Here is a 50,008-nt window from a genome sequence, read left to right on the forward strand (position 1 = left end):
ATTGAGCAAGAAGCCCCCACTTCAAAATCAGTGATTTAAGTGGTGGGAGCATGTCACAATGAAACTTTATGAAGGACAGGAAGCAGAATACGAAAAACGCCATAATCAGCTCTGACCGGAAATGGTGGGATTTCATGGCTGACATTATGGAAACCAACCCGGATAACAGCCCGGTGAGCATCGATCTCCAGACCGTTTTCCATCTGGATTAGTAACTGCTCTGAACTGTTACAAAAAAATAATGATTGCAATTTCTTCCAAATTATATTATAATTCTGTGTGTAGAAGAATTTCCCCTTCAAAAATTCTTCTTACAACCCCTTATTAATTATTTATACTCCCCTCGAAAGGCCTGACAGCTCCCCTGTCAGGTCTTTCTTTTTGCCAGTATTTATGCGGCTTCCGGGACTTTTTGGGTCTAGGAAAGTGTCTGTTTATTTGTTACAGAAAATGACTTTTTTGGACGGTTGTACTCAGTTTTGTACTCAGGTGGCTGAAAATTGGAAAATGGTGGTTTTCGGACAGTTTTGTTTATTGACATGTCACAAAAAGTGGGATAAAGTAGGATGAAGTAAAAAGAGAAAATGGTGGGAGTACTTATGAAAAACTATTATGAAATATTAGAAGTTACGCCAGAAGCATCGGAAGAAGTAATAAAGGCCGCATATAAGGCCTTGGTAAAAAGGATGCATCCAGATAACGGCGGTACAGGAACTTGGAACGGAAAGACCATTGAAGATGTTAATGAAGCATATGAGGTTCTGTCTGATAAGAACAAGAGGGAAAGGTATGATTTAGAACAAAATAACTTCAAAGCAAATACAACGACCAATAGTCAGTGGGAAAGAAAAGAAGAAAAAGCGCAAGAGAATAAGAATGAGCATAAAACAGAAAATAGAGCAGAATATAAAAGAGAAGAACGACCCCAGCAAAGTGTGAAAGAAGATAATAAGTTAGAAGTATTTGAATTATTGAAGGAAAATGCTTCGGGCATTATCGGGGCAATAATTTTGGGGATTATATTTAAAAAATTAGGTTTGGCAGAGTGGCTTTTTATCGCGGCGATTTGCTGTGGAGCATATTGTGTGGTTGGTCTTGGTTCTGTTCTAATGGTTGGAGTATTGAATTTGTTTTTGCCTAAAAAACGCAAATGGGGAGAAGATGATAATACGACACTTCAAGCTTTAATAGCGTTGGTCGTATGGAAAAAATATATATTTCCACTTTTCAAGATAAGTAAGGTCGTTGATATAATATGTATGGTTTGTCTTATATGTTTCGGTATTATGTTAGCAGAAAAAATAGTAAAAACTGTTTTTGGAAGTGGAAAATCCTGTTGAGAGAAGTTTTAGAAGGGAAGAATCTAAAACTTCTCTTTTTTTACTTTACTATGAAGGACTGTGCTTAGATTTGTTAGGAAGAGAATCTTTGCTTCTTATGTAGTCTTTTAAAATGAGATTTACATATTGACTGAAAGAACGATCATCTTCTTCTGCTTCCTTTTTAAGAACTTCAATAATGTCTGAATCCAGAGTGATACTGATTTTACTTTTTAATGGCTTCATACAATACTCCTTTTTGTATCACTATAGCAGTTTGTCCGAAATAATATTGACATGTAAGATAAAGTAGGATAAAGTGGGACTTAGTAGGATTATATAAAAAAGGGGGAATTGGTGGATTCAAGTTAAGGAAAAAAGTAACATGGTAAAGATGAAAAAGAGTGAAAAAAGGAGGATAATATGTTACAGAAATTAAAGAAGATGCAGATATTGTGGATGATAATTTTTGTTATGGGGATTTTCATCTTTGGAAAAGGTACAATGAAGGCAATGGCATCTGGTGCTTTGCAGCTTAATAAGGAATATAAAATAAGCGAATTGATTGAAATGGCAAGTTATACAGGTTACTCAAGTTATTGGTTTCATAATATTGCGTTTCCGAGTGCGGGAAGAGTCCGGGTTGTATTCAAAAGTACGACAAAAGAGATTATGACTTATTGTAAATTAGGTGATAGAGGACAAATTTTTTATGATGGAATAGAAAATACAAGAAGTCAATGGTTTTCTGTTACACAAGGTCAGCAAAGTTTATATATGGAATTGAATGAAGCATATAACGTCAATAGTGAAGCTAGATTTATCTTGCAATATCAAACAAGCAATCAATATGTAGGTGAAATAGAAAGCAATGATACATTTGATACTGCTAATATGATTCAGCCAGGTATTACATATGAGGGTAATTTGACTTCAGAAGATGCGGATGTGTATAAGTTTGTTATGGCGCAGAATGGACTTGTGTTAATAAAAGCAAGTGATTTAGCAAGTCATAATGAAGTTTACTTATATAAAGAAGATGCAAATAGAAATACTAAAAAAATTAAAAAAGGCCCTGATTTTGGACGGATACGATTAAAAAAAGGAAGTTATTTCATAAGATGTGCGGGAAGAGAAAACTGGGAAGGAATTCCAGACGGAGATCCTCAAGAATACAGGTTAAAAGTTGATATAAGTTATGAGTCTGAAAAAAGTTATGAACAAGAAGAGAATAATGTAATCAATGATGCTAATGTAAAAAATGTAAATGTAAAATATACAGGCAATCTAAACGATGATGAAGATATTGACTGGTATAAATTTACTATTGATAGGAAAAGTGTGATAGCATTGGAGTCTTGGGTTCCGCGAGAAAGTTCAGATTGGGTTAAATTTGAATTATATAAGGGAACTGATAAGTTACAGGAAAATAAAACTACAACAAATCCATATAATAAGGCAGAGGGCATAATTGTAGATCCTGGAACTTATTTGCTTAGAGTAACAGGAACTTTGAATGAAGATTATGCATTTAATCTAAATTGTCGTGATTACATTTATGTCTCAAAAATTGATTTAGATTCCTCTATTGAAATTATAGTAGGTGACGAGAAAACTTTAATTGAAAAAATTTCGCCAGATAATGCGGATAATAAGACTTTAACATGGAGTAGCAGTAATCCTTCTGTTGCTGTAGTTGATTATCATGGTACGGTATCGACGAAGAAAGTAGGAACGGCAGTAATTACAGCAAAAGCCACAGATGGAAGCGGCGTTGTTGGAAGCTGTAATTTGAAGGTAAAAGCAAAGCCAGTAAAAGCTACAGGAATTGCTTTAATAGCAGAAATGACAATACAGGCAGGTTCATCTGCAAAATTGACTGCACAGGTGTTGCCAAATGAGGCCACTAATAAATCCGTTACCTGGATTAGTGATGATGAGTCCATTGCAACGGTCGATGCCTCTGGAAGAGTATTTGGTAGAAAAGCTGGTGAGACATATGTTGTTGCCGCTGTAACGGAAAGTATTGAAGACAGTGATTCCGATGATCCGGAAAACTGGATTTATGAAATCTGCTATATCACAGTAAAACCGAAACCAGTTCCGAAGTTAAATAAGAAGGCCGTTAGTGTAACGATTGGAAAGAACTACAAATTATCCTTAAAATCTGCGAAGGGTAAAGTTACTTGGAAGAGTAAATCGCCATCTATAGCAACAGTTACAAGCAGTGGTGTTGTAAAAGGTAAAAAGCCAGGAAAAGCTACAATCGTTGCAAAATGCGGCAATAAATCATATACCTGTACGGTTACGGTCAATGGATATTTTGGAAAAGGTACCTGGTATACAGCAACAGAGGGAGATTTTCATTTGATTATTCATTCTGTAGCAGGTAATAAAATGAAATATAGCATAAGGATGCCAGGCTTTTCACTGAGTCATAAGACCGCAATAATAGGAAGAAATGGAAAAGTAGCAACTGCAAGTTTCAAGTGCCGTTATGGTAAAAAACATAGTTTGACGTTTACTTATGTGAATGGAAACAGAATAAAAATTAAAGAAACTTCTTCTTGCTCAAGTAAGCTGCTGGCATGGAGTGGCAAATACTCAAAGAAAACGTTAGGACGTAGTTTTTATAAAGAAAAATACATCTATGCTCACTTTAATACAATTTCTTTTAAATATTGATTAGAAGATATAATCGTTTAATAGGGTCTAAATAACGAATGTATAAGGATCTCCCTTACCAGGAACATAAAATCTTGGTAAGGGAGATTTTTTATTTATGTGCCAAAATAAACATCAGCAGGCGGTCTTTGGGAATCCGCCAGCGGTTCTTGATTTTCATTCCTTCCAGCTCTTGTGAGTGAAGAAGGTCTAACAAAGAATTTTTTCCAATCTGTAAAATTTCTCTACATTGGTCGAAAGATAAGAGATCCGGATATTGCTCGAACATAAAAACTCCTTTCGTGAGAATGGCTTATCTGAGTTTCACTGGGTTGTATAAAGTTTATGACAGTGCTTCTTATAAGGTAGTTCGTTTAAAAAATAGAAAATAATAAGAGTCATTTTTTTGAAGAAAAGAATTAGGTTTTTTAAACTGATATAAACAGTAACGCCCGTTTTGTACAGATTTTCATTGATATATTATCCTTCTGAATCCATAGAAAAAGAAAGAAGGTGAAGAAATGAAAAAGAAATCTTTTGTACAGCAGTTAGTGGAAACCGTAGTTCTGATTTGCGAAGTGGTACAGTTCGTAAATGGTAAGCAGGAATCAAAGCAGAAAAAAGAAAACAAGAAATGATGAGAGGAGAAGATCAAGATGGCAGCAGAAGTAGAAACAATGTTCAGTGTAAGAGAAAGACCGTGGCATGGACTTGGAACAATCGTAGAGGAGGCTCCGGATTCTGAGACAGCATTAAAACTGGCGGGACTCGACTGGATGGTCGAACAGAGACAGTTATATACAGAATTTGGAAAAAATGTTCCCGGATATAAGGTAAATATCCGGGATAAAGACGAGGAAATTTTGGGAATTGTTACAGACAGGTATAAGGTGGTACAGAACACGGAAGCTTTTGCTTTTACGGATGAATTACTTGGAAAAGGCGTTCATTATGAAACTGCCGGAAGTCTGCAAAACGGAAAGAAAACGTGGATTTTGGCAAAATTACCGGAACCTTATGTGATAACCGGAGAAGAGGTAAATTCCTATCTGGTTTTCAGCAATTCTCATGATGGATTGGGAGCTATCCGGGTAGCAATTACGCCAATACGGGTTGTTTGTCAGAATACCTTAAATCTGGCTCTTAATACAGCATCCAGAAGCTGGGCATCTAAGCATATGGGAAATATTCAGGAAAAGATAGAAGAGGCAGAAGAAACCTTATTTCTGGCAGATAAGTATATGAAAGAATTTGGTAAGGAGGCAGAGAAACTTCAAAAGATAAAAATGCCGGATAAAAAAGTAGAAGAATACATAGAACTTCTTTTGCCAATCCGGGATGATATTACTTTGAGGAAGAAAAAGAATATCCATTACCTTAGAGAAGAATTAAAAATGCGCTATTTTGAAGCACCGGACTTACAGCATATGGGAAAAAATGCTTTTCGCTTTATCAATGCGGTATCTGATTTTAGTACTCATTCGACTCCTCTACGGACAACGCACCAGTACAGAGAACAGATTTTTGATAAGACGATCAAGGGGAATCCGCTGATTGATAAAGCGTATGAAATGGTGAAGGAAATCGCATAACGACGCAGAAAGGACAGAATATGAAAAAACTTGTATCAACAACAGGATTATCAGAAGAGGAATGGCTTGCTTACAGAAAAAGAGGAATCGGCGGTTCTGATGCGGGGGCGGTATGTGGATTGAATCCATATAGCTCGCCAATGAATATTTACCAAGATAAAATCAGTGATGAGATAGAGAAAAAAGATAATGAAGCAATGCGTCTGGGAAGAGATCTGGAGGATTATGTTGCCCAGCGATTTATGGAAGAGACAGGCTTGAAAGTCCGTAAAGCAAATGCCATGTTTTATGATGAAGAGAATCCATTTATGCTGGCAGATGTAGACCGTTTAATTGTAGGAGAGAAAGCAGGGCTTGAGTGTAAGACAGTAAATGCCTACAGTGCCGATAAGTGGGAGAATGGGAATATACCGCCGCATTATCAGATTCAGTGTTATCATTACATGGCGGTTTTAGGATTGGATGCCTGGTATATTGCTGCTTTGATCTTTGGAAAGGGACTGGTATATCACAAGATTCTTCGGGATGAAAGTGTGATTAAAAACCTACGTTCCATCGAAAAAGATTTTTGGCAGAATCATGTGGAAAAGAAAAATCCACCAGAAGCAGATGGTTCAGATGCCTTTGACGCTTGGATTAAAGGTGCTTTTCCAAAGGCAGACTCAGAAAAAGCAGTTCATCTTCAAGGCTTTGATGAAGGACTGAAAAGGAGAATGGAAGTGGCAGAGCTTATCAAGAAGCTGACCAAGGAAAAGAATGAAATCGAGCAGAAAATTAAAGTGTATATGGGAAATGCAGAATCAGCTGAGAATGAGAATTTCCGTGTATATTGGAAAAATATTGAAAGTAATACGCTGGACACTGCAAGGCTGAAAGAAGAAATGCCAGATGTCTATAAGAAGTACAGCAAGATAAGTTTAAGCAGAAGATTTACTGTGAAAGCGGCATGAAAAGTTTAGGGAAAGGGTGATGATTCCGTCATTCTTTCCCTGTTTATTTTTGGAGGAAAAACAGATGAATGTGAAAGAAGAACTGGCTCAGAAAGCGGAGATTACTCAGAAGGAAGTGAAATTAAAAAAGTCAATGAGTATTTCTGATATGATTCGGGCTTTACAGCCGGAAATAAAGAAAGCATTGCCCTCTGTGGTAACACCGGAAAGATTTATCAGAATGGCATTGTCAGCCCTTAATACAACGCCGAAGCTGGCAGAGTGCAGTCAGATCTCGGTATTGGCGGCCTTAATGAACGCGGCCCAGTTAGGCTTGGAGCCAAATACACCTATGGGACAGGCGTATTTGATTCCATTCAATAATAAAGGAAAGATGGAGTGTCAGTTTCAGATCGGCTACAAAGGACTTTTGGAACTGGTGTACAGAAATCCGGCTATTCAGATTATACAGGCGCAGACGGTCTATGAGAATGATTATTTTGAGTATGAGCTGGGCTTAAATTCAAGATTGATACATCGGCCGGAATTAGAGGACAGAGGAGAGATCAGATTGTTTTATGGACTCTTTAAAATGGTGAATGGCGGATATGGATTTGAGGTCATGAGCAGGCAGGAGATGGATCAGTATGCGGCCAGATATTCAAAGTCTTTTGCATCGGGTTTCAGCCCTTGGGAAAATAATTATGAAGATATGGCGAAAAAGACCATGATAAAAAGAGTTTTAAAGTATGCTCCGGTGAAGATTGAAACGGCCAGAGCGCTGATAAACGATGAATCTATAAAACTTCATTTATCAGAAGATATGAGCGAAGTGGAAAATGAAACGGTAGTAGACGGGCAGGCCGAAGAAAAGGCGGCATGAAACCATCCAAAAAAGTACACATTTTTGGACATTGAAAAAAGAAAAGAAAAAGTATCCGAAAAAGTCATATTTGTATTTATGGACATATCCAGAAATACAGAGGCTTTTTCGGACAGAGAAAGGATTTCAGCATGGGAAAATTTTTTTATGCAAGGGTTTCCAGCAAAGACCAAAACCTTGCTAGGCAAATAGAAGCATTTAAGAAAATGGGAGCAGCAGATGAGCAGATCGTATGTGACAAAGAATCTGGGAAAAATTTTAACCGAGAAAATTATAAGGCTTTGAAGTCTGCTTTGGGCCTGCGGGCGGGGGATGTTCTGATCGTGAAGGAACTGGATCGCTTCGGAAGAAATAAGCAGGAAATATTAAAGGAGCTGGAATATTGGAAGAAGAGAGAAATAAGGGTCATGGTAATAGATATTCCAACGACGATGATTGATATTCCCAAAGGGCAGGAGTGGATTATGGAAATGATAAATAATATTCTGATTGAGGTATTAAGTTCCATTGCAGAGCAGGAACGAGATAAAATCCGCCAGCGTCAAAGAGAAGGAATCGACTGTATGCCTGTCAAAAATGGAAAGAAGGTTTCAACGAAGACCGGGCGGCCTGTTGGCAGGCCTGAAATCAAAAAGCCGAATAATTGGTCAGAGAACTACGAAAAGTGGGTAAAAGGGGAGATTACAGCTAAGAAAGCAATGGAGAACTGCAAGCTAAAAAGGAGCAGTTTTTATAAACTGGTGAATGAAGAGTAGGGGGGAGAGATAAAAATAGACTGATAGATACAAAAAGAGAAATGGTATCTATCAGTTTATTTTTTATAATAATATTTGTATTATGGAAATAATCAGATAAATGTGGTAGTATATAGAAAAAATGCGGTGGGAGGAAAAATAATGGAACAGGAGAAAAATTTGAAAAAAGATAAGATTTTGATTGGTTGGAAGAAAGGTTGTTTTCGTCCAATAGAAAAAATGCAGGAGGAGAAAAAGTTAGAATCTATCGCCAAGAAGTTTCTGGGTGGTAAAATGCCAGAAGAATTGTCTTTCGGAAAAATATTTCATATACTCTGTTTAGAAGACATAGAAGAAATAAAAAAAGCTTTGGAGTTGATGGAAGAATATCCAGTGTTAATGGGTGTGTTTTCACATACCTTATATTCAGCATTTGCTTATTATTATTCCAATAAAAATAATCAAGATCGTGTATCGCTGTGCTTAGTTGCAAAGGATATAAGCATAGCGGAAGATGTTGCAGATATTTTTTGCCATGTATTATCGAATAGTTTTCAAGATAGTCCGTTAGTGTTGGATGTTAAATCGAAAAATTTGGGGAATTATTTGAAAGAATTGAAGGTGTGTTCTGATGTTCCAGTTATTTTTATAAAAAATGGGGAAATAAGATCAGAGGATAAAAAGAAAATAGATCGTATTCTGCAAAAAGAAGAGATAAAATTAGTTCCAATATATGTAAATAAAACTAAGCTAAAAGGTACATGGGGGGCTGAGTTAAATAAAGTAGAGTTACCCAGAACTATAGCTGAAAAAAAACGACTAAAAAGTGCTATACATACTATGATGTATCTTTTTTTGTGGAATTTGGAATCTGATATGAGCAATAAAAATGGCATAATAGAGCGTTTGGAACAATGCGGAAGACGTGAATTAGAAGAGGAATTTTGTCAAATATGTTATGTAACGTTTTCTTATCTTTTAAAATATATAGAAAATGCAGCAAAATCTATACTTACAGATGATGATGAGGCTTTATTAGAAAGAATAAAAGAAAAGGCCCAATATTTACTACTTAATGAGAATGGGGATGGAGAAAAAGTAGAAGAATTAACAGATAAAGAATATATTTCAAACCTGTATGATTTTATTCAAAAAGAATTGAAAAAGAATGAAAGTCTCATAAATGAAGCAGAAGCAGTCGTTCTTTGTCAGCCAGGTACAGGAAAACAATTTGAAGAAAATGAAGAATACTACTGGTTAAAAACTAAAACATATGCAGGAGCTTTCCTGGAATATATGAAAAAGGAAAAAGAGTATTCAGGAAAAGTGGGAGAACTTGCCGAATCTGTACGAGAGGCGCTAAAAAGTAATGAATTGATAAAATGGGATAAAAATAATATCAGTTGGTCGCGATGGGTAGGCGGAGAAAAAAACAGTTATATTATGATGAATAAAGAAAAGTTTGATAAGTTTGTAGCTAAAGAAAATCAATAAGAGAGAGTCATTTTATCTATTAGAAGGGGCTGATGAACAGTAATCTGTTCACGGCCCCTTTTTTAGATTATGCGTCATAACCGCATAAAATCAGGCTTTATGACACACGACCGCTTCAAAAATAGGTGGTCAGCGTGTAGGTTTCAATAAAGTTTTTCAAGGAATAGAAGGAAGTCTCATTCCAAACCATTTTTTTACCAGTTCTGAAATTCACGGTATTCACGGCAAAATGTAAATGAAGATGTTTGCTGTCTTCATGCAGAGCGAAAATTATTTGATATTCCCCGTTAAAATATTCTGCAATTTGATAGCCGATGCTTTGAAATTGCCGCAGAGAATATAGTTTTTCTTCTCCCTCAGAAAAGGAAACGATGAAGTGTTGAAGCGGTATACCTCTGGTTTTCCGGAAACTTTTTTTGACTTGTTTAAATTGCTTAATGACATCAGAGGCACTTGTGAGGCTTACTCCAATGCCGCCAGTTATGTTATGTGGGATTTTTGAAGGGCGAAGTATGTAACTGATGATATTATTTACAACGTCATTTTTTTCGCTATTGTTTTTATATTGTGAGGATGGGACTATTTTAAAATTTGGCATAAACGGTGAAGCTCCTTTCTGACAGTGTGAAAATTGAGGTATCGTGGAGAAGATGCAAGCAGATTGTCAAGAGTTTGGAGCGTACAAAAAACTTCCTGTTTATGGGTATCCCATTCGGAAGATTCAGGATCTTGGTCTTGAGATAGGCAAAGTGAAATAATAAAGTTGCTGACACTTTTTCCTTTGGATTCTGCGAGAGCAGTCAGATGTTCTTTTTCCTCTTTTGTACAGCGGAAAGTGATTTTTTGATCTTTGGTCTGGGGCATAAGAGTGTCTCCTTTCTTGAAATTGGAATTCCTAAAGCTAAAAGTATATTATAAATTTAATATTAAAAAATATTAACAGTAAAATTTTATTATAAAAATATCTATATTTTTATTCTGTCATATGTCATAACGTCATAAGATATTCTTTATTACAGGAATAGTAAAAGGTCAGACATGATTCTGAGGCCTGTAAATAATCAGCCAATAGGATATTTTGAAATTTGTACGGCATTTTCCTATATCGTGAGCGTAAAGGCTCTTTTTTTGTATATATATTATCTTCAAGTAACAGAGAGTGTTTCTCTTTATCTTATTGTATAGGCGAAATATAAAAAAATATTTTTCGATAACAGTAGGGTAAAAAAAGACAAAAGGAGATGCCACTATGAGAAAATTAAAAATTGAAAAGAAATCATTTATCCATCCTATTAGCATTGGAAAAGATGACGCAAAACAACGATATGGAATTGGCGAAAGCAGCCTCAACAAAATAGCCAGGGAGATCGGCGCAGAGATAAGAGTGGGCAGGCGGAAATTATATCTCACATCAAAGATGGACGCTTACTTTGAGAATTTGCCAAAATAGAAAACTGGAGGAAGAACCATGGCTATGAAACAGAAAAAAGTGTTACCACAGGGAATACGATATAGAGAAGACCGTGATGATTATATGGGACGTTTTCAATATGAAGGAGAAACGTACTGGGTTTATGGCAAAACGGTTGATGAAACATTAAAAAAATTAAATGACCGACGTTATGAAGTGACACATGATATGTATTTCAAGGAAACAGAGGTTACAGTAAATTCTTGGTTTGCAACTTGGATTAAGGAATATAAGCGCATGGAAGTTAAAAAAGGAACCATAATCAACTATACAGAAACTTATAAATCCTACATAGAAAAGGAATTGGGAAAAAGAAAACTGAAAGATATACGTCCAGATCAAATACAGCATTTATTTAATGAGATGGCCGAGCAATATGCAAAGCAGACAATAAAACTGGTAAAGGCTGTTTTGAATGGAATGTATAGACAGGCAATTATCAACAGGCTTGTTAGGGACAATCCTGTTTCTGTTACAAGAATACCAAAAACGAAAACCAAGGAGAAGAAAAAAGCAATGACGCAAGAGGAACAGGAAATTTTTATGAAATATGCGGAAGGAACAGTATGTGAAAATATTATTTCCTTTGCGCTGGGAACTGGAATGAGAATCGGAGAGATTCGTGCGTTGCAATGGCAGGATGTAGATTTTAATGAAAAAATCATTAGAGTTCGACATACCTTAAAGACCAGTAAAGGAGAGGGGTATTGGTTAGATACCGCTAAGAGTGAATCAAGTGTAAGAGAAATCTTTATGCTTGAAAGAATCTATTACCTATTAAAAGAAGAAAAGAGAGAACAAAATAAAAGAAAACTGAGGGCTGGAATTTATTGGCAACCAGATGAAGGATTGGAGAATCTGGTTTTTACTACAGATGAGGGAAGACCTTATAGTCATACAAAAGTAAATACTGAAATAAAGAAGATTCAGGAGAGAATGACAGAAGACGGAATCATAATGTTTAAAATTACACCGCATATTTTCCGGCATACGTTTGCTACCCGAGCGCTTGAAAATGGTCTTCCGGTAAAAGCAGTGCAGGAGTTTCTGGGGCATAGTTCAAGTGCCATTACCTTAGATACTTATTCTCATGTATCAGATAAATGGAAGAGAAAAGAAATGCAAAAGATGGAGAAAATTATATAAGGAAAATAAAAGTGTACTCAACTTGTACTCAGGGCGGAGTTTTATTGTAATTGATCGGCGGTTAGAATATTATGAAAAACGATATATTCGCCAATATATTGATTACTCTCATTGTATTTAAAATAATGACATAGCCCCTTATTAATTATTTATACTCCCCTCGAAAGACCTGACAGCTCCCCTGTCAGGCCTTTCTTTTTCCCAGTATTTATGCGGGTTGCGGGACTTTGGGTGTCTCAGAAAGCGTCTGTTTATTCGAGTCAGAAAATGACTTTTTTGGACGGTTGTACTCAGTTTTGTACTCAGGTGGCTGAAAATTGGGGAATGGTGTTTTTCGGACAGTTTTGCTTGTTGACACGTCACAAAAAGTAGGATAAAGCAGGATAAAATAAAAAGAAAAAGAAAAATAGTGGGAGTACTTATGAAAAATTATTATGAAATATTAGAAGTTACGCCGGAAGCATCGGAAGAAGTCATAAAGGCCGCATATAAAGCTTTGGTAAAAAGGATGCATCCAGATAACGGCGGTACAGGAACCTGGAACGGAAAGATAAGATACTTTATCCCTATTCCAGACAGGTACGCAGAGCATGACACTCACAAAGCAGTGTCCATTCAGATAGTTGGAACCGTTGTGTACAGCATGGTCAAACAGTTTTGAAACATTTTCAAATTTTGTGCCAAATTTAGATACCATCGTATCATCCACGCACAGAAATACAGGCTGCGTCTGCAATGAATCCGGTATCAGCTTCAAAGTAATCCTGACAGTGGTATTCATAAATCTGGAATAATTAACCTTTGCATAGGAACATGCATAATAAAATACATTCAGTGATTTCTCCGCGGCTTTTCTTCCAGGATGGGAGAGTGCCGCGGAGAATTTTTTGCGAAGAAAGAATTGTTATAGCTTTTGTAATTCCGGGAAAACCTTTATCTAAGAAAAAAATACAATATTAACATGAATATCATGAATATAATATTGGAGGCTGTGAATATTCCCAAATACTTCCCTTTCAGATTCCTGTTTTCTTTTGCAATATATTTGAAACTTATCAGGCTTGCCATGGATGCAATCAGAGTGCCGAGACCTCCAATATTGGTTCCGACAATTAAAGCCCGGTAATTATCTGTAAAGCCGGATAAAAGAAGCGCAGCGGGAACATTGCTCATAATCTGACTGGCAAGAACAGCAGTAAGTGTTTCCCTTCCTGCCATGATTCTTTCCAGAAAACTGCTGAATTGCGGAATCCTTCCAAGGTTGCCGATAAAAATAAATAATGCGATAAAGGTGGCAAGCAGGGAGTAATCCACCCTGCTTATATTTTCCCTGTTTCTTAGCAGCATATATATAAGAACCAATACAAGAGGAATCTGGTATGGAATGATACGTGCAACAGTGAGCAGGCAGATTGTAAATAAGATCAGGTAAGCGGCCAGGTATTCCATGTTAAGTTCTTTTCTGTCAGAGAATCCCAAAAGAGTTTTATCTTTTTCGGAACCGCATACGTGAGGTGCTTTGGCAGCGGCTACCTGTATCCATATCAGAAGAAGGATAAGTGCTGTGGTGGAATAGGGAAGCATCAGGGTTATTAATTCTGCCGCGGACATCCCTGCTCTGGCATATAGATAAAGGTTCTGCGGATTTCCGATTGGTGTGAGCATGCTTCCGAGATTAGCAGCGATTGTCTGCATGGCTACTATTTTAAGAAGCCAGTAATTGCCCAGTTCCTTTGGCAGTTTATGCACAATGATCAGTGCAAGAGGAACAAAAGTAATCAATGCCACATCATTGGTGATCACCATTGACAGGAAGAAACATAAGAGTACCAACAGCCTGATCACACCCACAGTTCCCGATGTTCCCATCAGCAATTTTTTGGCAAGTATATCAAAAACACCAACAGCCTTCAAACCAGCTACAATTGCCATCAAACAAAAGAGGAGCCCGAGAGTCCTGAAATCGATATAAGTAAAATAAGCCTTATCCGGTCTGACCCAGAACATAGAAAGAAGCGCCAGGATCACTGCAATTGACAAAACGGTTTCTTTCCTGAAAAAAACATATAATTTTTGTAACATAATATTTCCTTTCCGGTCTGATACGACCGCGTATAAGTATATCACAGAAACATCCAGAAAAAAAGAATATCATTTTGTATTGTGGATTGTGTTTGTGATTACCGCCTCATTCCTGTATAATAAAAATGTTATCAATGGCGACATCATTTCAAAAGTTCAGAATATGAAAAGGAAAATGTTTTGGAAGAACTATGCAGAAAATATCAGGGAAAAACAATAAAAGATGACTATGGGAAAAATTCCAAGGAATTAAGATTCTGCCCTATCAGAACGAACATTCTTCTGAGTACCGTACAAAAAGCGTACAGGAATTTCGTTTTGAATTAAGTCAGGGCATTCGCAGTCAGATATTTTTTGCCACTTTCGTGAAAAATATCGAAACACATATAAAATCAAATGCCATGACAAAGGCCTTAAAACAGCTGATTCATCAACAAGTCTATCATTTATAAAGTTGTAAACTGGTGTTAAACCTATATTATTCACGGCAAAGCCGTGAAAGTGGCTGAAAGCCACATAGTTACTGTGCTTTAACTGAACATTGCTTTTCACCTATCAAGTGAATGAAAAAAGAGCATCCACTTGTGATAAGATTAAGGTGTCGAATCTCAAATAATACCAACAAAAGGAGCCCTTTATGAGTATTGTAAACACCTTATCATTAGAAAGCAATAGGCAGATTAAAATAAATTTCGATGGAGGAGATTTATCCTCCGATGCAGGCTTGCTTCTCACATAGTCCTGCATCACCGGATATGGTGGCAATGGTCATGTACCAGAAAAGCTGTCTGTACCTTCCCTTCTACCGCCAGGAAAAAGACTGGTCTCAGAAAGGAGTCCCTCTTCCAAGGGAGACAGAAGCATACTGGTACAACTACTGTGCTCTGGAATACCTTGCCCCTGTATATGAAGCACTTCATCAGAAACTTTTAGACCGGGAAGTGATCCATGCGGATGAGGTACCATGCCAGGTCCTTCATGAAGAAGGGAAGGAAGCCACCTCAAAATCTTATATGTGGATCTATCTGAGTGGAAGCGATGGGCTTCCGGGGATCGTGCTTTACGATTACCGGCCCGTCAGAGGCGGGGAAAACCCGATCGAATTCCTGTCCGGATTCAAAGGGCTGCTGCACTGTGACGGTTATTCCGCATATGGAAGGATTGAAGATGTGGTTCTGGTATGCTGCCTGGCACACTGCCGCAGGAAGTTTTATGAAGCTGTCCCGACAGGACGTCGGAAAAAGCGGAAGCTTCTGGATATCAATTCAGAAGAGGAACTGAAAGAGCCTTCTTCCGGAATGTCAGATGACAACGGCCTTCTTCCGGCAGAAAAAGGAGTAGCTTTCTGCAACCATCTGTTTTTCCTGGAACGCTGCTATAAGGAACTTCCTGCAGAGGAACGGAAGCAGAAACGCCAGGAAAAGGAAACGGAAATATGGAATGAATTCTGGTCATGGCTGGGAAGCCTGAATCCGACGGGCGGAAGCAAACTTGAAAAAGCAGTAAACTATGCCTTCAACCACAAAGAAACACTGATGAACTATCTTCTTGATGGAAGAAGGCATAAAGCAGCTGATGCCGTGGAGTGAATTCATAAAGGAAAATTGTTTAGGAATAACAGATACAGAAAAAATACTGCCGGAAAATCGAGGGGACCTTCCTATCTGAGGTCTCATGGAAGTCGTACACGGGTGGTTATTCATCGCTTACAAAGTAACAGAAGAATAGAAGAGTAGTGAGAAAGCCCCCGGCAGTTTTTGCCGGGGGTTTTCTAAGATGAAAGTTTATTCCATTGGAAATAAAAATTTTTATATTCTGTCATGATTCCATTGTGATGATAAATTTTTTTGATAATATCCAGGGGTTACGCCTGTTATTTTTTTGAATTTTTTTATAAAGTAAAAATAATCATGGAAGCCTACAGACTCAGAAATTTCTGTCAGGGTAAGCTGAGAAGAGGTTAAAAGCCTTTTTGCCTGCGAGATCCTTAAATTTGTCAAATATTGGGAATAGGTTAATCCGGTTTCCTTTTTGATCAGGAAGCTGATATAAGAAGCATTTAAATGAAAAGAGTCAGCCAATTGCTGGAGAGAAATATCTTGCTGATAATTTTCGTTTAAATACTTTATAATTTGCATAAAGGAAGACACTTTAGCAGTATCATCCGCTATCTGAGTGTTGGAAGTACACATAAGCTTTAAAAGGCAGTTCAACATATCATGAAAATTTTTGTATTCGGTGACCAGTTGTTCATACCCGTACAACAAATATTCTTCTGTATCAAAAGCACTTTCCATTAACGGACAGTGCAGTACCATGTGATAAAATTTGTATGCTGTTCGGATATTAAAGATCATGGATGCATTGATTGTTTTTAATTCATTTAAAAGAGCTGTAAGTTCTGATTTCCTTTCAAAAGATTTTGTCAGTTTTTGAAAAAAATCATCTGTCAGAGAACCATCCACTAACTCCTCACTGTAAGTGGGATACCCGGTAAGAAAATACTGAAAAGACATAACAACAACATCTTCCACACAGTATTTCAGATTTGCAGGCGAAACCGGATCGGGGAAGACAGCAATTCCTGCAGGTTTTTTGCAATAGCAGATAAATTGTCTGGCATTATCTGTGTGAAAAGGTTCATTGGAAAAGTACAGGTATTTATGTTTTCCCAGTTTGATCGTTAATTTTGCATGGAGAGCATCGGTTATATCACTGGCGTGGATAGAAGCAGCAACGTAGTATTCTTTGCAGTTTAATCCAAACATTCGAAAGCAGCGTTGTATTTCAGCGGGAGATCCATCTTCGATTATGTCAAGCAATTCATCGTAATGTAAGGTTTTATGCTTGTTAAGTGACCGAATTGCTATGTACAGTAATTGTGACAAATCTTCAGAAACCAATGGTTTCAGACAATATCCCAGAGCATGAAGCTGAATCGCTTTCTGAGCATAGGAAAAATCAGAATAAGCGCTGATGATGATAATTTGGATTTCTGGCAATAATTCTTTTAATTTTTCACAGAGGCGGAGACCATCCATTTCAGGCATGCGGATATCTGTAATCAGGATATCTGCTTTTTTTGTCAAAGCAAGATTGTACGCGTCTTTGCCGTTGGAAGCACAACCAACGACCTGAAGCGAAAAATCCTCCCAGGGAATATAGTGGTTTAGATAATTTAAAATGTGCGGTTCATCATCCGCAATCACAACTTTATACATTTAAGAATCCTCCTTTTTGGATTCGATAATGGGAAGAGAAAGAGTAATACGTGTTCCCTCATTTTCTTCACTTTCTATGGATAATCCATATTCAGGTCCGTAGGCAAGCTGAATACGGTGATGGACATTGAATATTCCAAGATGGTTCTCTGGTGCAGGAGCATCCGGTGTGTTATTTTGCAGAAGGGAATGAATGCGATCCAATTGAGCAGAAGACATACCCTGACCATCATCTTGAATTATGATCTGCAGTTTGTTGTCGGAGCAGTGGGAAGCTATGAAAAGTATACCACTGTTTCCACGATTGGAAAATCCGTGGATGATGGAATTCTCTATGATCGGCTGAAGAAGAAATTTCATTACCATGAGTTTTTTGGTATCATCCAGAATGCTGTAAATAATCTGGAGAGATTTTCCAAAACGTATATTTTGAATATTTAAGTAAGCAGAAACAATGGAGAGTTCCTGCTCCAAAGGAACCATTTGTTTTCCCTTCACATTATATCGGAAAAGCTGTGACAGCGCCTCTGTCATGTCGGCAATGACGGGGACGTTGTGCTCTAACGCCAGATTTTTTATAGATTCCAGAGTATTATAAAGGAAGTGTGGATTTACCTGGCTGCGTAAAAATTTTAGTTCTGCCTCTTTTTTCTGAAGTCTTGTTTCGTAAAGGCTGACAGTCGTCTGGTATAACTGCTGCGTAAGCTTCTTCCGTTCTGACAGCATATTTAAAAACGCTTCATTCAGGGTGCGGATCTCCGCACAACCTTCCAGATGAAGGGTATTTTCTATGGTGGATTCTGCAGAGGATGAAAGGACATCCATATAGGATGCCATCTTTTCCAGAGGAAAGATCATATTATTTACAATCAAGTACAAGAGCAATAAAATGACTCCGCAGGAAAGCAGAATAATTAAAAACAAAAGTAGAAAAGTTTTTACAATTGTTTTTTCTAAATCGGTACGTTCAAAAGCGATGATCAGTTTGAAATTTGAATCCGTGATCATTTTTGTATCAAAGATATATTTATCTGAGATCAAAAGGTCTTTATAAGAAGAATTTTTCTGGTTTGCATATAGCTTATAGATGTCGTCCCCTTCGTTGTCATCCCCGTGTAATGTGCAGTAATGCCCGGAATCATCTGCCAGCAGAATGTAGTTATTATTTTCATAGGCGATAGAAGGGAGCAAAGAATCCGGACGTAAACAGATAAATAAAGTACCTAAATTCTTTCCATAGGTATTTGGATCGGAGATCCCATAAATATTCTGAGCAAATACAATAAAATAATCATCTGGCACAGAATGGATTGTCAGAGGATTGCGCATAAGTCCAAAGCTTTGAAGTGCTGTCGAATGAGAAATTTTATTTCGTAATTCCATGGCGGTTTTTTTATCGAAAAAATTTGACCAGGTGATCTCGTCGGAACAAACAGAGATATCAGCAACTTCCGGGAGCGTAGCAGAAAAAAATTCAAATTTTCTGTTGAGATTGTTTAAATATTTAATTGTGTCAGAACTGTAAGGAGATCTCAGTAAATCCTCCAGATCCGGGTCAATAATGATCGCATTTGTAATAGAAGAAATCTGCCTGAAGTTATGGGAAATTTCAAGCTGGGAATTATAAGAGACTTCTTTTATATAGGCGGAATTCCGTTTGATCAATGCCTGATGCACAAAATAAAGAGAAGTAGATGATAACAGGACAATCAGCAGACATATGCAAATAGTGATCAATTTGAACTGCTTTTTTATAGAAAAATCAGTAAACTTCATAATGGAGCCTCCACTGCTTTGGTAAAAATACATAAGAGAATTATAACATATGTAAAAAAAATTGGATATGTATAATCTTTAGGTAAATCATAAAGAATATCCATTTTTCAGGACAAACTCCCGTATTCTATCCATACAAAAGAGAAGCGTATTTTTTTATAATACAAGTATCAAACAGGAAGGAGCTGAACGCAATGAGAAATAAGGGAGGAGGAAACAGAACAAACTTTGTTCTAAAAAGTATCAAAAGCAACTGGATTTTATACGTTATGTTAATTCCGGCAATCATCTGGTATTTGATCTTCTGTTATGCCCCTATGGGTGGTGTGCTTCTGGCATTTAAAAATTATCAGTATAACCGCGGAATATTTGGAAGCCCATGGGTCGGAGTACAGCATTTTGCGCAGATGTTTTCAGATTCGGATTTTTGGAGAGCAGTTATTAATACGTTGATTTTTAGTTTTGGTAAACTGATCTTCCATTTTCCGGTACCGATTATTGTGGCTGTTCTTTTGAATGAAATGCGCAGTCCAGGAGCAAAAAAAGTATTTCAGACAATCCTTACATTTCCTCATTTTATTTCCTGGGTTGTATTGTCTGGTATTCTGATCATGATATTCTCTTCCAACGGAATCATAAACCAGGTGTTTGCGAGTCTGGGAATCTCACAAGTTGCACCGTTGATGTCTTTGAAATCTTTCAGACCGTTTATCTGGATCTCGCAGATATGGAAAGAGGCAGGCTGGGATTCCATTATATACATGGCAGCCCTGACAAATATCGATCCGCAGCTATATGAGGCGGCAGATATTGACGGAGCAGGAAGATGGCAAAAAATGTGGTATGTTACCTGGCCGGGGATCAGAAATGTGGTATGTATCATGTTGATCCTTCAGGTAGGTGGTATTATGGGTGGAGCCTGCTTTGATCAGATATTTAACTTATATTCGGCACCGGTATATGCAGTGGCTGATATCATTGATACATATGTATACAGGCTTTCCTTTATGACCGGAAGTAACTTTGGATATACAACAGCAGTGGGTCTGTTTAAATCAGTGATCGGAGTGATCCTGATTACTGCAGCAAACAAGATTGTTGTAAAATCCGGCGAGGAAGGATTATTTTAAGAGGTGACAAACGATGAGAAAGAAAAATAAAAGAGTGACAGGTTTTGATATAGGACTATACACGATATTTGGAATTCTCGGTCTGCTTACATTATATCCATTTTACTACGTATTGATCGTTTCATTTGCCAATACACAGGCAAGTGCTACCTATAGTCCGTATCTGTATCCACATGTGTTTGATTTGACAGGCTATCAGATGATCATTGGTGATATATACTTTTTCAAATCATTAATGACAACTTTGTTTGTTACAGCTGTGGGAACTTCTTTGAATATGGTTATATCTGTAATGACAGCCTATGTTTTATCAAGAAAACGACTTTTGGGAAGAAAACAGTTGATCGTACTGATAACCTTTACCATGTTGTTTTCCGGTGGATTGATTCCAACCTATCTTGTAGTCAGCAATTTAGGATTGATAAACAGTATCTGGGCAATGATTTTTCCGGGTATGATCAGTACCTATTATGTGATCATTATGAAAAATTATTTTTCAGGTCTTCCACAAAGTCTGGAAGATGCAGCAAAAATTGATGGTGCAAATGATCTGAAAGTATTATATAAAATATATTTGCCCATCTCCAAACCATTTATGGCTACCTTCGCACTGTTTTATGCAGTAGAACGATGGAATGAATGGTGGAATGCATATTTGTATATCAGTGATAAAAACATCAAACCCCTGCAGATCTATCTGAGAGATATTCTTGTGAATTTCAGTAACCAGTTATCAACCCAGGCACAGTCTGTGGTCAATTCACAGGGGAAGGTGTATGTTCAGTCGGTGCAAATGGCAACGATCGTGATTACGATGCTGCCGATTATGTGTCTGTATCCCTTCTTACAAAAATATTTTGTAAAGGGTGTTATGATTGGAGCAATTAAAGAATAAATAAATCAACCAAAAGGAAAAGGAGGATTCAAATGAAACTGAAAAAAATGGTGGCATGGTCTCTCGCAGCGGTGATGGTAACTTCATCTTTTATCGGGAGCAGTGCGGAAGAAAGCAATGAGACGACACAGGAAGATCCCATTGAGGTATCTGTGGCTATCTGGAATGCCGAGGATGGACTGAATGATCCGGAAGATCCGATTTACAAGAAACTGGTGGAAAAAACGGGAGTAAAACTGGTTCCGCAGAATATCACATGGGACGATGCCGGACAGAAAATCCAGTTGTGGGCAACCAATGGACAGTTACCGGACATTTTTGTAGGTGATTATGTAGGAACTTCATTCTTTACAAACTGGGTGGATCAGGGTGTTATCCGTGCTTTGCCGGAAAATCTGGATGAATATCCGAATCTGAAAGAATATCTTAAAATGGAAAAGGCACAGGCTGTCAAAAAAGATGGAAAATTCTACATGATTCCCAGACAGACCTATGGCGATATTACCTATAGTGTTCAGGACAGAAATGTGGTATACCGTTGGGATCTGGCTCAGAAAGCCGGTGTTACAAAAGAGCCGGAGACCTATGATGAATTCCGGGATATGATCAAAAAGATCATAGAAGCGGATCCTGAAAATAAGAATATCAGTGGTATGACGCAGGCTCTTCCAAAGCTGATCGATGGATTTATTTATCCGTATGGCGGCATCCTTACGCAGAAATGGGTGGAAAAAGACGGACAGTTTATGCCGAGTTATTTTGCAGGTGATATGCAGGCAGCAATGCAGCTTGCAAGAGACATGTATCAGGAAGGTACCATTGAAAAAGATATTGCTCTCGCAAAATTAGATACTTCAAAGGAAAAATTCCTGCAGGGACAGAATGCTGCTATGGTTTTTGCAGGCTCCGGCCCATCCTGGCTGTATCATGAGATTGGAAAAGATTATGAGCAGTTATATGGAAGAAAATTCTATGATGATATTAAAATCGCAAAATTATATCCGTGCGCAGATGGTAATAAATACTATTTTGTAGATACGGAATCCTGGTCAGAAACATACATTTCTTCAGCAGTAGATGATGAAAAAATGGCTGCCATCTGTAAACTGTTTGACTATTTATACTCAGAAGAAGGCAGAAGACTGATGTTCTGTGGTATTGAAGGAGAAGATTATGATCTGGTGGATGGAAAACCGGTGATGAAAGAGGGCGTCGTTTTGGGAGATAAATATACGTTTAAGAACCCCAGTTCCTCTATCGCCAGTCTTGCTATATGGGATCCGGCATCCTGGGATATGGAAAGCCCCAGTGCAAATCCGCAAGAGTATCGTGATCTGGATGTTCAGCGTCATCAGGATGCCGTAGAAAACGGAACTCTTCCCAAATACTATGATGAAGTGAAATATTTATCTACGCCAAAGAAGGACACCTTTGTATACGAAACTTCAGATGATCTGCTGCAGATCATGATGGGAACAGACCCTGTGGATGAGATGATAGAGGATCTGATGCAGAAATACGAGAAAAAAGGTCTTTCTGAAATGCTGGAAGAAGTAAATGCTGCTGCAAAGGATGCAGGAATTGAAATTGAATAAGTAAAACAAACCGCAGAGAGAATATTACAAAGGGATAACAGAATAGGAAGTTTGTAATATTCTCTCTCTTTTTTGAAGGAGAAGGCAATGAAAGGCATTATTACAGGCAGGGAAGAATTCCTATATCCGGACAGTACGTTGGGAGAAATAGGACAGGAATGTTCGCTTGTTATGGCGGCGAATGGAAAAAAGGGATTGCAGATCCTGGTGGAATCCGACAGCGAAAATATAGAAATACAATTGGAATTACAGGGGTTTGATGTCGAACGATATCAAATGAAAGCAATACCGGTGGAATATAATACTGGAGATGGGGTGTCTCAGGGCGGAAGCATGGTTGTGGACCAGTGGGAAGATGCAATGGGGGATTATGTGACCCGGAGAGCTCCATTTTACGTGTATGACTGTCTTGTTCCATGGGAAAAAGACAAAATGCCGGTTGTAGACAAAAAAGCAGCTGTTTACCTGTGTTTTACTCCACAACCGGGAGTCCTGGGGCGCTGTGAAGGAAGTCTTACGATCAACGATAAGGGAAAAGAGAAAAAAATACGGATCAACATTCATGTATATGATGTTGAAATTCCAGAAGGAAAATTTGAAATCAGCAACTGGTTTTCTCTGGAAGCGATTCGTAGATTACACGGAGAAAAAAATTTCTGGACTGTTTTAAGAAAATATGCGAAAGCGATGAAACGGACACATCAGACAGCATTTTATCTGGAATTGGACAGGAAATGTGTGGCGGATGAAGAAAAAAAAGAATTTGATTTTGAGTATCTGACAAGGATCATACAGATCTTCAAGGAAGAAGGAATTCCTATGCTGGAGATCGGTCCGGTTCTTAGCAGAGGCTTTCTGGAAGATGGAACACCTGATATGTATACGGAAGAGTTTCGCTGCAGTATGTTCCCGGATATCGCATTTACATCTCAGGAAGGGATGGAAATTACAGAGAACTTTGTACAGACACTGGCGTCCTATTTGAAAAAATATGGCTGGGATAAAAAGGTGCTGCTGCATATTCATGATGAACCGGATATACATTACAAAAACGACATTGCGTTGAATAAGAGGATAGAACAATACGGCATTGCCGTAAATATGGTGAAAAAGCATATTCCTGAGGCACAGATCATAGAAGCAGTGGGAACAACAACGTTCAAAGATAAAATTGATGTCCTGGTTCCTGTAACATCCAGTTATGAAAGAGACAAGACAGAGTTTGAAAGATGTCAGAAAAATGGCAAAAAGGTATGGAATTATGTGTGCTGTGGCCCGGAGGGAAAATGGCTGAACAGATTTCTTGATTTTGCAGTGCTGAAAGGAAGAGTATTGTTCTGGGGATTTGCAAAATATGGAATTACCGGATTTTTGCATTGGGGTTTTAATCAGTTTCCGGTACAGATGGATCCGTTTGTTGGAACCAGCTGCTATAATCCTACAGGCATTGGAACGAATTTTCCTTGTGGAGATGCCTTTATTGTTTATCCGGGAAAAGACGAACCCTGGCTGGGGATGCGTCTGGAGGCACAGCGGCAGGGGGCAGAAGATGTGATGCTGCTGAAGACCTTACAGGAAAAACATCCTGAAAAAGCAGAGGCATTGATCGGACAAGTCTTTGAGAGCAATACAAAATATATGGAAGAACCGGACAAATTTGAGACCGTTTATGAAGAGTTATTGAGAAGTCTTGAAGATCTGAGATAAGGCTGTGAAAAAAATTACATAAAAAGGAGAATGAAACAGTGATAGTAGAAAAAAGAATAAAAGATTTTTATGAAAAAGGACTTGGTCTTTTTATTCATTATGGTCCGTATGTTCAGTACGAACATGGAGAATGGGCTATGAAGCTGCGGAACATGGACCCGGATTTGTATGAAAAGAAAGCATTGGAGTGTTCTTATAGCAGTTTTTGTGCGGAAAATCTTGTGAAAGCGGCAAAGGCGGCAGGAGCCAGATATCTGACGTTTACGGCAAGACACCATGATGGGTTCTCCATGTATGATACCCGTGGACTTTCGGAGTATGATGTCATGCATACACCGGGAGGAAGAGATATTTTGAAAGAATGGATAGATGCCTGCCATGCAAATGACATTCTTCCATTTGTATATCATACCACGTTAGACTGGCATCACAAAGATTTTGAAAATAATTTCAAGGAGTATCTGAAGTATCTTCGCCAGTCAGTAGAAATAATCTGCAGAAATTATGGCAAGATCGGGGGATTCTGGTTTGATGGAAACTGGAGTAAACCGGAAGAAGACTGGGAACTGGATGAATTGTACCGGATCATAAGAAAATATCAGCCGGAAGCCATTATTGTGAACAATACAGGTCTGGATGAGCCGGGAGTGTTTGGGCACAGAGAAATTGACTGCGTGACATTTGAACAGGGACAGGCGGAGCGCCTTGACTGTTCGGATAAAGAAAAATACTACATGGGAGAAATGTGTTATCCGATCAATGATCATTGGGGAATTGCGGACGATATCAACTGCAAATCTGTCAGCCAGATCTTGAAATCCATGCTGCAGGCGAGAAATGCAGGAGGAAATCTTCTCCTTGGTGTGGGAACAAAACTGGATGGTTCACTGTCTATGATGCACATGGGATTTCTGGAGGAACTTGGAAAATGGACAAAGGAAAACGGAGAAGCATTTTATGAAGCCATTCCTTGTGATATAGGAAGTTTTGGACAGGATTACTGTCTGGTTTCCGGAGATACTTTGTACGCAGTAATCATAGACCCCGGAACCTGGGGAGATGACTGTGTGTTAAAAACAAAAGCAAGAACTTACAGCGCTTTTGAAAATGTGGATGCGGAAATTAAAGATATTGTATGGCTGGATACCGGAGCAGCAGTGGATTACAGCTATGATGCACAGAAAAAACGATTATTCATAAAGCCGGAACCATTTCAGTATGGCCATGGAAGAATTGCAAGAGTCGCAAAGATCCAGTGCGAAAAGCTTCAGAATGTCCGGACAATTTATGAATCATAGAGAATGAAAAGCGTGAAATAAAAAAGGAACAGGGATCCTGCAGAAGTTCGCACAGCTTCTGCAGGATTCTTTTCTGTATCCTGCTTTTTCAACGGGAAGCCTATCCATCCGTTGTTTTTCAGTATATAATGATGGTAACAGTTCAGAACATCAGCGAAATGAAAAATCAGACTATGCAAACTTGTTTGCAATAGGATGAATTTTTATTTCGGAATGGGCGGAACGCCCATTAGCCTCAGACAAAAGCTGCGAATGCAGCGAGAGCGCATGCAATGCGCGGGTCTGTGGCCTGTTGTTTTGAACGTCCTGAATAGTTACTAATGATGATAGAATCACAAACGTCCGATTAACGAAAGAAAAAGGAGAAAAACCATGAATTTATCAGCGATTCATCATGTAGCGATCATTGTATCCGATTATGAAGCATCAAAGGAGTTCTATGTAAATAAACTGGGATTTTCCATCATACGTGAAAATTATCGTCCGGAGAGGAAGGACTGGAAGCTGGATCTCCGGCTTTCAGACAGCGTGGAGCTTGAAATTTTTGCGGAAGAGAATCCGCCGAAACGTGTAAATCGTCCGGAGGCCTGTGGTCTGCGCCATCTGGCATTTCAGGTGGACTGTGTGGAAGAAACCGTGAACGAACTGGCAGCACGCGGGATCGTGTGTGAACCGGTCCGGGCAGATACCTATACAGGAAAAAGGATGACATTTTTCTTTGATCCGGATGGCTTGCCATTGGAGCTGCATGAGTAAAAAATTCATTGACTTTTGCATAGAAAATGATACAATATGGACAGATTGTATACAAAGTACCAGATGATTTCCAAGAAATAAGGGGACCAAGTGATGAAGAAGATTCGTTTGAAAGCAATGGCAAAGATCAATCTCGGCCTGGATGTGGTCGGGAAGAGAGAGGATGGGTATCATGAGGTGAAGATGATCATGCAGACCATCCGTATGTATGACCAGATCGAACTGGAGTCCACGGAAGAGCCGGGCATCCGGGTAAGTACCAACTTGAATTATCTGCCGACCAATGAGGACAACCTGGTGTATAAGGCAGCGAAGCTTCTGATGGATGAATTTGATGTGAAAAAGGGAGTCAAGATCGACCTTCGGAAATTTATCCCTGTGGCAGCAGGAATGGCCGGCGGAAGTTCGGATGCGGCTGCTGTCATGGTTGGTGTCAACCGTTTGTTCCATTTGAATCTTTCCAGAAAAGAACTGATGGAACGGGGCGTAAAAATTGGTGCAGATGTTCCGTATTGTATTCTGAGAGGAACGGCTCTTGCTGAGGGGATCGGTGAGAAACTGACACATCTGCCTCCGGCACCGTCCTGTTATGTTTTGATCGCGAAGCCGGGAATTCATGTTTCCACAAAATTTGTATATACCAATCTGAAGGTAAATGAGCTGGAAAGCCATCCGGACATCGATGGTCAGATCCGGGCGATCCGGTCCGGTGATCTGAAAAAAGTAGCGGAGCTCTGCGGCAATGTGCTGGAGACGGTAACGATCCCTGCTTATCCGGTGATCGAAGAGATCAAGAATGTCATGAAAGCCGGTGGTGCCCTGAATGCCTGCATGAGCGGCAGCGGACCGACCGTATTTGGACTTTTTGATGACAGGGAAAAGGCACAGGCTGTCTATGATACGCTTTACGGCGGAGAACTGGCAAAACAGGTGTACCTGACGACCTTTTTTAACAACCGGAAATCCGGAAGATAAACGTGCGTTGACGGATCAGAGGGACTGCGGGAGTTTTGCAGGATCCTTATCGGCACGGATGGGATGAACAGAGGAGAAGAAAACGGAGGAGATACGAAATGGCGGACAATTTTGAAATCCGTATGGATGAGTACCTGCCTTTGCGAGATGTGGTGTTCAACACCTTACGGCAGGCGATTTTAAAAGGAGAATTAAAACCGGGAGAAAGACTGATGGAGATCCAGCTGGCAAATAAGCTTGGTGTGAGCAGGACACCGGTCCGTGAGGCGATCCGGAAGCTGGAACTGGAAGGTCTGGTGCTGATGATCCCCAGAAAAGGCGCAGAGGTTGCTGAGATCACCCGTCAGGATATGGAAGATGTGCTGGAGGTGCGGACGGCACTGGAAGAGCTGGCAGTGAAGGATGCCTGTGACCACATCACAGATGCCCAGCTTTCCGAGCTGAAGAAAGCTTCCAATGAATTTAAAAAGGCACTTCTGGAAGGCAAGGATCTGGTCACCTGCGCAGATGCGGATATGCATTTTCATAATGTGATCCTGAGTGCTACCAACAATCGGCGTCTGATCCAGATGCTGAATAATCTGAGCGAGCAGATGTATCGTTACCGTATGGAGTATCTGAAGGATGAGCGGACACATAAGACTCTGATCGACGAGCATGACGCCATTCGGCGGGCACTGAAAAAGCATGATAAGACCAAAGCCGGAGCGGCCATCCGTGTTCATATCGATAACCAGAAACGTTCCATTCTGGAAAGTCTGACTGAGAAGGAAGAGGACGAAGAAATCTGAGATCATGCATGATTTTCCCATAACTGGATAAAGTAAACATAAGAGGATAGGTGGAATGCCTATCCTTTTTGTTATGCTGAAAAAGGGGGAAAACCGATGGAAAAGATCGCGGAGAAGATCTCAGAAAACAGGAAACGCATAGAAGAAAGGATCAGTGGCTGTGACGATATCCTGCTTCGACCGATGATGCTGGGGAAAGAACGGGAAACCGAGTGTTTTTTGATCTATATTGAGACAGCGGTGAGCAATCTTATGCTGGAGGATTCGGTGATCGGAAGATTTCTGAACGAACTTCGGGAACTGGAGCAGGCGAAGCTTTACGAAATACTGAAAAAGGATGCACTCGGGATCTCGGATACGGGAAAGCTTTTTGATACAGAGGCGGCTCTTGCAGCCATGCTGGCCGGGAATGCCGTGCTTTTTGTGGACGGGCTGGATTTTGCTTTGAAGATCGGTAGTAAAGGGTATCCCGGAAGCGGTGTACAGAAGGCAGAATCCGAGAAGGTTCTCAGAGGCTCCAGGGAAGCCTTTTCCGAGTCAGAGAAAATGAATACAGCTCTCATAAGAAAGCGGATACGCAATACCAGCCTCAAAGTAGAGGAGCTGCCGCTGGGAGAGATCTCACATACGATGACAGCCATTCTTTATCTGGAGGAAATCGTTTATCCGCCTTTTTTGCAGGCGATCCGGAAAAAGCTGCATGGGATACAAAGAGACGGGATTCTGGACAGCGGCATGCTGGAACAGCTGACGGAGGAGGTCTGGTATTCGCCGTTTCCGCAATATCAGGTGACTGAACGGCCGGATCGGGCGGCCCAGGCCCTGCTGGATGGCAGAGTGGTGGTGGTGACGGACAATTCACCGGAGGCGCTGATCCTGCCTGCCACATGGAATACACTTTTTCAGACCAGTGATGATACTTACCGGCATTTTGCCATCGTGTCCTTTCTGCGGCTGATCCGGTATGCAGCGGCTTTTCTCGCACTGGCACTCCCGGGGCTTTATGTGGCGGTGACAACGCTTCATCCGGGGATCCTTCCGACCAATCTTCTTCTGGCACTGAAAAACGCCAGAGAGGATGTTCCCTTTCCGAGCCTTCTGGAAGTCCTGCTCCTGGAACTGGCATTTGAACTTCTCAGAGAGGCAGGTCTTCGGATGCCGGGACCTGTCGGAAGCACCATCGGGATCGTAGGTGGACTGATCATTGGGCAGGCTGCGGTGAGTGCCAGCCTGGTGAGCCCCATGGTGGTTGTCGTTGTAGCACTGACTGCCCTGGGAGATTTTGCCATTCCATCGGAAGAACTGTCGGAAGCCATCCGTCTGGTGAAGTATCTGATGCTTTTCCTGTGTGCCTGGTTTGGAATCCTGGGATTTTTCCTTGGTCTGGTATTTCTGCTGGCGCATCTTGCCGGCCTGAAGAGTTTCGGGGTTTCTTACCTGGCACCGTATTCCGCGTGGAAGCTGAACCGGGGAGCAGACCGGAAGGACAGCCTGGTCCGTTTTCCGTTGATCTTTTTGAAACGGCGGCCGCTTTTTGCACGGGCAGACAGGCGGGTACGGAGCGGAAAGGAGCGATAAGGATGTTTTCAGAAAATGGAAAGATTTCGAGGAGGCAGCTCTGCTGCCTTCTGACACTGGATTTTTTCGGGAAAGGAGCGCTTCTTCTGCCTGCCTTTGCGGAGGGAATGAGCGGCCGGGAATTTATCCTGTGTCTTTTCCCGGTATTTCTTCTGGTGTTCGCATACGGGAGGCTGGTGGAGAAGCTTGGAGAAAGCTGTGGAGGTGATTTCCGGCTTTTTGCAGAACGGAAGCTTGGAAAAAAGACGACAGACATTTTTCTGCTTTTCTTTTTTCTGTATGCTTTCTGGGATCTGACGTATCTCCTTCATACCTTTGGAAGGATTGGGCAGACCTTTCTTCTGCCCGGTGAGTCAAAAGAGATCTTAAGTGTTATGGCTTTGCTGGCAGGAATCGCTATGGCTTACCGGGGGCTGGAGATCCGGGCGAGAACGGTGGAAGTGCTGTACCCGCTGCTTTTTTTTCCAATCCTGTTTCTGATCCTGTTCAGCGCGTTTCATCAACAGCCAGAGATCAGTGAAGCGATGCCGGTTTTCAGCGGATACAGAGGTATGTTCGGACAGGTTCTGAAAATGTTTAGTGTCTTTGGCGGACTGAGTTTTTATGTGTTTCTGGCTCCGTCCATGAACAGACAGGAAAAGGGGCTGGTACGCAAAGGCTTGTGGAGAGCTTCCGCAGCCCTGGTGACGCTGTTTCTTCTGGTGGCAGCTGCTTTTGGTGAAGAGGGGATCGGAAGGCTTCCATGGCCGGTGGTCTCTTTTATGAGCAGTGCCAGGGTTCCCGGCGGTTTTCTGGAACGGTGGGATGTGATCTTTGCAGGTCTTTTGGAAACGATGCTTCTGGCAGGTGTGGGAAGTTCACTGTTTTATCTTGGGATCATCGGTGAAATGCTGCTTCACCGGCTGAAAAAAAGCTGGCTTTGGTCTGGTGTGGCTGCAGCGGCACTCCTGGTGGTCTTCTGGTGCGGAGAAAGTGGAAAAGCAGTGGAGCTTTATGTCAGATGGAACAGTTTTGCGACCGTTCCTGTGAGTGTGGCATTTCTGGTGATCCTGCGGTGTATAGGCAGGCCATGAGAAAGCGTTCGGGCATTCACAGGAAAAGCAAAGCGGAAAGGAAGTGTGGATCCATGCAGGGGAAAAAAGAAAAACAGACAGGAAAAACAGGGAAAGAACGGAAGCTGAGGCATTTCGGAAGAGCAGGGGTTGTCGGAAGCCTGATCCTGCTGTTTCTTTCCGGCTGCTCCGGCCGGGAACTGGAAGCCCGGGACTTTGTGTCTGTACTGACGTTTTCCGGGGAAGATCCGGAAAAACTGCTGGCAGAGCAGCAGAGAACGGACAGCCGGGTTCTGGATTACAGTCATACCAGGGCGGTGCTTTTAACGGAACGTGCGGTACAGGAGCCGGAACAGCTGGATCAGGTGCTGGAGAGTCTGATCTTAAGGCCGGAATTTTCCTGGAATCTTCTGATTTTTACAGGAGGAGAAGAGGTGCTTCAGAAAGCGGAAGAAAAGAAAGAGAAGCTTGGGCTGGAACTGGCGGCTTATTACAGAAACCATCAGGAAAAACAGGGGATTTCCAGTCCGGTAACCCTTCTGGATCTGTGGAACTGGAGGCTTGGCAAGGAAGGCGGGGAACTGAAATTACCGGTGCTGGTCCTGCGGGATGGCAGCCTGCTTCCGGAAGGCGTTTTGACGGTGCAGCTGTCGGATAGGACCTGTTACAAAAAAAAGCAGGAAGCGAAACATTCACTTCCTGCGTAAAAATCGGTCTGATTTACTCGATCGGGACAAAGTCTGCAACGCCGTGTTTGCAGAGCGGGCAGATGAAATCATCCGGGAGTACATCGCCTTCGTAGATATAGCCGCATACGGTGCAGACAAAGCCTTTTTTACCCTCTGTCTGGGGCTTCGGCTTTACATTTTCCTGATAGTAGGTGTAGGTCATGGTATCTTTCTTGTTGATGACTCTGGCTTCGGTCACGGAGCAGATGAACATGCCGTGGGTACCGAGATCGACATACTGTTCTACCTTCAGGGACATGAAAGCGTTGATATATTTGGGAAGGATCACCAGCCCGTTCTCGGAGCGGGGAGTCTCCCAGCCGGCAAATTTGTCGGCTTGACGACCACTCTGGAAACCGAAGTTTTCAAATACCTGGAAGGGAGCTTCCACAGAGAGGCAGTTGACATTCATGACACCGGTCTGTTTGATCACATGATGAGAGTAGTTTTCTTTATTGATATTGACAGCTACCCGGTTTGGCTGATCGGTGAGCTGGATCACAGTATTGACGATGAGACCGTTATCCTTTTTTCCGTCGTTTGAGGTAACGACATAGAGACCGTAGCCGATACGGAACAGAGCCGTGGGATCTACTTTTTTCTCTACTTCACCTGCACGGGCAATGTACTCTTCGCAGAGCTCGTTTGCCATGCCTTCCAGTTCGTCCATGTTTTCCGCACTTAAAGAGGAGAGAATGCGGACGGTATTTTCCAGCCAGGTGATCTTTTTGCTCTTTTCAAACATGCCTTTCATGATCTTGGCAGCCAGAGGAGCCCAGCTTCCATTCTCGATGAGACCGATGGTGCGGTTCTGGTAGTTACGCTCGGTGAGGTGCTCGATAAAGGTACGCATGAAGGGATAGATCTCTGCGTTGTAGGTGGTGGTAGCCAGGATCAGTTTGCCATAGCGGAAAGCATCGGCAACCGCCTGAGACATATCGCATCTTGCCAGATCGTAGACAACGACCTTCGGACATCCTTTGTCGCGGAGCTTGTCAGCCAGGATCTCAACGGCTTTCTTTGTGTTTCCGTAAACGGAGGTATAGGCGATCATAATGCCCTCTTCCTCAACGGAATAGGAGGACCAGATATCATATTTTTCAATATAGTGACCCAGGTTTTCTTTCAGAACGGGACCATGGAGAGAGCAGATGGTCTGGATGTCCAGAGTAGCGGCAACCTTCAGAAGCTTCTGCACCTGCATGCCGTATTTTCCGACGATACCGATGAAATAGCGGCGTGCTTCATCATCCCAGGGTTCGTCAGCATCCAGAGCACCGAATTTTCCGAAACCGTCAGCTGCAAAGAGAACCTTGTCGGTGCTGTCGTAAGTCACCATAACCTCCGGCCAGTGTACCATGGGAGCAAAAACGAAGGTCAGTGTGTGTCTGCCGAGAGAAAGGGTACCGCCGTTCTCTACTTCCAGTTTTCTGCCCTCGAGAGGCATATCACGGAAGAAGTTTTCCATCATGCCGAAGGTCTTGGCATTGGCGACGATGGTGGTGTCCGGATAAACTTTCATAAAGTTGTGGATGTTTGCGGAATGATCCGGCTCCATGTGCTGGATGATGAGGTAATCGGGTTTGGCTCCGTTCAGGACCGCTGCGATGTTATCCAGCCATTCATGGGTGAAATTTGCATCAACGGTGTCCATGACGGCAATTTTCTCATCCTTGATAACATAAGAATTGTAAGCCATTCCATTGGGAACCACATACTGTCCCTCAAACAAGTCTACCTTGTGATCATTGACACCTACATAAAGGATATCGTCGGTTATTTTCATAGCAAGAACCCCTTTTCTAAAAGATTTATTTTCATAATAGTTACTGTTATTGATTTCTTGATATTATTATAACACAAGATACGGGAATGTCAATGAGGGATGTGAAAAAAGATCTGTTTTTTTAACGGTTTTTTAGCGGGGAAATGCAAAGAATGACAGGTTTTGCGGTTTGTGATCCAAAACCTATTGATTTTTACTTTGACTGCGGTATGATAGAATTACGAGATGCTTTTCATGAACGCAGATCGCGAAGCGACCGCGTTCATGAGAAAGTAGCGAAGCGGATTGCGAATGTCCGCTTTACTGAGCATCTGTGAAACGGGAAAGGAAGAAAAGAATGTGAAGAAAAACAAATATGAAATTGATATGTGCAACGGATCGATCATGGATAAACTGATCTCCTTTTCGCTGCCATTGATGCTGTCCGGGATTTTGCAGCTGATGTTCAATGCGGTGGACATTGTTGTGGTTGGACGGTTTTCAGGAAGTGAGGCTCTGGCGGCGGTGGGTTCCACGACGGCCCTGATCAATATGTTTACCAACCTTTTTATCGGTGTGTCGCTGGGAACCAGTGTATTGACCGCCCGATTTTATGCGGCCGGCCGGGACCGGGAGGTTTCAGAAACGGTTCATACCTCGATCACGCTGGCGCTTCTGAGCGGGATCCTCATGATTTTTGTAGGGCTCTTTTTTTCACGGGGAGCGCTGGAGCTGATGGATACGCCGGATGATGTCATTGATCTTTCTACTTTATATATGAAGATTTATTTTATGGGCATGCCCTTTTTTATGCTCTATAACTATGGAGCAGCGGTGCTCCGGGCAGTCGGGGATACGAAACGGCCGCTCTTATTCCTGATCATCTCCGGTATTCTCAATGCAGGACTGAACCTGTTTCTTGTGGTAGTCTTTCACATGGGAGTGGCTGGTGTCGGGATCGCCACAGTGGTCTCTCAGATGCTTTCCTGTGTCCTGGTGCTGATCTGTCTTTATCAGGCGGAGAGCAGTTATCAGCTCAGATTTTCCAGACTGATGCTGAAGTGGACTTATCTGAAACAGATTTTTCAGGTGGGAGTACCGGCAGGCATCCAGAGTACAGTCATCAATTTTTCCAATGTACTCCTCCAGTCTTCCGTAAATTCGTTTGGTTCCATTGCAATGGCAGGTTATACGGCAGCCAATAACATTCTGGGCTTTCTGTATGCTTCTGTCAATTCCGTTACCCAGGCATGTATGAGCTTTACCAGCCAGAATTACGGTGTCGGTAAATGGAAACGGATGGATCGTGTGCTTCTGGACTGTATGATTCTGACGACAGGAATCGCTCTGGTGCTGGGCGGCGGTTCTTATCTGTTCGGACCGGAGATCCTGAAAATCTATACGGACAATGAAGAGGTCGTGCGGAGCGGCATGGAGATCCTGTCCTTTACTACAGTCACCTATTTCCTCTGTGGCCTGATGGATCTTTTCCCGGGAGCATTAAGAGGGATGGGGCGTTCCGGTGTACCGATGATCCTTTCTATCCTTGGAACCGTTGGAACCCGTATCGTCTGGATCTTCTGGATCTTTCCGGCTCACCGGTCACTGGATATTCTCTTTATTTCCTATCCGGTATCCTGGATTCTGACGATCCTCATGCAGGTAATCTGTTTCTGGTTTGTGAGAAGGAAAGTACATGAAAGTATCCGTTCACGGGCATGAGGCGTGAGCCTTCCTGTATTCGCCGGGAGTGCAGTGCATGTATTTTCGGAAAGTCCGGTTGAAATAGCTGATGTTGCTGTAGCCGCAGCCGGTGGCGATGGTGCTGACCGGTTCCGAATCGGTGAGAAGCTGATCACAGGCGATGCCGATCCGGTAATAATTGATGTATTCGATGAGTGTCATATGAACCTGGGATTTAAAAAAGCGGCAGAATTGCCCTTCGCTCATATGAAATGCCGAGGAAAGTCCTTCGAGTGTCAGGACAGAGCTGTAGTGCTCCTGAATGAACCGGAGGATTTTTTTTGTGAGCAGGACACGGGAATCATCCCTTTGATAAACGCGGAGCGCTTCTGTGGCGGGATAGCGGCAGAGATAGTGCCAGATCCGGAGAAGTTCCGCTTTGATGAGGAGTTCGTGAGAGGAAAAATCCTTCTGATACAGAGAGCGGATGGCTTCCAGAGAGGAGCAAAGCTCTTGATAGGGAGGAGCATCCCGAGAAAAAAAGGTCTGAAAAAGCAGTTCTCCGGTGGTCTGCCGGTGGATGTATTTCTGCTGGATGTCATCGTTTCCGTAGCTGCTGATCAGTTCCAGGCCGAAGACCACGGCATAGAAGGTCAGAGGAAGACCGGGAGGAGCGGAGATGGAATGTACCTCTCCGGAACTGAAAAAAAGGATATCTCCGGCGGAGACAGGAAGGGAGCGGCCATTGACATGGGCAGTTCCCGTTCCCTCGGTAAGATAAAGCAGTTCGTATTCTTCATGCCAGTGTGAAGTCACCCGTTCGGAACGGGAAGGATCGGATGTATATTCATGTACCATGAGATGAAAGCGCAGATCTCCGTGGAGAACTGTTTCGTGGATCGTGCGGATATCCGTTTTCTTCATGAAAGTCTCCTTTTCTCTATTGGTCAAATTTGTGTTAGAATCTGTGAAAAAACATCAAGTATTTTCCTCTTGGGATTAGTATAATACAACTATCAGAAAAGTGCCACTGCGTTTTGACAGGGCGGAAATGACAGGTTCCGGAAGGCGGAATGGCTTTCCGGAAGAAAAGGAGGAGCTTATGCAGTTTTGTGGAGAAAATGGAGTATTGACGGCCTGCCTGGGCGGAGAAACTCTGTGTATTGAGCCATGGGGAAAGGATTCCCTTCGTGTGCGTGCAACCAGATGTTCCAGATTTACCGATCAGGACTGGGCATTGACAGAGGAGCCGGAAGCAAGCCAGGCAGTGGTGGAGATCGGTGAAGAGGATCACTGGGTCGGAGACGGTACCATTGACAAGAAGGAAATCGCATCCATCACAAACGGACGGATCAAGGCCGTGGTAAACTTCCGTGGAGTGATCACCTATTATCGTGACGGAAAACAGTTCCTGCGTGAGTATTTCCGTTTTTATGACGGAACGCTCTGTAAAGAAAGCCGCTGCCTGAAGGTGGTAAACCGTGAGTGGAAGGGCGTGATCGGCGGCAGCGAGTATCAGCTGAATGTGAAATTTGAAAGCAATGACGGAGAGAAGATCTTCGGAATGGGTCAGTACCAGCAGCCGTATATGGATCTCAAGGGCTGTGTGCTGGAGCTGGCACAGAGAAACTCTCAGATCTCCGTTCCCTTTGCCGTATCCAGCCTTGGCTATGGTATGCTCTGGAACAACCCGGCGATCGGTGAAGCAACCTTCGGAAAGAACTATACGGAGTGGACGGCCCGTTCTACCAGACAGATGGATTACTGGCTCACGGTTGCGGACAGTCCGAAAAAAATCGTAGAAAACTACACAGCTGTGACCGGGCGTGCCCCCATGTTCCCGGAGGACCGCATGGGTCTGTGGCAGTGCAAACTCCGTTACCGCACACAGGAGGAAGTGCTTTCTGTGGCAAGACAGTATCAGAAGGAAGGCATCAAGATTGATCAGATCGTCATTGATTTCTTCCACTGGACTGTGCAGGGAGACTGGAAATTTGACAAGACCTACTGGCCGGATCCGAAAGCCATGGTGGACGAGCTGCATTCCATGGGGATCAAAGTGATCGTTTCCGTATGGCCTTCGGTAGACCGCAGAAGTGAAAACTTCCAGCCCATGATGGACAGAGGACTTCTGATCCGCACGGAGCGCGGCGCTGACCAGACGTATGATTATCAGGGAGACTGCGTGGAGATCGATGTATTCAACCCGGAAACAAGAAAATATGTCTGGGAGGTCTGCAAGAAGAACTATTACGATCTCGGTATCGATGCGTTCTGGCTGGATAATTCCGAACCGGATTACGGTGTTTATGATTTTGACAATTACCGCTATGCAGAAGGACCGGCGCTTTCCTGCAGCAATATCTATCCGCAGCTTTACAGCCGTGTCTTCTATGATGAAATGAAGAATTTAGGAGATGGAACTGTGGTAAATCTGCTCCGCTGTGCCTGGGCAGGAAGCCAGAAATACGGCAACGTGGTATGGTCCGGTGATGTTCCCAGTACCTTTGAGGCATTTTATGACCAGCTGCAGGCAGGACTGAACATGGGACTTGCCGGAATTCCCTGGTGGACGACCGATATCGGCGGTTTCATGACGGATGATGTAAACGATCCGGATTTCCGACAGCTTCTGATCCGCTGGTATGAGTTTGCTGTTTACTCCGCAGTGCTCCGTATGCACGGCGACCGAGGTCCCTACAACATTCCGGCTCTGGATGACCGTGACTGGGGCGGCGGATATCTGCATACCGGTCAGCCCAATGAGCTCTGGAGCTATGGCGAGGAGAATTACCGGATCATGAAGAAATATTATGATATCCGTATCTCCATGCACGATTACATCCGTGATCTTTACAAAGAAGCTTCCGAGAATGGTTCTCCGCTGATCCGTACCATGTTCTATGAATTCCCGGAGGATCAGAAATGCTGGGAGCTTCAGGATCAGTATATGTTCGGAAGCGAGTATCTGGCAGCACCGATTTTCCATCTGAACCAGTTTGAGAGAGAGGTTTATCTTCCGTCCGGATGCCGTTGGACGGACACCAGAGACGGAAAGGTTTATGAGGGCGGACAGACGATCCTGGCTGACGCTCCGCTGGATTCCATGCCGGTATTCAGGAAAACAGAATAAAAAAAGATATCCGTAGAACAGGAAAGCTGTCTTGCATGACTTCCGGAAGTATGGTATGATGGACTACAGTAACGTGATGCAGTGCATCCGAGTGTAGGAAGGAGAGCAGACGAATATGTATATTACCTGTCTGGATGTAGAAGGAGTGCTGGTACCGGAGATCTGGGTTGCTTTTGCAGAAGCGAGAAATCTCCCGGAACTGAAGAAAACCACCCGGGAAGAGCCGGATTATGATAAGCTGATGAAGTATCGGCTGGATATTCTGAAAGAACATGGTCTTGGTCTGAAGGAGATCCAGGAAACCATTGAGACGATCGAACCGCTTCCGGGAGCCAGAGCATTTCTGGATGAGCTTCGGACGTTTTCCCAGGTGATCCTGATCAGTGACACCTTTACGGAGTTTGCAGCACCGCTGATGAAGAAGCTTGGATGGCCGACGCTATTCTGTAATTCTCTTGAAGTGGCGGAAAATGGTGTGATCACAGGCCATAAAATGCGGGTGCAGCAGACCAAGCTGACGACTGTAAAGGCTCTGCAGTCGATTGGTTTTGAAACCATTGCCAGCGGCGATTCCTATAACGATCTTGGTATGATCCGGGCAAGCAAAGCCGGTTTCCTTTTCCGAAGCACCGATAAGATCAAGGCGGAAAATCCGGATATTCCGGCCTATGAGACCTACGGGGAACTTCTGGATGCGATTAAAAAAGCAATGAAAGACTGATAAGTACAAAAAAAGGCATTGCCTCCACATACAGGGGGCAATGCCTTTTTCTCAGCTATGGATGATTTCGTAAGCGTACAGCTCGTGAAGTGCACGGGTAGCGGCGATGTATCTCGCCTGACGGACCAGCGGACGCTGGTCTTTTTCCGGGAAAATGGAGAATACCTGGTCAAATTCCAGGCCTTTCGCCAGATAGAAGGTGGTGACGGTGAGGCCTTTGCGGAACGTGGTGCTGTCCCGGTGAAGAAGGGAGAGGGCATTTTTTACATCAAAGTCTCTGGCGGTAAGCTTTTCACGAAGGATCGCATAAGCCTGCTCGGCCTCGGCGGCGGTGCGTAAAATGACAGCCGCAGTCTCGAAAATGGGTGCGTTGTCAGCAACCGGTTCGCCCGGGGTGTCAGAATCGTGCCTGTCTGCATTCCGGACAACAGGACTTTCACCGGAAGCATTTTCGGGAAATCCTTCCGGTGATGCAGCCACCAGCTCCGGATCGAGCCGAAGTTCCCGAACAGCGGCATCAAGCGCCTGATCCAGGGAAGAAAAAGTCTTTTCTGTCACCGGTTTTCCGTGGCGGTCGAAGAGCTCCACATCGTCCACGCCGGTGAGCGCATTGGCGTAGGAAGAGATTTCGACGGTGTTCCGGTAGCTCTTGTTCATAACGATGCGGCGGATGTCTTTCCCGAAAATTTTCGGCAGGAAGGAGAGGGCGTCCTGTTTTTCATCAGCCATGGTCTGCGCACGGTCTCCCAGGATCGTCATGCGGCAGGAGAACATTTCCTTGAGGATGAGATACTGAAGGCGGGAGTAATCCTGCATTTCGTCTACGACCAGGTGTTTGATATCCTGTCGTCCCTTCCGCTTCTGAAGCCGGTATTTGAGATAAAGGACGGGATACACATCTTCATAAGCCAGTTTCCGTTCCTCGGGGGGAAGATCCGGCAGCAGCGGCAGCCCTTCCTCCTCCAGAAAACGGTTGTACAGGACATAGAAATCACGGGTATCGTACATCTGACGGAAACGGGAGATGAGCTCTTGCTTTTCCTCTTCGGGAAGATCTTTGTTTTTCAGGGTTTCCACTTCATCAATGAAGGTATCTGCCACAGCATCCATACGGGAGAGAAGAGGGATCTCCCCAAATTTGTTATAGAAAAGATCCAGGAGCCTGCTTTCTGTCAAGGTCACGTTTTTGTATTCTACCGGGGCAAAATTCATCAGTTCATCCTCCAGGCGGAGCAGGAAGCCTTCCATATGGGTGATGAAGCGCTGAGACTGTTTTTCAAGAGCTATCGGATCCTCTTTGTCAGCCAGAAGATTCCGCTCGATCTGATCACAGCGGTCCTCACAGTCGGCAGCTGTTCCCTTGAGCTGGCGGTAGGCAAAAAGATCAAAGCTCATTTCCTGTATGTTTTCCTCACCCAGCTCCGGAAGAATGTGGGAAATGTAGTCGGAAAAGACGCCGTTTGGGGATAAGATCAGGATATTCGAGGATTTCAGATGCTTCCGGTCATGGTAAAGGAGATAAGCGATCCGATGGAGCGCCACAGAGGTTTTTCCGCTTCCGGCAGCACCCTGGATTACAAGAATCTTATCACTGGTGTTGCGGATGATAGCGTTCTGTTCCTTCTGGATTGTGCGGATGATATTTTTCAGCTGGATCTCACCGTGACTGCCGAGCTCTGCTTTCAGGATTTCATCATCGATCTTGGTGTCGCTTTCAAAAGCGTAGACCAGTTTTCCCCGGCGGATCTTATACTGCCATTTGGCTGTGATCTCGCCGGAAAATTCACCCATGGGAGCCTGATAAGAAGCAGGACCCTTATCATAATCATAGAAAAGACCGCTTACCGGAGAACGCCAGTCATATATCAGAGGCAGGGCACCGGTTTTCTCAGCAAAATTTCCGATGCCGATGTAAAAAATCTCCGGTTCCTCATCTCCTTCGTAGCAGAAATCCACCCGTCCGAAAAACGGAGAATCCAGCATTTTCCGAAAACGGTGTTTCAGCTTCAGCTGCTCCTGATTGGCGTTGATCTGATGAAGCAGAGCCTGCTGGTTGTCAAAATTTTCATAGCCGTACTCGTCCATCTCCGTGTAGTTTTGCCAGTAATACTCATGCATTTCATCAATTTCTTTCTGACCTTCCAGAAGGGATTCGTCAATGGAAAGGATCCGCTGCCGTATTTTTTCCAGAACTGCGTCCAGATAAATCCGTCCGTCTCTGTTATCTATCATAAAAACCTCCAGTTTGTCGTAATAAAAGGATAACGGTCCAGAAACATTTCTGAACCGTTATCAGTATAACAAAGATCGTCTGCCTTCACAAGGTAGTTTCTTTTTCGTTTTGTGCGATCAGTTTTCTGGCATAGGCAACAAGATGACCGCGATCCTTCTGATCCAGCTTCAGATAGATGCTCATCAGTTCCTTTTCTTCTGTAGGAAGTTTTTCCAGAAAAGAAGAGCGGTCAAAAAACTGTGGAATGGTAAGTCCCAGACCTTCGCACATTTTTAACAGGGTGCGGTAGGTCGGAGTGGTGCCTTTCTGAAACATGTTCCGGACGGAGCTTTCCTGAAGTCCGGAACGCTTGGCAAGCTCGTAAGAAGTGATATTGCGTTCCTCGCAGAGCCGGCTGATCTCTTCTGCAATTTCTGATTTTTTCACGTCCATGCTCTGTATGCTCCTTTCGACAGTTTCCTTCTTTTCTGACGTTAACTGTCATAAGTATATCCAGAGCCGCTACTTTTCATAAGTACGTAAAAATAAGAGCAAGTGCAACTAAAAAGAGATGGTAAAAAAGCCGGGAAGCTTAAGAATCTTCCCGGCTTTTGCGTTCATCGTAATCATCGAGGAAACAGTAAGCTTCCTTATCTTTATGATAACCGATGATGGTACGCAGATTGACATTCTGTACACTGTTGAAAATATTGGATTCAATAAAGGGGCTGATCTTGCGGAACTGGGCGATGAGTTCTTTCATTTCATCGCGTTTGGAGCCCCGGCCGCCGCCGCAGGAAGTACAGTTTTCCGTGAAACGGCAGGCACACTGGATAAAATGAAGATCGTTGGAATCTCTCCAGGCCTTGATATCTGCTTCTTTTACCAGGTAAAGGGGGCGGATCAGTTCCATACCTTCAAAGTTCTGGCTGTGAAGCTTTGGCATCATGGTCTCAATTTTGGCACCATAGAGCATTCCCATAAGGATGGTCTCGATGACATCATCAAAATGGTGACCGAGAGCGATCTTGTTGCAGCCCAGTTCTTTTGCATGGGAATAAAGGTAGCCACGGCGCATTCTCGCACAGAGATAGCAGGGGTTTTTATCAATCTCGGCTACCACATCGAAAATCTCCGTTTCGAAAACAGTGAGAGGGATTCCGAGGATCCGGGCATTGTTCTGGATGATCTTCCAGTTGTCGGCGTTATAACCGGGGTTCATTACCAGAAAGACTAACTCAAAAGAAACAGGGCCATGCTTCTGAATCTCCTGCATGAGCTTGGCCAGAAGCATGGAATCCTTGCCTCCGGAGATACAGACAGCAATCCGGTCACCATCCTGAATGAGCTGATAATCCCGGATAGCTCTGGTAAATGGACGCCAGATGGATTTCCGGAATTTTTTGATCAGAGTCCGCTCGATCTCTCTGGTCCGTTCGGTTACAGAATCATTGGAAACCATGCGTTCCAAGGAAAGGCGGAGCCAAGAACGGTAGCCGCCTTCAATATTTACGGCCTGATAGCCGAGTCCGGTCAGAATCTTGACGGCTTCCTGACTCTGATTTCCGGTGTGACAGAATACGTAGACAGGGCGGTTTGTAGGAATCGCGTTTTCTACTGCTTTGACGGATTCCGGTTCAAAAAAGCCTTCCTCCGAACGGTCTTCGTCCAGATTTTTTTTCATAGGGACATGGATGGCTCCGGGCAAAGATCCCCTGCGGAAATCGTCCTCGGAGCGGATGTCCAAAATCGTAATATTGGAACGGTCGAGGTTTTCCAGTTCTTCGACACTGATGGTATGCATAAAATCCTCCGTGAAAATAGGTATAGAAAGGTTTATTTTTGCCTCTACCATCATAAGGATTCACTTTTTAAAAGTCAACTGTTTTTTGTATCCGCTTTTTCATAAGCAGGTTTCAGCTCAAAAAGCCGGGCCATGACCGGTTTTGGAAGTGCAGCCTTTACTGCCTTTTGGACAGGATCGTAAACCGCATCGGCACTTTCCCGGTCAGGATAAATGCAGGTAACGGAAAGCTCTTCACCGCCGAGAGCATTTCGTACCGCAGCAGAGACGGGAAGTGTCACGCAGTCAGCTTTGCCGCCTCGTTTCCACACAGCCAGATAGGCCTTTCCTTCTACGAAAAGACCAAGGCTTACGATCTCATCAGAGTAGCCGGCGAGACCGAGAGGCCAGAAGGGACGGGAAATGCGGATATCCTGGCGGATGGTCTTATAAATATCCAGTGCCTGTTTTACGAGGGCTTTCCGTTCCGCATCCAGCTTTGCCAGATGGCCGCTCTGATGAATCCTGAGAAGCATGGCACTGACCATGTTGAAAATCACTTCTTCCCGGAGGGCATCCGGCGAAATAGCTTCTTCATGATTCATGGGATATGCCCAGACAGCAGCCTGTTCCGGGGTAACGCCGGTAGGCGCATTGGCTGCAATGACGGCATACTGAAGATAATTCTCCTGATCACTGGTGGACTGGATGCTGCAGCGGGAGAGCATACCGTAATCCATGCGGAGACCGCCGCTGGAGCAGTTTTCAATGATCAGCTCCGGGTGGCGTCTGAACAGACCGTCCAGCCAGGAAAGATAAGCACGCTCATGTTCCAGCATGCCGTCACCGACGCTGTCCGCATAGAGTTCTGTTCCGATGCCGGGTTCGATGTTATAATCGGTCTTTATATAACCGACACCGTAATCACGGACAAGCTTGTCCACGACCTCATTCATATGGGCGCGGACGGCAGGATTGCGGTAATCCAGCTGGAAACGGCTCCGGTCATAGACACGTTTTCCATGGCGGACAAAGAACCAGTCATCGGGAAGCTTTCCGGCAAGGCCGCAGTGGATGCCCATGACTTCCGGTTCCAGCCAGACACCCGGGATCAGACCCTTGCTTCGGATGTAATCCGTGACCTTTTTGACACCTTCCGGAAAGCGTTTCCGGCTTTCTTCCCATTCGCCTACGCTGTCCCACCAGTCGCCGTCTGCATACCAGCCGGCATCGATGCAGAAGTATTCACAGCCGGCTTCTGCAGCCGCATCCACCAGCGGATATTCTTCCTCTGCTGTCGGGTGGCCCCAGAGACAGTTCATATAGTCGTTGAAAATGACAGGCAGCTTTTCATTATCCTGATTTTTTCTGCGGATCTTCCGGCGGTATTCGGTAAGCGTACCCATCGCATCGTCAAAACCGGTGCCGGTGACACCGACTGCGGCCGGTACGGTGGTGAAACGATCGCCCGGATTCAGATTCTTGAACCAGTGTGAATAGAGCTCATTGGGGCCGCCCAGTGCCAGATAGAAATGTCCATTCTGGTCGCCGATCTCCCAGTGCCAGGAACCGTTGTGATCGATCTCCCAGAAAATACCCGTATGTACTTCTGTATTTTCCAGATAAGCCATGGGAAGGTATTCCTTGGCAGACCAGTTTCCGGTGTTGGAAATATGGAGGTGGTTGGAGGAGCGCTGAATGGAGGGCTCCTGGACCAGTTCCATGCCAAGTTCCGGGAAAGTATAGGCTTTCCAGTTCAGTTCCCGCTGCCAGCCGTTGTGCGGGATCCGGATCTTCAGCTTTTCATCTCTGGAAAGGTGGCCTTCTTTTTCAATTCCTTCATAATGGAAGTTGGCAATATACTCCAGAGTCTGTGCTTCCGTGCCATTATTTGTCACGGTATGCCAGGTGCGGATCACGGGAAGTCCATCATAAAACTGCCAGAAGGAGTCGGCAGTGACACCGCTTTCTTCATCTTTCGTGTGGAAGGTGATAAGCCGGCCAAATTCGTTTCGCTCATCGGAATGAGAAAGATATTTCATCCGGTAACCGGGAGCGGTCACGATGTATTTGTTGCCATGGCGTTCATAGGGGCGGTCAAAACCGGAGAGATTTATACTGAGGAAGGGGAAGCCTTCCGGAATGGCCTCAGCGACGAGGTCTTCTTCTTTGAGAGGAAGTGCAGAAAAGTGGAGAAGTTTCAGATCCCGATTGTCGGTGACGGCGAGACGGATGTAGATCTGATTTTCGTGAAGATCAATGAAATGCATAGTAGAAAGCTCCTTTCCTGAAAGGTGTGATTCATATAGTAAGTTCAGGTATCATCCAAATATTCAAAATCCGCTGATTTACTGCGTAAATCGCTACTTTTTCATATTTGGCGTGTCCCAAGTTCAAAAGCCTTATCGTGCAAGCACGAACAGCTTTTTGACCTTTTGACACTGGTATCATTATATCATAACGGAAAGAAAAACAGAAACTGTTATAAAAAATTATTCGGATGCGGGAAAAAGACTTGTATAATCAGAAGGTATGACGTAAACTGATAGAATAATAAAAAAAGGAGGAAGAGAAATGGGATTTACAGGAGGTTATTACACAGGAAGAGGAAGTGATTCTTCAGCAGCGTTTATGGCAGTTTTTCTTGTTCTGGCAGTGGTACTGACGGTACTGGCTTTTATTTTTATCGTACCGGAGAACCGCCGGGCAAAGCTGAATGCATTTGGAAAATTTCTGCATGATACATGCAATTTCAATTATCTTCTCATTGAGAAGCTTCTGCAGGCACTCTATATTTTTCTGACTGTTTTTTCAATCCTTACAGGTGTTTATACACTGTTCCAAAGCTTTGGAATGGGACTGCTGATGATGATCGGGCTTCCGCTTCTGATCCGTCTGATCTATGAATTCCTGATGATGACGGTACTGCTTCTGAAGCATGTGATCATGATCGACAACAAGCTGAAAAATCAGAACACCGGTGATAAAAAACAGCAGCCGGAGGCTTCTGTTTTTGCGAGCCGCGAACGGAAAAAGCCTGCTCCTGCACCGGCAAAAGAGCCTGTAAAGAAAGCCGCTCCGGCAGCGAAGCCGGTGGCAAAACCTGCAGCGGAGAGACCGGCTCAGCCAGCGAAGCCAGCGGCAGAAAAAACGGTTCCTGCAGCAGAGAGACCGGTTCAGCCGGTAAAACCCGCAGCAAAGCCGGCTCCTGTCAGCACAACACCGGAAGCATCCGAGGCAGCGGTTACGGAAAAGCCGGCGCCTGTGAAAACGTCACCGGAAGCACCGGCCAGACCCAAAGCAGTTTTCTGTACAGAGTGTGGTTCCAGACTGGATGAAAACGGCAAGTGTCCGAATTGTGGGAAATAAAACCGGACACGGAAGAGTTATGAAATCTGGTAAAAACAACATGGTGTGGTTTCCTATGGAAGCCGCACCGTTTTGTTTCTGACGAAGAAAGGCGTCTCTATGACAAAAGAAGAAGTTTTAAAGAAATATTTTGGTTATGACAGCTTCCGGGCAGGGCAGGAAACGTTGGTAAACGGGATCCTTTCCGGCAGGGATACACTGGGGATCATGCCGACAGGAGCCGGAAAATCGCTCTGTTACCAGATCCCGGCTCTTCTCATGTCCGGCATTACCCTTGTTGTTTCGCCACTGATCTCTCTGATGAAGGATCAGGTCACAGCACTCAATCAGGCAGGGATCCATGCTGCTTATTTAAACAGTTCTCTTACGCCCGGGCAGTATCAGACTGCCTTGCGGAATCTGGTCCAGGGACGTTACAAGATCGTCTATGTGGCACCGGAGCGTCTTTTGACAGACAGCTTTCTCTGGGCGGCTTTTCAGATAGAAATTTCCATGGTCAGTGTCGATGAGGCTCATTGTATTTCTCAGTGGGGACAGGATTTTCGCCCGAGCTATCTGAAGATCCCGGATTTTGTGGAGCAGCTGCCGGTAAGGCCTGTGGTCAGTGCTTTTACGGCGACAGCAACAGCAGAAGTAAGAGAGGATATTGCAGCGATCCTGGGGCTGCAGGATCCGGTCACCCTGGTCACCGGTTTTGACCGGAAAAACCTGTTCTTTTCCGTAAAGCAGCCAAAAGATAAGCTTTCTTCCACACTGGCATATCTGACGGAGCACAGTGGCGAATGCGGGATCATCTACTGTCTGACCAGAAAGACGGTGGAGGAAGTGCACAATGCCCTGGTAGGCAGAGGCTTTTCGGCAACCCGTTACCATGCGGGCTTAAGCGATGAAGAGCGGAGGAAAAATCAGGAGGATTTTATTTTTGACCGTAAGGAGATCATGGTGGCGACCAATGCTTTTGGCATGGGAATCGATAAATCCAACGTCCGTTATGTTCTCCATTATAATATGCCCAAAAATATGGAGAGCTATTATCAGGAAGCAGGAAGAGCCGGAAGAGACGGCCTTCCGTCAGAATGTATCCTTTTTTACTCCGGACAGGATGTGGTGACGAATCAGTTTTTCATTGATCGGATGGAAGCGGCGGAAGGGATGGATGAGGAGACAGCGGCTCTGGTTCAAGAACGGGAGCGGGAACGGTTGAAAAAGATGACCTTTTACTGCTTCACCAATGAGTGTCTCCGAGCCTATATTCTCCGGTATTTTGGGGAGTACGGGGATAATTACTGCGGAAATTGCTCGAATTGTCTCACACAATTTGAAGAAAAAGACGTGTCGGAGACGGCGAGAAATCTCATCGGCTGTGTGAAGACAGCCAGACGGAGTTACGGAATGACGCTGATTGTGGATACGGTCCACGGCAGCAAAAACAGCCGGCTCCTCCAGGTGGGCATGGACCAGAATCCCTACTACGGCACCTGCGAGGAAGAGCCAATCTACCGCCTTCGCCAGATCCTGAACCATCTTCTGGTGGAAGGTTATCTTTTTCTCACAGATGACAAATATCCGGTGCTGGAGCTCACGGAGAAATCAGAAGAAATCCTGAATGGCAGCACGCTTCTCATGAAGACCGCCAAAGAACAGCCGAAAAAAATCAAAGAGAAAAAGCCGAAGAAACGCCTGCTGGCCGAGGAGGGAGAGGTGGACTACGACCTCTTTGAAAAACTCAGAGGGCTTCGCATGGAGCTTGCGAAAAAAGACCGGGTGCCGCCTTATCTTGTTTTCACGGATAAGACTCTGACACAGATGTGTCAGCTCCGCCCGAAGTCAAAAGAAGAAATGCTCATGGTAAGCGGCGTGGGCGAGAATAAATTCAGAAAATACGGGGAAGCGTTCCTTGCGCTTCTCAACGAAGAAAGGCAGGACTAAGAAATGTCATTAGTAAAAGCGGAAGAAGATCTCAAAAAGAAAGGAATGCTGGATCGCGTAATCCATCTGGCAGCTTCCACGGCGACGGTGGCGGAGGCCGCCGAAGCCCTCGGCGTGGAACCCGGAATGATCGCTAAGACCCTTTCCTTTCTCCAGGAAGAGAAGCCGGTTCTGATTCTGACCGAAGGAACCGCAAAGATCGACAACCGGAAATACAAAGATACCTTCCATATCAAAGCCAAAATGATTCCCTTCGAGGAAGTGGAAACTCAGGTCGGCCATGCCCCCGGCGGCGTCTGCCCCTTCGGCATCAACGAAAATGTCACGGTCTACCTGGACGAAAGCCTGCGGCAGTTTGAAACCGTCTACCCCGCCGCCGGCGACGACCACAGCGCCGTGAAACTCACCGTGGACGAACTGGAAAAGATTGCCGGAGCCACGGGCTGGGTGGATGTGTGCAAATAAAAAGAATATACACTGTACTAGAAAGGAAAAAATAGTGAATGGAAATACAACGAATTGATACATACGCGGATAGCAGATTTTCTGAATGTGCGTTGTTTCAGCATGGATGTTTCCTTGTAGAGGGAAGACCTTATGAAATAGAAATTATTTCTGATTTTGAAGCGGTAGTTCGAGGAGAAGAAAAAGAAGTATATTTGAAAATCATCGAAGAATTTAGATTTTACGCTCCTCACATTACAAAATTTTATAATAGCCGGGGAAATATAATAAAAGAATATTCAACTGTTTTTATAAAAACAATTTCACTTGAAGAAATTCAGCCTTCACAGTTTTATGTAGATGAGGAAAAGGTTTTTGCAATTCAAAAATTTGTTCATAGCGCAAATGATATTATAATTCCGGTAATGTCATATAAAGGGCGCTATATCTCTCTAGATGGTCATACACGTTTATATTATGCAGTGTTAAATGAATGGAAAGCCGTCCGGGCCGTTGTGGAAAGTTCAGACGTGTATATTTTTGATTTTGTGAAAGAGGCGCAAAAGCGCGAGATTTATACGCCACAAGACATAAAAATGGTAAGTCATAGTGAGTATGAGAAAAAGTGGTATCAGTTTTGCGATGAGTATTTCAAGACACATTAAAATAGCTATCCTACACTGTCAAAAATGCGTCAATTTCCCTAATGAGCCCAATGGGCTCTTTGGAAAATTGACGTATTCACCAGCGCCATCTACATGGGCTACCATGCAGGACTTGATGCATAAATTATAAAAAAGAAATGCGCTCCGGGCGAAAAAAATCCGGGACGCATTTTTTTATGATAAACTATAGTCAGAAAGAAGGATAAGAGAAGGAGGAGAGGGGAAATGTTTTTTCAATCAACTGCAATCGTGATTCAAAGCGACCGAACTTACCATGAAAGTGGCAACCATCCTGGTTCCCTTAACAGAAGTGCTGAGCATTTACCGAAACACTTCCCTGTTATCCGGAGGAGAAAAAATGGACTTTACAGTTTCTCTGCCTTTTTGAGTGATGCCATTGCGAAGTTCTATGAGTGATAAAACCAACAAGTGAACTACTCGGTAACTGAGTTACCAGAGCATCTGAATAGAGGCGGGATACCGCCTTT

43 protein-coding genes are annotated in these 50,008 nt (G+C 43.3%); 30 read left to right on the forward strand and 13 right to left on the reverse strand.

The features are described 5' to 3' along the window. Positions 1 to 68 precede the first annotated feature (68 nt). A complete protein-coding gene (locus tag DXA57_RS14675) occupies positions 69 to 212 on the forward strand; it encodes an L-rhamnose mutarotase (protein WP_117768028.1) in 144 nt (47 codons plus the stop codon). A 387-nt stretch (positions 213 to 599) separates the two neighbouring features. Beyond that, entirely contained in the window at positions 600 to 1,340 is a 741-nt protein-coding gene (locus DXA57_RS14680) for a J domain-containing protein (RefSeq protein ID WP_158571338.1), read from the forward strand. Between the two features lie 48 nt (positions 1,341 to 1,388). On the opposite strand, the gene DXA57_RS14685 is transcribed toward DXA57_RS14680, so the two are convergent. Continuing rightward, complete coding sequence (locus DXA57_RS14685) at positions 1,389 to 1,565, reverse strand: toxin-antitoxin system protein (RefSeq protein ID WP_117768030.1); 177 nt, start codon at positions 1,563 to 1,565, stop codon at positions 1,389 to 1,391. A 177-nt stretch (positions 1,566 to 1,742) separates the two neighbouring features. Here DXA57_RS14685 and DXA57_RS14690 point away from each other — a divergent pair, with 177 nt between their 5' ends. Further along, positions 1,743 to 4,004, forward strand: a complete 2,262-nt coding sequence (locus DXA57_RS14690; RefSeq protein ID WP_117768031.1) for an Ig-like domain-containing protein — start codon at positions 1,743 to 1,745, stop codon at positions 4,002 to 4,004. A gap of 91 nt (positions 4,005 to 4,095) precedes the next feature. Here DXA57_RS14690 and DXA57_RS14695 read toward each other — a convergent pair whose 3' ends face one another. Then, positions 4,096 to 4,272 carry a helix-turn-helix domain-containing protein gene (locus tag DXA57_RS14695; RefSeq protein ID WP_117768032.1) on the reverse strand — a complete coding sequence of 59 codons (177 nt, stop codon included), beginning with the start codon at positions 4,270 to 4,272 and terminating at the stop codon, positions 4,096 to 4,098. Positions 4,273 to 4,639: 367 nt separating this feature from the next. On the opposite strand from DXA57_RS14695, the gene DXA57_RS14700 reads away from it, so the two are divergent. The 5 genes from DXA57_RS14700 to DXA57_RS14720 all read left to right on the forward strand — a co-directional run bounded on the left by DXA57_RS14700 (position 4,640) and on the right by DXA57_RS14720 (position 9,615). Further along, positions 4,640 to 5,575: a DUF932 domain-containing protein gene (locus tag DXA57_RS14700; protein ID WP_117768033.1), complete on the forward strand. Its 936-nt coding sequence runs from the start codon at positions 4,640 to 4,642 to the stop codon at positions 5,573 to 5,575. Between the two features lie 20 nt (positions 5,576 to 5,595). Next, positions 5,596 to 6,525: a YqaJ viral recombinase family nuclease gene (locus tag DXA57_RS14705; protein ID WP_117768034.1), complete on the forward strand. Its 930-nt coding sequence runs from the start codon at positions 5,596 to 5,598 to the stop codon at positions 6,523 to 6,525. A gap of 64 nt (positions 6,526 to 6,589) precedes the next feature. After that, positions 6,590 to 7,387, forward strand: coding sequence for a recombinase RecT (locus DXA57_RS14710; protein WP_117768035.1), 798 nt, complete (start codon positions 6,590 to 6,592; stop codon positions 7,385 to 7,387). A gap of 131 nt (positions 7,388 to 7,518) precedes the next feature. Beyond that, a complete protein-coding gene (locus DXA57_RS14715; protein WP_117768036.1) occupies positions 7,519 to 8,142 on the forward strand; it encodes a recombinase family protein in 624 nt (207 codons plus the stop codon). A 141-nt stretch (positions 8,143 to 8,283) separates the two neighbouring features. Continuing rightward, positions 8,284 to 9,615: a hypothetical protein gene (locus tag DXA57_RS14720; RefSeq protein WP_117768037.1), complete on the forward strand. Its 1,332-nt coding sequence runs from the start codon at positions 8,284 to 8,286 to the stop codon at positions 9,613 to 9,615. 115 nt (positions 9,616 to 9,730) lie between these two features. Here DXA57_RS14720 and DXA57_RS14725 read toward each other — a convergent pair whose 3' ends face one another. Then, positions 9,731 to 10,213, reverse strand: a complete 483-nt coding sequence (locus DXA57_RS14725) for a relaxase/mobilization nuclease domain-containing protein (protein ID WP_117768038.1) — start codon at positions 10,211 to 10,213, stop codon at positions 9,731 to 9,733. Beyond that, positions 10,195 to 10,479: a plasmid mobilization protein gene (locus DXA57_RS14730; RefSeq protein WP_117768039.1), complete on the reverse strand. Its 285-nt coding sequence runs from the start codon at positions 10,477 to 10,479 to the stop codon at positions 10,195 to 10,197. Before DXA57_RS14730 ends, DXA57_RS14725 begins: the two co-directional genes overlap by 19 nt. Before the next feature lie 385 nt (positions 10,480 to 10,864). Here DXA57_RS14730 and DXA57_RS14735 point away from each other — a divergent pair, with 385 nt between their 5' ends. The 3 genes from DXA57_RS14735 (at position 10,865) to DXA57_RS17940 (ending at position 12,893) form a co-directional block, all read left to right on the forward strand. Next, on the forward strand, positions 10,865 to 11,065 hold the full coding sequence (locus DXA57_RS14735) for a DUF6462 family protein (RefSeq protein WP_117768040.1): 201 nt from the start codon (positions 10,865 to 10,867) through the stop codon (positions 11,063 to 11,065). 18 nt (positions 11,066 to 11,083) lie between these two features. Continuing rightward, positions 11,084 to 12,232, forward strand: a complete 1,149-nt coding sequence (locus DXA57_RS14740; protein WP_117768041.1) for a tyrosine-type recombinase/integrase — start codon at positions 11,084 to 11,086, stop codon at positions 12,230 to 12,232. Between the two features lie 421 nt (positions 12,233 to 12,653). Then, on the forward strand, positions 12,654 to 12,893 hold the full coding sequence (locus DXA57_RS17940) for a J domain-containing protein (protein WP_330423280.1): 240 nt from the start codon (positions 12,654 to 12,656) through the stop codon (positions 12,891 to 12,893). A gap of 272 nt (positions 12,894 to 13,165) precedes the next feature. On the opposite strand, the gene DXA57_RS14755 is transcribed toward DXA57_RS17940, so the two are convergent. Then, positions 13,166 to 14,314 carry an SLC13 family permease gene (locus DXA57_RS14755; protein WP_117768042.1) on the reverse strand — a complete coding sequence of 383 codons (1,149 nt, stop codon included), beginning with the start codon at positions 14,312 to 14,314 and terminating at the stop codon, positions 13,166 to 13,168. A 716-nt stretch (positions 14,315 to 15,030) separates the two neighbouring features. Between DXA57_RS14755 and tnpC the strand changes: the two genes are divergently transcribed. After that, positions 15,031 to 15,903 (forward strand): IS66 family transposase, encoded by an 873-nt coding sequence (gene tnpC / locus DXA57_RS14765; protein ID WP_158571339.1) that lies wholly within the window; start codon positions 15,031 to 15,033, stop codon positions 15,901 to 15,903. Positions 15,904 to 16,122: 219 nt separating this feature from the next. Here tnpC and DXA57_RS14770 read toward each other — a convergent pair whose 3' ends face one another. Further along, positions 16,123 to 17,535 (reverse strand): response regulator transcription factor, encoded by a 1,413-nt coding sequence (locus DXA57_RS14770; RefSeq protein ID WP_117768045.1) that lies wholly within the window; start codon positions 17,533 to 17,535, stop codon positions 16,123 to 16,125. Beyond that, on the reverse strand, positions 17,536 to 19,344 hold the full coding sequence (locus DXA57_RS14775; RefSeq protein ID WP_117768046.1) for a sensor histidine kinase: 1,809 nt from the start codon (positions 19,342 to 19,344) through the stop codon (positions 17,536 to 17,538). Positions 19,345 to 19,505: 161 nt separating this feature from the next. On the opposite strand from DXA57_RS14775, the gene DXA57_RS14780 reads away from it, so the two are divergent. From DXA57_RS14780 to DXA57_RS14835, 11 genes are all read left to right on the forward strand, one after another. Continuing rightward, positions 19,506 to 20,441 carry an ABC transporter permease gene (locus tag DXA57_RS14780; protein WP_117768047.1) on the forward strand — a complete coding sequence of 312 codons (936 nt, stop codon included), beginning with the start codon at positions 19,506 to 19,508 and terminating at the stop codon, positions 20,439 to 20,441. 13 nt (positions 20,442 to 20,454) lie between these two features. Further along, a complete protein-coding gene (locus DXA57_RS14785) occupies positions 20,455 to 21,336 on the forward strand; it encodes a carbohydrate ABC transporter permease (protein ID WP_117768048.1) in 882 nt (293 codons plus the stop codon). 32 nt (positions 21,337 to 21,368) lie between these two features. Beyond that, positions 21,369 to 22,931, forward strand: a complete 1,563-nt coding sequence (locus DXA57_RS14790) for an extracellular solute-binding protein (protein WP_117768049.1) — start codon at positions 21,369 to 21,371, stop codon at positions 22,929 to 22,931. 87 nt (positions 22,932 to 23,018) lie between these two features. Beyond that, a complete protein-coding gene (locus DXA57_RS14795) occupies positions 23,019 to 24,638 on the forward strand; it encodes a DUF4091 domain-containing protein (protein ID WP_117768050.1) in 1,620 nt (539 codons plus the stop codon). Positions 24,639 to 24,676: 38 nt separating this feature from the next. Then, entirely contained in the window at positions 24,677 to 25,936 is a 1,260-nt protein-coding gene (locus tag DXA57_RS14800; RefSeq protein WP_117768051.1) for an alpha-L-fucosidase, read from the forward strand. A gap of 372 nt (positions 25,937 to 26,308) precedes the next feature. Beyond that, positions 26,309 to 26,692 (forward strand): SMU1112c/YaeR family gloxylase I-like metalloprotein, encoded by a 384-nt coding sequence (gloA2, locus tag DXA57_RS14810; protein ID WP_117768053.1) that lies wholly within the window; start codon positions 26,309 to 26,311, stop codon positions 26,690 to 26,692. Positions 26,693 to 26,785: 93 nt separating this feature from the next. Continuing rightward, entirely contained in the window at positions 26,786 to 27,667 is an 882-nt protein-coding gene (ispE, locus tag DXA57_RS14815) for a 4-(cytidine 5'-diphospho)-2-C-methyl-D-erythritol kinase (RefSeq protein ID WP_117768054.1), read from the forward strand. Between the two features lie 98 nt (positions 27,668 to 27,765). After that, positions 27,766 to 28,458 (forward strand): GntR family transcriptional regulator, encoded by a 693-nt coding sequence (locus tag DXA57_RS14820; protein ID WP_117768055.1) that lies wholly within the window; start codon positions 27,766 to 27,768, stop codon positions 28,456 to 28,458. Positions 28,459 to 28,554: 96 nt separating this feature from the next. Beyond that, positions 28,555 to 30,036, forward strand: a complete 1,482-nt coding sequence (locus DXA57_RS14825; protein ID WP_117768056.1) for a spore germination protein — start codon at positions 28,555 to 28,557, stop codon at positions 30,034 to 30,036. A 2-nt stretch (positions 30,037 to 30,038) separates the two neighbouring features. Continuing rightward, on the forward strand, positions 30,039 to 31,109 hold the full coding sequence (locus tag DXA57_RS14830; protein ID WP_117768057.1) for a GerAB/ArcD/ProY family transporter: 1,071 nt from the start codon (positions 30,039 to 30,041) through the stop codon (positions 31,107 to 31,109). A 53-nt stretch (positions 31,110 to 31,162) separates the two neighbouring features. Next, positions 31,163 to 31,795: a Ger(x)C family spore germination protein gene (locus tag DXA57_RS14835; protein ID WP_117768058.1), complete on the forward strand. Its 633-nt coding sequence runs from the start codon at positions 31,163 to 31,165 to the stop codon at positions 31,793 to 31,795. A gap of 13 nt (positions 31,796 to 31,808) precedes the next feature. On the opposite strand, the gene DXA57_RS14840 is transcribed toward DXA57_RS14835, so the two are convergent. Further along, the gene (locus DXA57_RS14840) at positions 31,809 to 33,602 is read right to left on the reverse strand and encodes a flavin reductase (protein WP_117768059.1); all 1,794 of its coding nucleotides are present in this window, start codon (positions 33,600 to 33,602) and stop codon (positions 31,809 to 31,811) included. Positions 33,603 to 33,893: 291 nt separating this feature from the next. Here DXA57_RS14840 and DXA57_RS14845 point away from each other — a divergent pair, with 291 nt between their 5' ends. Next, on the forward strand, positions 33,894 to 35,303 hold the full coding sequence (locus DXA57_RS14845) for an MATE family efflux transporter (protein WP_117768060.1): 1,410 nt from the start codon (positions 33,894 to 33,896) through the stop codon (positions 35,301 to 35,303). On the opposite strand, the gene DXA57_RS14850 is transcribed toward DXA57_RS14845, so the two are convergent. Next, positions 35,292 to 36,188 carry an AraC family transcriptional regulator gene (locus DXA57_RS14850; protein ID WP_117768061.1) on the reverse strand — a complete coding sequence of 299 codons (897 nt, stop codon included), beginning with the start codon at positions 36,186 to 36,188 and terminating at the stop codon, positions 35,292 to 35,294. The genes DXA57_RS14845 and DXA57_RS14850 overlap by 12 nt on opposite strands. Before the next feature lie 178 nt (positions 36,189 to 36,366). On the opposite strand from DXA57_RS14850, the gene DXA57_RS14855 reads away from it, so the two are divergent. Together DXA57_RS14855 and thrH are read left to right on the forward strand one after the other, a co-directional pair. Beyond that, positions 36,367 to 38,397 carry a glycoside hydrolase family 31 protein gene (locus DXA57_RS14855; protein ID WP_117768071.1) on the forward strand — a complete coding sequence of 677 codons (2,031 nt, stop codon included), beginning with the start codon at positions 36,367 to 36,369 and terminating at the stop codon, positions 38,395 to 38,397. Between the two features lie 115 nt (positions 38,398 to 38,512). Beyond that, on the forward strand, positions 38,513 to 39,118 hold the full coding sequence (gene thrH, locus DXA57_RS14860) for a bifunctional phosphoserine phosphatase/homoserine phosphotransferase ThrH (RefSeq protein ID WP_117768062.1): 606 nt from the start codon (positions 38,513 to 38,515) through the stop codon (positions 39,116 to 39,118). Between the two features lie 51 nt (positions 39,119 to 39,169). Here thrH and DXA57_RS14865 read toward each other — a convergent pair whose 3' ends face one another. The 4 genes from DXA57_RS14865 to DXA57_RS14880 all read right to left on the reverse strand — a co-directional run bounded on the left by DXA57_RS14865 (position 39,170) and on the right by DXA57_RS14880 (position 45,383). Further along, entirely contained in the window at positions 39,170 to 41,350 is a 2,181-nt protein-coding gene (locus tag DXA57_RS14865; RefSeq protein ID WP_117768063.1) for a HelD family protein, read from the reverse strand. A gap of 85 nt (positions 41,351 to 41,435) precedes the next feature. After that, on the reverse strand, positions 41,436 to 41,783 hold the full coding sequence (locus DXA57_RS14870; RefSeq protein ID WP_117768064.1) for a helix-turn-helix domain-containing protein: 348 nt from the start codon (positions 41,781 to 41,783) through the stop codon (positions 41,436 to 41,438). Between the two features lie 139 nt (positions 41,784 to 41,922). Beyond that, positions 41,923 to 43,134: an ATP-binding protein gene (locus tag DXA57_RS14875; protein WP_117768065.1), complete on the reverse strand. Its 1,212-nt coding sequence runs from the start codon at positions 43,132 to 43,134 to the stop codon at positions 41,923 to 41,925. A gap of 74 nt (positions 43,135 to 43,208) precedes the next feature. Further along, complete coding sequence (locus DXA57_RS14880) at positions 43,209 to 45,383, reverse strand: glycoside hydrolase family 36 protein (RefSeq protein ID WP_117768066.1); 2,175 nt, start codon at positions 45,381 to 45,383, stop codon at positions 43,209 to 43,211. Between the two features lie 304 nt (positions 45,384 to 45,687). Between DXA57_RS14880 and DXA57_RS14885 the strand changes: the two genes are divergently transcribed. The 4 genes from DXA57_RS14885 (at position 45,688) to DXA57_RS14900 (ending at position 49,520) form a co-directional block, all read left to right on the forward strand. Then, positions 45,688 to 46,482 (forward strand): hypothetical protein, encoded by a 795-nt coding sequence (locus DXA57_RS14885; RefSeq protein ID WP_117768067.1) that lies wholly within the window; start codon positions 45,688 to 45,690, stop codon positions 46,480 to 46,482. Positions 46,483 to 46,581: 99 nt separating this feature from the next. Next, positions 46,582 to 48,411 (forward strand): DNA helicase RecQ, encoded by a 1,830-nt coding sequence (gene recQ, locus DXA57_RS14890; protein WP_117768072.1) that lies wholly within the window; start codon positions 46,582 to 46,584, stop codon positions 48,409 to 48,411. A 3-nt stretch (positions 48,412 to 48,414) separates the two neighbouring features. Next, positions 48,415 to 48,876 (forward strand): YbaK/EbsC family protein, encoded by a 462-nt coding sequence (locus DXA57_RS14895; protein WP_117768068.1) that lies wholly within the window; start codon positions 48,415 to 48,417, stop codon positions 48,874 to 48,876. A 38-nt stretch (positions 48,877 to 48,914) separates the two neighbouring features. Continuing rightward, positions 48,915 to 49,520: a hypothetical protein gene (locus DXA57_RS14900; protein ID WP_117768069.1), complete on the forward strand. Its 606-nt coding sequence runs from the start codon at positions 48,915 to 48,917 to the stop codon at positions 49,518 to 49,520. The last annotated feature ends 488 nt before the right edge of the window (positions 49,521 to 50,008 follow it).

Origin of the sequence: Blautia sp. OF03-15BH, from assembly GCF_003463065.1 — a bacterium.
GTDB lineage: Bacteria > Bacillota > Clostridia > Lachnospirales > Lachnospiraceae > Limivivens.

Coding starts and splice junctions, on each gene's coding strand:
- DXA57_RS14675 (WP_117768028.1), top strand. CDS start 69: ATGAAGGACAGGAAGCAGAATACGAAAAACGCCATAATCAGCTCTGAC.
- DXA57_RS14680 (WP_158571338.1), top strand. CDS start 600: ATGAAAAACTATTATGAAATATTAGAAGTTACGCCAGAAGCATCGGAA.
- DXA57_RS14685 (WP_117768030.1), bottom strand. CDS start 1,565: ATGAAGCCATTAAAAAGTAAAATCAGTATCACTCTGGATTCAGACATT.
- DXA57_RS14690 (WP_117768031.1), top strand. CDS start 1,743: ATGTTACAGAAATTAAAGAAGATGCAGATATTGTGGATGATAATTTTT.
- DXA57_RS14695 (WP_117768032.1), bottom strand. CDS start 4,272: ATGTTCGAGCAATATCCGGATCTCTTATCTTTCGACCAATGTAGAGAA.
- DXA57_RS14700 (WP_117768033.1), top strand. CDS start 4,640: ATGGCAGCAGAAGTAGAAACAATGTTCAGTGTAAGAGAAAGACCGTGG.
- DXA57_RS14705 (WP_117768034.1), top strand. CDS start 5,596: ATGAAAAAACTTGTATCAACAACAGGATTATCAGAAGAGGAATGGCTT.
- DXA57_RS14710 (WP_117768035.1), top strand. CDS start 6,590: ATGAATGTGAAAGAAGAACTGGCTCAGAAAGCGGAGATTACTCAGAAG.
- DXA57_RS14715 (WP_117768036.1), top strand. CDS start 7,519: ATGGGAAAATTTTTTTATGCAAGGGTTTCCAGCAAAGACCAAAACCTT.
- DXA57_RS14720 (WP_117768037.1), top strand. CDS start 8,284: ATGGAACAGGAGAAAAATTTGAAAAAAGATAAGATTTTGATTGGTTGG.
- DXA57_RS14725 (WP_117768038.1), bottom strand. CDS start 10,213: ATGCCAAATTTTAAAATAGTCCCATCCTCACAATATAAAAACAATAGC.
- DXA57_RS14730 (WP_117768039.1), bottom strand. CDS start 10,479: ATGCCCCAGACCAAAGATCAAAAAATCACTTTCCGCTGTACAAAAGAG.
- DXA57_RS14735 (WP_117768040.1), top strand. CDS start 10,865: ATGAGAAAATTAAAAATTGAAAAGAAATCATTTATCCATCCTATTAGC.
- DXA57_RS14740 (WP_117768041.1), top strand. CDS start 11,084: ATGGCTATGAAACAGAAAAAAGTGTTACCACAGGGAATACGATATAGA.
- DXA57_RS17940 (WP_330423280.1), top strand. CDS start 12,654: ATGAAAAATTATTATGAAATATTAGAAGTTACGCCGGAAGCATCGGAA.
- DXA57_RS14755 (WP_117768042.1), bottom strand. CDS start 14,314: ATGTTACAAAAATTATATGTTTTTTTCAGGAAAGAAACCGTTTTGTCA.
- tnpC (WP_158571339.1), top strand. CDS start 15,031: ATGCAGGCTTGCTTCTCACATAGTCCTGCATCACCGGATATGGTGGCA.
- DXA57_RS14770 (WP_117768045.1), bottom strand. CDS start 17,535: ATGTATAAAGTTGTGATTGCGGATGATGAACCGCACATTTTAAATTAT.
- DXA57_RS14775 (WP_117768046.1), bottom strand. CDS start 19,344: ATGTATTTTTACCAAAGCAGTGGAGGCTCCATTATGAAGTTTACTGAT.
- DXA57_RS14780 (WP_117768047.1), top strand. CDS start 19,506: ATGAGAAATAAGGGAGGAGGAAACAGAACAAACTTTGTTCTAAAAAGT.
- DXA57_RS14785 (WP_117768048.1), top strand. CDS start 20,455: ATGAGAAAGAAAAATAAAAGAGTGACAGGTTTTGATATAGGACTATAC.
- DXA57_RS14790 (WP_117768049.1), top strand. CDS start 21,369: ATGAAACTGAAAAAAATGGTGGCATGGTCTCTCGCAGCGGTGATGGTA.
- DXA57_RS14795 (WP_117768050.1), top strand. CDS start 23,019: ATGAAAGGCATTATTACAGGCAGGGAAGAATTCCTATATCCGGACAGT.
- gloA2 (WP_117768053.1), top strand. CDS start 26,309: ATGAATTTATCAGCGATTCATCATGTAGCGATCATTGTATCCGATTAT.
- ispE (WP_117768054.1), top strand. CDS start 26,786: ATGAAGAAGATTCGTTTGAAAGCAATGGCAAAGATCAATCTCGGCCTG.
- DXA57_RS14820 (WP_117768055.1), top strand. CDS start 27,766: ATGGCGGACAATTTTGAAATCCGTATGGATGAGTACCTGCCTTTGCGA.
- DXA57_RS14825 (WP_117768056.1), top strand. CDS start 28,555: ATGGAAAAGATCGCGGAGAAGATCTCAGAAAACAGGAAACGCATAGAA.
- DXA57_RS14830 (WP_117768057.1), top strand. CDS start 30,039: ATGTTTTCAGAAAATGGAAAGATTTCGAGGAGGCAGCTCTGCTGCCTT.
- DXA57_RS14835 (WP_117768058.1), top strand. CDS start 31,163: ATGCAGGGGAAAAAAGAAAAACAGACAGGAAAAACAGGGAAAGAACGG.
- DXA57_RS14840 (WP_117768059.1), bottom strand. CDS start 33,602: ATGAAAATAACCGACGATATCCTTTATGTAGGTGTCAATGATCACAAG.
- DXA57_RS14845 (WP_117768060.1), top strand. CDS start 33,894: ATGTCCGCTTTACTGAGCATCTGTGAAACGGGAAAGGAAGAAAAGAAT.
- DXA57_RS14850 (WP_117768061.1), bottom strand. CDS start 36,188: ATGAAGAAAACGGATATCCGCACGATCCACGAAACAGTTCTCCACGGA.
- DXA57_RS14855 (WP_117768071.1), top strand. CDS start 36,367: ATGCAGTTTTGTGGAGAAAATGGAGTATTGACGGCCTGCCTGGGCGGA.
- thrH (WP_117768062.1), top strand. CDS start 38,513: ATGTATATTACCTGTCTGGATGTAGAAGGAGTGCTGGTACCGGAGATC.
- DXA57_RS14865 (WP_117768063.1), bottom strand. CDS start 41,350: ATGATAGATAACAGAGACGGACGGATTTATCTGGACGCAGTTCTGGAA.
- DXA57_RS14870 (WP_117768064.1), bottom strand. CDS start 41,783: ATGGACGTGAAAAAATCAGAAATTGCAGAAGAGATCAGCCGGCTCTGC.
- DXA57_RS14875 (WP_117768065.1), bottom strand. CDS start 43,134: ATGCATACCATCAGTGTCGAAGAACTGGAAAACCTCGACCGTTCCAAT.
- DXA57_RS14880 (WP_117768066.1), bottom strand. CDS start 45,383: ATGCATTTCATTGATCTTCACGAAAATCAGATCTACATCCGTCTCGCC.
- DXA57_RS14885 (WP_117768067.1), top strand. CDS start 45,688: ATGGGATTTACAGGAGGTTATTACACAGGAAGAGGAAGTGATTCTTCA.
- recQ (WP_117768072.1), top strand. CDS start 46,582: ATGACAAAAGAAGAAGTTTTAAAGAAATATTTTGGTTATGACAGCTTC.
- DXA57_RS14895 (WP_117768068.1), top strand. CDS start 48,415: ATGTCATTAGTAAAAGCGGAAGAAGATCTCAAAAAGAAAGGAATGCTG.
- DXA57_RS14900 (WP_117768069.1), top strand. CDS start 48,915: ATGGAAATACAACGAATTGATACATACGCGGATAGCAGATTTTCTGAA.